General features: G+C 49.1%; 46 protein-coding genes, 1 pseudogene and 1 riboswitch (2 of these 48 cut by a window edge). Of the genes and pseudogenes, 12 read left to right on the top strand and 35 right to left on the bottom strand.

Translation table 11 applies throughout. The annotated features are described in order from the left end of the window. Together deoD and deoB are read right to left on the bottom strand one after the other, a co-directional pair. A protein-coding gene (gene deoD, locus K331_RS0109495) for a purine-nucleoside phosphorylase (protein WP_018885006.1) crosses the window boundary here: on the bottom strand, positions 1–507 show its 5' portion. 201 nt of this gene lie to the left of the window's left edge; only the first 507 of its 708 coding nucleotides appear in the window; it begins with the start codon at positions 505–507; its stop codon lies beyond the left edge, outside the window. A gap of 176 nt (positions 508–683) precedes the next feature. Continuing rightward, the gene (deoB, locus tag K331_RS0109490; protein WP_028590117.1) at positions 684–1,865 is read right to left on the bottom strand and encodes a phosphopentomutase; all 1,182 of its coding nucleotides are present in this window, start codon (positions 1,863–1,865) and stop codon (positions 684–686) included. A 215-nt stretch (positions 1,866–2,080) separates the two neighbouring features. Between deoB and K331_RS0109485 the strand changes: the two genes are divergently transcribed. Continuing rightward, positions 2,081–3,382, top strand: a complete 1,302-nt coding sequence (locus tag K331_RS0109485; RefSeq protein WP_028590116.1) for an MFS transporter — start codon at positions 2,081–2,083, stop codon at positions 3,380–3,382. Between the two features lie 155 nt (positions 3,383–3,537). On the opposite strand, the gene K331_RS0109480 is transcribed toward K331_RS0109485, so the two are convergent. Then, positions 3,538–3,795, bottom strand: coding sequence for a GlsB/YeaQ/YmgE family stress response membrane protein (locus tag K331_RS0109480; RefSeq protein ID WP_018885009.1), 258 nt, complete (start codon positions 3,793–3,795; stop codon positions 3,538–3,540). 386 nt (positions 3,796–4,181) lie between these two features. Between K331_RS0109480 and K331_RS0109475 the strand changes: the two genes are divergently transcribed. Further along, a complete protein-coding gene (locus K331_RS0109475; protein ID WP_028590115.1) occupies positions 4,182–5,795 on the top strand; it encodes an alkaline phosphatase in 1,614 nt (537 codons plus the stop codon). Between the two features lie 236 nt (positions 5,796–6,031). On the opposite strand, the gene K331_RS0109470 is transcribed toward K331_RS0109475, so the two are convergent. Next, positions 6,032–6,790: an S-layer homology domain-containing protein gene (locus K331_RS0109470; RefSeq protein ID WP_028590114.1), complete on the bottom strand. Its 759-nt coding sequence runs from the start codon at positions 6,788–6,790 to the stop codon at positions 6,032–6,034. A gap of 231 nt (positions 6,791–7,021) precedes the next feature. On the opposite strand from K331_RS0109470, the gene K331_RS0109465 reads away from it, so the two are divergent. After that, the gene (locus tag K331_RS0109465) at positions 7,022–7,981 is read left to right on the top strand and encodes an acetylxylan esterase (RefSeq protein WP_028590113.1); all 960 of its coding nucleotides are present in this window, start codon (positions 7,022–7,024) and stop codon (positions 7,979–7,981) included. A 47-nt stretch (positions 7,982–8,028) separates the two neighbouring features. After that, positions 8,029–9,048 (top strand): LLM class flavin-dependent oxidoreductase, encoded by a 1,020-nt coding sequence (locus K331_RS0109460; protein WP_028590112.1) that lies wholly within the window; start codon positions 8,029–8,031, stop codon positions 9,046–9,048. Positions 9,049–9,249: 201 nt separating this feature from the next. Here K331_RS0109460 and K331_RS29210 read toward each other — a convergent pair whose 3' ends face one another. The 3 genes from K331_RS29210 to K331_RS0109445 all read right to left on the bottom strand — a co-directional run bounded on the left by K331_RS29210 (position 9,250) and on the right by K331_RS0109445 (position 11,007). Then, a complete protein-coding gene (locus K331_RS29210) occupies positions 9,250–9,447 on the bottom strand; it encodes a hypothetical protein (protein ID WP_036634505.1) in 198 nt (65 codons plus the stop codon). A 193-nt stretch (positions 9,448–9,640) separates the two neighbouring features. Continuing rightward, positions 9,641–10,222 (bottom strand): ATP-dependent Clp endopeptidase proteolytic subunit ClpP, encoded by a 582-nt coding sequence (clpP, locus tag K331_RS0109450; RefSeq protein ID WP_028590111.1) that lies wholly within the window; start codon positions 10,220–10,222, stop codon positions 9,641–9,643. 14 nt (positions 10,223–10,236) lie between these two features. After that, a complete protein-coding gene (locus tag K331_RS0109445) occupies positions 10,237–11,007 on the bottom strand; it encodes an RNA polymerase sigma factor (protein WP_028590110.1) in 771 nt (256 codons plus the stop codon). Positions 11,008–11,189: 182 nt separating this feature from the next. Here K331_RS0109445 and K331_RS0109440 point away from each other — a divergent pair, with 182 nt between their 5' ends. Beyond that, the gene (locus K331_RS0109440; protein ID WP_028590109.1) at positions 11,190–11,447 is read left to right on the top strand and encodes a hypothetical protein; all 258 of its coding nucleotides are present in this window, start codon (positions 11,190–11,192) and stop codon (positions 11,445–11,447) included. Between the two features lie 277 nt (positions 11,448–11,724). Here the strand turns inward: K331_RS0109440 and K331_RS0109435 are convergent, their stop codons facing one another. Continuing rightward, positions 11,725–12,555 carry an aldo/keto reductase gene (locus tag K331_RS0109435; RefSeq protein WP_036634503.1) on the bottom strand — a complete coding sequence of 277 codons (831 nt, stop codon included), beginning with the start codon at positions 12,553–12,555 and terminating at the stop codon, positions 11,725–11,727. A 194-nt stretch (positions 12,556–12,749) separates the two neighbouring features. On the opposite strand from K331_RS0109435, the gene tlp reads away from it, so the two are divergent. After that, a complete protein-coding gene (gene tlp, locus K331_RS0109430) occupies positions 12,750–12,971 on the top strand; it encodes a small acid-soluble spore protein Tlp (RefSeq protein ID WP_028590107.1) in 222 nt (73 codons plus the stop codon). A gap of 155 nt (positions 12,972–13,126) precedes the next feature. Here the strand turns inward: tlp and K331_RS0109425 are convergent, their stop codons facing one another. From K331_RS0109425 to K331_RS29185, 20 genes and pseudogenes are all read right to left on the bottom strand, one after another. Further along, complete coding sequence (locus tag K331_RS0109425) at positions 13,127–13,780, bottom strand: DUF1266 domain-containing protein (RefSeq protein WP_028590106.1); 654 nt, start codon at positions 13,778–13,780, stop codon at positions 13,127–13,129. A gap of 31 nt (positions 13,781–13,811) precedes the next feature. Further along, entirely contained in the window at positions 13,812–16,304 is a 2,493-nt protein-coding gene (locus tag K331_RS0109420) for a J domain-containing protein (protein ID WP_028590105.1), read from the bottom strand. A 37-nt stretch (positions 16,305–16,341) separates the two neighbouring features. Then, complete coding sequence (locus tag K331_RS0109415) at positions 16,342–16,986, bottom strand: DUF1266 domain-containing protein (RefSeq protein ID WP_028590104.1); 645 nt, start codon at positions 16,984–16,986, stop codon at positions 16,342–16,344. Between the two features lie 17 nt (positions 16,987–17,003). Then, positions 17,004–19,226: a tetratricopeptide repeat protein gene (locus tag K331_RS0109410; protein WP_028590103.1), complete on the bottom strand. Its 2,223-nt coding sequence runs from the start codon at positions 19,224–19,226 to the stop codon at positions 17,004–17,006. Beyond that, positions 19,226–20,926, bottom strand: a complete 1,701-nt coding sequence (locus tag K331_RS0109405) for a molecular chaperone HscC (protein WP_028590102.1) — start codon at positions 20,924–20,926, stop codon at positions 19,226–19,228. Before K331_RS0109405 ends, K331_RS0109410 begins: the two co-directional genes overlap by 1 nt. Before the next feature lie 260 nt (positions 20,927–21,186). Then, positions 21,187–21,777 carry an RDD family protein gene (locus tag K331_RS29205; protein WP_051289745.1) on the bottom strand — a complete coding sequence of 197 codons (591 nt, stop codon included), beginning with the start codon at positions 21,775–21,777 and terminating at the stop codon, positions 21,187–21,189. A 73-nt stretch (positions 21,778–21,850) separates the two neighbouring features. Further along, positions 21,851–22,411 (bottom strand): RDD family protein, encoded by a 561-nt coding sequence (locus K331_RS29200; protein WP_051289743.1) that lies wholly within the window; start codon positions 22,409–22,411, stop codon positions 21,851–21,853. 263 nt (positions 22,412–22,674) lie between these two features. After that, positions 22,675–23,223 (bottom strand): annotated as a pseudogene (locus tag K331_RS31425) (RDD family protein); the annotation flags it as partial. Between the two features lie 381 nt (positions 23,224–23,604). Next, the gene (locus tag K331_RS0109385) at positions 23,605–24,150 is read right to left on the bottom strand and encodes a GNAT family N-acetyltransferase (protein WP_028590101.1); all 546 of its coding nucleotides are present in this window, start codon (positions 24,148–24,150) and stop codon (positions 23,605–23,607) included. Positions 24,151–24,612: 462 nt separating this feature from the next. Beyond that, positions 24,613–27,375, bottom strand: coding sequence for a S9 family peptidase (locus tag K331_RS29190; RefSeq protein ID WP_036634500.1), 2,763 nt, complete (start codon positions 27,373–27,375; stop codon positions 24,613–24,615). Positions 27,376–27,405: 30 nt separating this feature from the next. After that, positions 27,406–28,326, bottom strand: a complete 921-nt coding sequence (locus K331_RS0109370; RefSeq protein WP_028590099.1) for an ABC transporter permease — start codon at positions 28,324–28,326, stop codon at positions 27,406–27,408. Positions 28,327–28,342: 16 nt separating this feature from the next. Next, a complete protein-coding gene (locus tag K331_RS0109365; RefSeq protein WP_028590098.1) occupies positions 28,343–29,260 on the bottom strand; it encodes an ABC transporter permease in 918 nt (305 codons plus the stop codon). A 95-nt stretch (positions 29,261–29,355) separates the two neighbouring features. Next, positions 29,356–30,918 (bottom strand): ABC transporter substrate-binding protein, encoded by a 1,563-nt coding sequence (locus K331_RS0109360; RefSeq protein ID WP_028590097.1) that lies wholly within the window; start codon positions 30,916–30,918, stop codon positions 29,356–29,358. Continuing rightward, positions 30,915–32,126, bottom strand: a complete 1,212-nt coding sequence (locus tag K331_RS0109355; RefSeq protein ID WP_028590096.1) for a M20 metallopeptidase family protein — start codon at positions 32,124–32,126, stop codon at positions 30,915–30,917. Before K331_RS0109355 ends, K331_RS0109360 begins: the two co-directional genes overlap by 4 nt. Further along, the gene (locus tag K331_RS0109350) at positions 32,127–32,873 is read right to left on the bottom strand and encodes a FadR/GntR family transcriptional regulator (RefSeq protein WP_028590095.1); all 747 of its coding nucleotides are present in this window, start codon (positions 32,871–32,873) and stop codon (positions 32,127–32,129) included. 154 nt (positions 32,874–33,027) lie between these two features. Next, positions 33,028–34,257 carry a trans-sulfuration enzyme family protein gene (locus tag K331_RS0109345; protein ID WP_028590094.1) on the bottom strand — a complete coding sequence of 410 codons (1,230 nt, stop codon included), beginning with the start codon at positions 34,255–34,257 and terminating at the stop codon, positions 33,028–33,030. 400 nt (positions 34,258–34,657) lie between these two features. Beyond that, positions 34,658–35,596 (bottom strand): homocysteine S-methyltransferase, encoded by a 939-nt coding sequence (gene mmuM, locus K331_RS0109340; RefSeq protein ID WP_036634567.1) that lies wholly within the window; start codon positions 35,594–35,596, stop codon positions 34,658–34,660. Between the two features lie 67 nt (positions 35,597–35,663). Then, the gene (gene mmuP / locus K331_RS0109335; protein ID WP_028590092.1) at positions 35,664–37,061 is read right to left on the bottom strand and encodes an S-methylmethionine permease; all 1,398 of its coding nucleotides are present in this window, start codon (positions 37,059–37,061) and stop codon (positions 35,664–35,666) included. A 207-nt stretch (positions 37,062–37,268) separates the two neighbouring features. Continuing rightward, positions 37,269–37,373, bottom strand: a riboswitch (SAM riboswitch). 59 nt (positions 37,374–37,432) lie between these two features. Next, complete coding sequence (locus K331_RS0109325; protein ID WP_028590091.1) at positions 37,433–38,224, bottom strand: sulfite exporter TauE/SafE family protein; 792 nt, start codon at positions 38,222–38,224, stop codon at positions 37,433–37,435. A 427-nt stretch (positions 38,225–38,651) separates the two neighbouring features. Next, positions 38,652–39,290, bottom strand: a complete 639-nt coding sequence (locus K331_RS29185; protein WP_051289739.1) for a YitT family protein — start codon at positions 39,288–39,290, stop codon at positions 38,652–38,654. 219 nt (positions 39,291–39,509) lie between these two features. Between K331_RS29185 and K331_RS0109315 the strand changes: the two genes are divergently transcribed. The 5 genes from K331_RS0109315 to K331_RS0109295 all read left to right on the top strand — a co-directional run bounded on the left by K331_RS0109315 (position 39,510) and on the right by K331_RS0109295 (position 44,197). Continuing rightward, positions 39,510–39,956, top strand: coding sequence for an Lrp/AsnC family transcriptional regulator (locus K331_RS0109315; RefSeq protein ID WP_028590090.1), 447 nt, complete (start codon positions 39,510–39,512; stop codon positions 39,954–39,956). Between the two features lie 328 nt (positions 39,957–40,284). Further along, positions 40,285–41,445 carry a type III polyketide synthase gene (locus K331_RS0109310; protein WP_028590089.1) on the top strand — a complete coding sequence of 387 codons (1,161 nt, stop codon included), beginning with the start codon at positions 40,285–40,287 and terminating at the stop codon, positions 41,443–41,445. Then, positions 41,432–42,154 (top strand): methyltransferase domain-containing protein, encoded by a 723-nt coding sequence (locus K331_RS0109305; protein WP_028590088.1) that lies wholly within the window; start codon positions 41,432–41,434, stop codon positions 42,152–42,154. Before K331_RS0109310 ends, K331_RS0109305 begins: the two co-directional genes overlap by 14 nt. A 77-nt stretch (positions 42,155–42,231) precedes the next feature. After that, positions 42,232–43,395: an NAD(P)/FAD-dependent oxidoreductase gene (locus tag K331_RS0109300; protein WP_028590087.1), complete on the top strand. Its 1,164-nt coding sequence runs from the start codon at positions 42,232–42,234 to the stop codon at positions 43,393–43,395. A 7-nt stretch (positions 43,396–43,402) separates the two neighbouring features. Continuing rightward, positions 43,403–44,197, top strand: a complete 795-nt coding sequence (locus tag K331_RS0109295) for a hypothetical protein (RefSeq protein WP_028590086.1) — start codon at positions 43,403–43,405, stop codon at positions 44,195–44,197. 88 nt (positions 44,198–44,285) lie between these two features. Here the strand turns inward: K331_RS0109295 and K331_RS0109290 are convergent, their stop codons facing one another. From K331_RS0109290 to K331_RS0109270, 5 genes are all read right to left on the bottom strand, one after another. Then, positions 44,286–45,065, bottom strand: coding sequence for an AraC family transcriptional regulator (locus tag K331_RS0109290; RefSeq protein ID WP_028590085.1), 780 nt, complete (start codon positions 45,063–45,065; stop codon positions 44,286–44,288). A gap of 20 nt (positions 45,066–45,085) precedes the next feature. Beyond that, positions 45,086–45,667, bottom strand: coding sequence for a LysE family translocator (locus K331_RS0109285; protein WP_028590084.1), 582 nt, complete (start codon positions 45,665–45,667; stop codon positions 45,086–45,088). Between the two features lie 192 nt (positions 45,668–45,859). Continuing rightward, entirely contained in the window at positions 45,860–48,781 is a 2,922-nt protein-coding gene (locus K331_RS0109280) for an S-layer homology domain-containing protein (RefSeq protein ID WP_028590083.1), read from the bottom strand. Positions 48,782–49,031: 250 nt separating this feature from the next. After that, positions 49,032–49,736 (bottom strand): hypothetical protein, encoded by a 705-nt coding sequence (locus tag K331_RS0109275; RefSeq protein ID WP_028590082.1) that lies wholly within the window; start codon positions 49,734–49,736, stop codon positions 49,032–49,034. A 201-nt stretch (positions 49,737–49,937) separates the two neighbouring features. Further along, positions 49,938–51,281, bottom strand: coding sequence for a sugar phosphate nucleotidyltransferase (locus tag K331_RS0109270; protein WP_036634561.1), 1,344 nt, complete (start codon positions 51,279–51,281; stop codon positions 49,938–49,940). A gap of 158 nt (positions 51,282–51,439) precedes the next feature. On the opposite strand from K331_RS0109270, the gene K331_RS0109265 reads away from it, so the two are divergent. Continuing rightward, positions 51,440–52,132, top strand: a complete 693-nt coding sequence (locus tag K331_RS0109265) for a response regulator transcription factor (RefSeq protein WP_018885049.1) — start codon at positions 51,440–51,442, stop codon at positions 52,130–52,132. Between the two features lie 10 nt (positions 52,133–52,142). Here K331_RS0109265 and K331_RS0109260 read toward each other — a convergent pair whose 3' ends face one another. Together K331_RS0109260 and K331_RS0109255 are read right to left on the bottom strand one after the other, a co-directional pair. Then, complete coding sequence (locus tag K331_RS0109260; RefSeq protein ID WP_028590080.1) at positions 52,143–56,567, bottom strand: hypothetical protein; 4,425 nt, start codon at positions 56,565–56,567, stop codon at positions 52,143–52,145. A 56-nt stretch (positions 56,568–56,623) separates the two neighbouring features. Further along, positions 56,624–57,671, bottom strand: partial view of a hypothetical protein gene (locus K331_RS0109255; protein WP_028590079.1) — the 3' portion only. The gene runs 686 nt beyond the window's last position; 1,048 of the gene's 1,734 nt are visible here — the last part of the coding sequence; its start codon lies beyond the right edge, outside the window; it ends in the stop codon at positions 56,624–56,626.

Raw genomic sequence — 57,671 nt, 5'->3', positions numbered from 1 at the left:
CTTCTCCACGACCGATTTATCATCGCGGTAGAACATGTCAGAGCTGAAGATATTGCCCACATGCAGCTTCAGACCTTTGGCTGTGCCGCGATCATAAGCTGCCTTCAGCAATGGGAAGCTGGCGATAGGTGAATAATCATAACCGCCGAATACATGACGGTTCATGCTGGAATCCGTACAGGACGCCTGTGCCAGAATGACGTCACGAACTCGAACATGCTCCTGCATCCCCCCACACGTGCCGACACGGATCAGATTCTTCACACCATACTCGGTAATCAGTTCATTGGCATAAATGCTGATAGACGGAATTCCCATGCCAGAGCCCTGTACAGAAATGCGCTTGCCTTGATATGTACCTGTGAAGCCCAGCATTCCGCGCACCTCGTTGTAGCAGGTTACATCCTGCAAATAGGTCTCTGCGATATATTTGGCACGAAGCGGGTCTCCTGGCAGGAGGATCGTCTCCGCAATATCTCCTGGTTTAGCTGCAATGTGAACACTCATGAAATTAATCCTCCTCAGAATAGCTGTAGCCTAATTATTGAATGTGATACTATTTTACAGGTTCAATCTGTATAGGTGGTACTAGTGACTTTTTCAGATTACATATGAGCATAGAGCTGCTGCAAGCAGGGAATCCTGTCGACTGCTGTTAAGCTGGTCGTTCTCGATCTAGTCTGCTATTTCAAAGCGCCCAAAAAGCTGGAGCCATGCTCAGGCAGCTTCACTCCAAAATTCTCTGCAATCGTGGCTCCGACATCGGCAAAAGTCTGGCGCAGTGGCAAGGCTCCTTCACCGTCCGTTAAACGTGGAGAATACACGAGTAAAGGTACATATTCACGCGTATGATCTGTTCCTTTATAGGTAGGATCGTTCCCGTGATCAGCTGTAATGATCAGCAGATCGTCATCTGTCATACGCTCGAACACCTCAGGCAAGCGGCCGTCATATTGCTCCAGCGCATCTCCATAGCCCTGAGGATCACGACGGTGTCCATAGAGCGCATCGAAATCGACCAGATTCAGGAAGCTAATCCCTGTAAATGACTCCTCCAGCACTTGTACCAGCTTGTCCATACCGTCCATGTTGGACTCTGTACGAATCGAACGGGTCACACCCTCGCCATCATAGATGTCATTGATCTTCCCGATTGCGATGACTTCCAGTCCCTCGTCCTTCAACTCATTCATGACCGTGCGCCCAAATGGCTTCAAGGCATAGTCATGCCGATTCGGTGTACGCTTGAAGCTACCTGGCTCGCCAACGAACGGCCTGGCAATGATGCGTCCCAGCATGTACGGGTCATCCAGCGTAATCTCACGGCAGTATTCGCAGATCTCGTACAGCTCCTTCAGCGGTACAACATCCTCATGAGCGGCAATTTGCAGAACGGAGTCAGCCGAGGTATAGACGATGAGCGCTCCTGTCTTTACATGCTCCTCGCCCAGCTCGTCGATAATCTCCGTACCACTAGCAGGCTTATTGCCGATCACCTTACGGCCTGTTTTTTGCTCGATTTGTGAAATCAGCTCCTGCGGAAACCCATTCTCGAATACCCGGAACGGCGTATCAATATACAGCCCCATGATCTCCCAGTGTCCTGTCATCGTATCCTTGCCTAGTGATGCCTCTTGCATTTTTCCATAATAGGCCAGCGGCTTCTCTGCTACAGGCACGCCCTCAATCTCACGAATATTGGACAGGCCAAGAGCTGCCATATTAGGCATGTGCAGACCACCGCGCTCGCTTGCAATATGACCGAGGGTATCCACCCCGAAATCTCCAAAATCTGCCGCATCCGGCGCTTCTCCGATACCAACAGAGTCCATAACGACTAGATGTATTCTTTTAAATGTGCTCATATCAACGGCTCCTATCTTTAGATGGAGGCATTCGCCTTCTTCATATAACTACAGTATATCCTTTTCTGGGCCAATCGTGTAGGCGTGTACCATAGATTTACTCATTTACAGTATTGTCTTGCTCGCTTATAATCAAGTGTTATACATAGAACACAGCTTTTACCAACTCATTTTCTTCCAAAATGAGCAGTTCAATGCACAAAGGAGTCATCATCATGAAGTCAGATATTCAGGCATCCACGATAGCAGGCTCAGTCGAGCACTCGCCGTGGATGCGTTTTTTTCAGCCCATTCGGCATAGCCGTGCTTTTACCCTGCTGTGGCTCGGACAATGGATCGCGGTCCTCGGCAGTACGATTACAATGATCATTCTTCCATTTGTAGTCTATTCCATTACAGGCTCCTCCACCATTATGGGGCTGGCGATGACGACCTATATGCTGCCCAATGTGCTGGTCCTACCCTTCTCTGGCTGGATCGTTGACCGAATGGATCGCACTCGGCTAATTCTGTTCACGAATGGGTCGCGATTTCTGCTCATGCTGGGAGCAGCGGTGACGGTGCTTACTGGACAAATGAATCTCTATATCCTATTTGCTGGACTAGCGGTGTACGGTCTGCTGGACGGTATATTCAACCCAGCGTTCTCTGCTTTGCGGGCACAGGTATTTACACCTGATATTCGCAATGCCGCCAATGCCTTGACACAGATTAGCATTCAGGCTGTACGACTATTAGGTCCCCCACTTGGAGGATTCATCGTCGCTGTCAGTTCACCAGGCGTCGGCTTCGCGCTTGATTCCATGATGTATCTCGTGTCGTTTATTTGCTTTTGGCTTCTGGCACAGGTCTTGAGCAAGCAGATCGGGATTTCACAGGAAGGTCTCACAGCACCTTCGGCTCATTCTGGTGCCTCGTTCCTTCAAGAATTTCTCGAAGGGATTGCTGTTCTGAAACGAATTCCTTGGCTGTGGATCACGATTCTGACCTTTTCGTTTCTGAATATCTGCTATACCGGCATTATTACTGTGCTTATTCCATGGTTGTTCAAGATCCATCATGGGTACAGCCCCTCAATGTATGGTCTTGCCATGGCAGGTTCTGGAGCAGGTGCAATTATCGGAGCCATTTTGTATGGGGCCAGAAAAGAATGGAGACATCGGGGCATTATCGCTTATTGTGGCGCCTTGCTCGCCGGAATTGCACTTCTGCTGCTGGCTTATGTCTCATGGATTCCCGGCATGATCTTCATTATGATGCTGGAAGGCTTCGGGCTCATGATGTTCATGATCATATGGGAAATCAGCCTTCAGGAGCTGGTACCTCCTGAAGCCTTCGGTCGCGTAGCCAGTCTCGACATGCTCGGATCGTTTGCTTTACTTCCTATTGGTTATCTTGCCGTAGGTGCACTAGCGGACCATATTGGCGGTATCGCTGCCATGCAGATCTTTGCCTCTATAGGCATGCTGCTCATCATACTTGTGCTGTGTGTCCCACAGATTCGGCGTTTTGACTAGTGTCTTGGTCAAGGAGAATGAAGCAAAAAAATGTCCCGAGCATAAGCTCAGGACATTTTTGCTAATCACGATCAACTGTATCGTTAAGCCTCCTAAGGTAACCAGAAGCTACTCAATGCCGCGATTGTATACATTCACATCTACATTACAGCGATCTAGCCGCGACTTCGTCCCATAGAACGGAACACCAGACTTGCAAGAGCTACCAGAATGATGGCCCCGATCAAGGCTGGAACGATATAGAATCCTCCCATGGCCGGTCCCCATTCTCCAAGAAGCACGCTTCCGAGCCATCCTCCGATGAAGCCCGCGATAATATTTCCGATGACGCCGCCCGGAATATCTCTTCCTACGATCAGACCTGCCAACCATCCAATAATACCACCTACGATTAATGCCCATAACCAACTCATGATTTCTCACCTCGTTTTGGATTTGTTATGTCGCTGTGTTGTATTATTAACCAACCCTTTTGGTTTTGAACACTTGAAATTACATAGATGCTGCAAAGTCCAATTTGAGCCGAGGCTTTTCACAACTGTCGCCAACCTCTTCCCTACTCCAGACAACCAGCTCTCAACAGCCGTTAATGGATGTGGTCATCTGTCAATTGAATGTTTAAAAAGGTTGCTTTCATTCCTAGTGTGTACTCTCAACTAGGGTTACATGCGCTTTGTCAACATTTCCATATTGGTAAATTTTGATACAAATACACATATTAATTAATATTTTGTTAACAATTTACCCGTAGACTACTCCTTAGACTTGTTTAAGGAGGATGTAGCACTTGAAGCAGACCATGTGGAAACGTTTTAAAAAGGGGACCATCGCGACCTTGATAGCGACCAGTGTGCTATCGACCAGTACCGCAGTTTTACCTCAGGCTGAAGTAGCCGCAGCAACGCCAATCAAAAATGTCATTATCCTCATTCCGGATGGCATGGCCAATGATGCAACAACGCTTGCTCGCTGGTACAAAGGCTCTGATCTGGCCCTTGATGAGCTCGCGAGCGGATTGGTGCGTACCTACTCCGCTGATGCTCCAATCGCAGATTCCGCACCTGCAGGTACGGCATTTGCAACTGGCCACAAATCCCATACCGGATTCGTAGGCGTGCTTCCTGATGAAGCCACAATGCCGGGTCAGACCGCTATCGCGGAGAATGACAAGCGCAAGCCTGTAGCCTCGGTACTGGAAGCAGCCAGACTGGCAGGCAAATCCACTGGCATTATTGCCACATCCGAATTCATGCACGCCACACCAGCAGATTTCTCTGCTCATTATCCTGACCGCTCCAATTATGATGCATTGAGCATGCAGCAGGTCTACAACGATATGGATATCGTCCTGGGCAGTGGCAGCAATTATCTTACTCCTGAAGGACGTAAGGACGGTAATGATCTGCTCAGCACGATCAAGGAACGTGGCTACGAATATGTAACAACACCAGAACAGCTCAAGAATTCTTCCTCGGATAAAATCTGGGGCATGTTCGGAGGCAAGGCTCTGGCCTATGAGATGGATCGCGATCCTGCGAAGCAACCAAGCCTGAGCGACATGACTAGTAAGGCTATTGATGTCCTCTCACAGAACGACAAAGGCTTCTTCCTGATGGTAGAGGGCAGTAAGGTAGACTGGGCAGCACATGCTAACGATCCAGTCGGTGTGATCAGCGATGTGCTTGCATTCGATGAAGCGGTGAACACAGCCATTCAATTTGCCAAAAAGGACCAATCCACTGCCGTTATCGCAGTGACAGACCATGGTAATGGCGGACTGACCATCGGTAGCAAGGCAACTACCAGCACCTATGACAAGGAGCCCCTTGCTTCCTTCATCACTCCTCTCAAGAACGCAAAGGTAACCGGTGAAGGCTTTGAAGCCAAGCTGAACGCTGATCGCAGCAACATTGTGGAAGCAGCTGCTACTTATCTCGGCATTACGGACCTGAGCGCTGAAGAAATTCAGACCATCAAAGATGCCAAGGCTGGCAGCATGAATTATGCTGTAGGACCTATTATCAGCGAAAGAGCTAACATCGGCTGGACAACAGGTGGTCATACTGGCGGAGATGTGGTTCTGTACACTTACGCACCAGATAACAACCGTCCGACTGGTGTCATCGAGAATACAGATGTCGCTAAGTATATGGCTAGCGTGTTGGGCTTGGACCTGAACGCAACAACGACTCGTCTGTTCGTAAATGCTGAGCAAGCCTTTGCTTCCAAAGGAGCCAAGACCAGTATTGAGGACAATAAGCTGATCGTTACAAAAGGCAGCGATAAGCTGGAGCTTCCTTTCCACACTAGCGTAGCCTCTCTGAACGGGCAATCCGTACAGCTTGAAGGGGTTATCGTGTATAACGGCATTAGTGTATACGCATCCCAACAAGCTATCGATCTGATAAAATAAGAACACAGCACTTCATTCCCATCACAGCACATTAAAAGATTAGATAAAGGCCAGCCAGCAGTTCACTCCTATCCGGAGAAGCACTGCTGGCTGGCCTTATCTGTTGCTGCCATTCATTTTTTGGGAGTCCAATGAATCAAATACCTGATGCTACGATTGTCGCTCGTATTTCTCATTTTACGATGGCTACTCATGCAACTACGATTGCTGATCACAATCCTGAGACAGCATCGAAATTACTCCTGAACCTCTTCTACTGCTGGAGCTGCTGGAGCTGCCGCAGGTTCAACAGGCGTATCTGTCGGTATAGCCGGAGCTTCGGAATACCGCTTCAGAACCTCTGCAGCATTGTACACCATCACAGCCGCCTCAGCTCTTGTAATGGCACGCTGCGGGTGGAAGGCCCCTGTATCATCCAAGGAAGCGATATTCCATATCAATGAACGCTGAATCGCTCCTTGATGCATAATGTCCATATCCGCCTCATCCTTGATCGGCTTCGGTACAATATTAATCAACGGTACTTGTCCTGTGCCCTCAATAGCTTGAATCAGGTAAAAAGTAAATTCTTCACGTGTCAGCACGCTGGAGGGCTCAATATCCTTAGGCAGCTCCACACCATTATAATGCGCTGACAGATAGGCATTCGTATACCATACGCCATCCTTAACGTGGTCAAACACATCTTCGGCAAATGGTCCCTTCTCAAAGCTGATTGCCGCCAAGCTAAGGCCCAACCCACTTGTTAGCATCTGAATGCCTTGCGCGCTATTCAATTCGGCATCAGGGCGGAATTCCGCAGCCGAGAAGCCATGAATGAGACCTTGATCATGCAATGCCACGATTTTCTCCTTCCCTGGTGTCGTATCAATGTCGGTAAAGGAAGCAGCAGACGCCCACGCTGGGACTACAAGAGCTACTGCTACAGACAGGGCAGAGACTGCTGCACTTAACGGGAGAAAATGGCTTTTGCGCTGAGTTTTGTTCTTTTTCATACGTTCCACTCCTAGTATCATATTGGGTATATAACAAGAAGAATTTTCATTTTCTAAACTTACCGACGCACGAGAGAATGAATATGTTGCAAGTTACGCAGGAACGAATTTCTGCTCTTCTGCTATCCTGAAGCTGGTAACCTTTGCCTCTGCAAAAGTTCGCATGGTCCATATCCCCAAGTTGTTATCACTGGCCTACAAGCTTGCTTAATCAAGGGAGGAATCCGAAGCATGAATACGATTGAGAAAAGAATACAAGAACTGTATAACTACGCCCCCAATACGGCAGCCCCCTCGGATCTGGAGGATTTCTGGCGTGATTCTCTCGCACAGGTTGGCTTTGAACCAGAAAAGGCTAGTGTCATGGAGGTGAGTACTCCTTTTACAGGCATGAAGGTACAGCAGGTTATCTACACGGGCTCAGACGACACTCCCTTGCACGCATGGTATATTCGTCCCGCTGGTATGGAAGGACACAAGCTTCCTTGTGTGGTGCTTTTCCACGGCTATACCGGTGGCAAAGGCTACCCTGAGCAATATGCTTCCTGGCTGATGCTGGGGGTGGCTGTTATGGCTGTAGATGTACGGGGACAAGGTGGTGAGACGGGGAGTCATATGAATGTTGGCTACGGGACAGTCAAAGGCTGGCTAACCCAAGGCATACTGGAGCCGAAGTGCTCTTACTATCATGCGATTACACTGGATGCATTGGCAGCAATTCATTGGGCCGTCAATCAGCCTGATGTGGATACTGGCAGCATAGCTGTCTGTGGAGTAAGTCAAGGCGGCGGCTTGGCTCTGATCACCAGCGCGCTAAGTGAGCATGTGCAAGTGTGCGTGGCCAATATTCCGAATATGTGCCATATGGACTTTGGCATCCTGCATTCGACGAGCTCACTGACTGAGGCTGCCGAGTTCGTACATCGTTTTCCCCAGCATTATGAACAGGTCCTGCGAACACTGAGCTATTTTGATCTCCTCCATCTGGCAGAGCGAATTGGTATTCCCACTATGCTATCTGTTGGTCTGAAGGATACCGTATGCATGCCAGAGACGATATTTCCCGTGTATAACCGGATATCATCGACCAAACGACTCGAAATCTATCCTTTTACAGGACATGCTGTGGAGGCTTATCAGCAGCGAAAAAGTGCCGAGTACATCATGGAGCATCTGAGGTTATCATTTTGACCAAATAAATTGTGTATGATATATTTGCTATAGAGGTGATTAATTATATGCTTACTAAGCTTGGTATTTTAGACCAATCTCATATATTGGAGGGAGGTACCGCTCCCGAAGCACTCGCCCAGACTACAGCATTGGCACAAGAGGCGGATCGTCTCGGTTACAGCCGCTACTGGGTGTCTGAGCATCATTCCATGAGAGCCCTGGCCCACTCCAGCCCCGAGGTCCTCATCGCACATCTCGCTGCGCAGACCAGCCGAATTCGAGTGGGCTCGGGAGGGATCATGCTCCCCCATTATAGTGCTTATAAGGTAGCAGAGAACTTCAGGCTACTTGAAGCATTACATCCGGGTCGGATCGACCTCGGCCTGGGTCGCGCCCCTGGTGGTCTGCCGCTGGCAACCCGCGCCCTGCAGGAAGGTAGCAGTATGCAGCGTGTTGATCGATATCCCGAACAGATCCTCGATCTGATCGGATATTTCCAGGAATCGCATGGCTCAGATCACCGATTCCCGGGTCTTCTGGCTTCTCCTTCTGTACCGTCTATGCCACAGATGTGGCTACTCGGCTCCAGTGGTGACAGTGCAAGGCTCGCAGCCCGCATGGGTGTATCCTTTGCTTTTGCTCAATTCTTCGGGACTCCTGGCGGTGTCGAGAGTACAGCCTATTATCATGATCATTATGAGCCATCCGTGCTTGAGGAACGTCCTCATTCTATGGCTGCCGTAGCGGTGGTCTGTGCTGATACGGAAGAAGAAGCAGAGCGGCTGGCTTCAAGCTCGGATCTGTTCTTCCTTGGTCTGCAGAATGGAAGGGAACTCGGCTCGCTTCCATCAGTAGATACAGCAGCGGCCTATCCTTATACGGATTGGGATCACGAGCGGATTCGCCAATCGCGTGGCTGGCGGGTAGTGGGTACTCCTGAACAGGTCAAAGAGCGACTCATTCGTATTGCTGAACAATATCAGACCGATGAGCTGCTGATCGTGACCTCCGTTCACGATTTCGAGAGTCGTATCCGTTCCTACCGTCTGCTTGCAGAGGCTTTCGAGCTACCGTCTGATAGGTAAGCACACAGTACAGACGACATGGCAACTTTATCATAATAAATCAAAGCAAGCCGACCCATCAGGAGATTCTCCGTGAAAGGCCGGCTTGCTTTGTGATTTTTAGCATATGAAAAGAATTGAATAGAGCGTATTATACGAAAATAATTGCAAAGTTCATTGCTGGATCAATAACTGTAATGTTGTATAAGGTCTGCTGGAATATCAGCGTACAACCACTTCTTCCCGATCTTCTTCCTCTTCATGAGCAGTGACTTTGTCCATCAGCGTAATCCAGGGATTAACGTCACCCCCGCAGCTTTCAATATCGCCAAGCAGCGCTTCCATGGACGCATTCGTGTTCTCTGAGAGATCAATGACCAGACTGTCGTCTTGTACTTCGATCTTGCAGCATGTTTTCATTTGTAATAACCTCACTTGTTTATATTTCAGGTCTCCATGTGCTAGTACACACGACCTGAACCGATACGAATTATACTCCCGTTGCAGCTGATTTACAATACGAATCATCCGCTTCAATCCGCTCGTAACAAGTGAATTGCCCGCGAGACCCTGTCTCACGGGCAAATTGCACATTTTTACATATTTGTGACAGCTATCTACGGCTAATAATTTGGTCAATCAGCCCATACTCCAGCGCTTCCTCAGCCGACATAAAATGATCACGATCTGTGTCCTTTTCTACCCGTTCTATAGACTGACCCGTAAGCTCTGCCAGCAACCCATTCAGCTTAATTCTGCTCTTTAACAGACGATCCGCATAAATACGAATATCGGATGCCTGGCCCTTCGCTCCGCCAAGCGGCTGGTGGATCATAACCTCGCTGTTCGGTAACGCCATACGCTTGCCTTTGGCCCCACCAATCAGCAGAATCGCTCCAAAGCTGGCAGCCATCCCCGTACAGATCGTAGATACATCCGGCTTGATGAACTGCATCGTATCATAGATGGCGAAGCCAGCCGACACTGAACCGCCGGGACAGTTGATATACATATGAATATCCTTCTCCTCGTCCTCAGCCGCCAAGTGCAGCAGCTGTGCCACGATCACATTCGCCATATGATCCTCAATCTCACCGGATACCATAATGATTCTGTCCTTCAACAGCCGGGAATAGATGTCATAGCTGCGTTCGCCACGGCTGGTCTGCTCAACAACATACGGAATTGCATTCATAATAGACTCCTGTTCTACGCCGCACACCATGCCCTGGGACTACCACTAACCTTATTTGCCTGCACATTTGCCGCTCTTGCATATCGGATAGATGATCTAACAGCAGCACGTTGCTCCAGCACCTGTCCAGCCACAGCCATCGGGTCCATTCCATCCTGTAACCCAAGCTCTACCAGCCGTCGCGTGTCCCCTGTCCGAAAGGCAGCCAAGTATTGCTTCAGCAGCATAGCCTCCTGCCTACTCCCCATAACCTCGGCACCATAAGGATTCGACCGCTTATGCTGCTCCAGTGCGTTTCTCGCTCGGCTCAATGCAGCCTTGACTGCTCCCTCTGTCATATTTAGTAGCTCGGCAGTCTCCAGTGTCTTGAAGCTCCATACCTCACGAAGCAGAAATACCGTCCGCTGAAGCGGAGATAACCAGCGAAGCAGACACTGCAACGCATGCTCAATCTCAAGCCCTAGCTGCTGTCCCTCTTCAAGTGGCAATGCCATTCCCTGCAGCTTATCTAGCAGCTTTCTTATCGTCTCACTGCTGCGCAGCTGATCCAGCCACAGGTTACGTGCGGTCCGAATCAAATACGCTTCGGGATTCCGAACGCTTACAGCCTGATCATTATTCTGCCTCAATAGCTGCAGACAAGCGGACTGCGCCAGATCTTCGGCATCCCATATCGAGCCAGTCAGTGACAAGCAATATTTACGAAGTACGGGAAGTAGCTCTTCCCATGCAATTGGTGTTGGCATTTGGTATGAAATTACGGATTCGGATGTCACAAAGGCCATGAATCGGGCCCCCCCTTTGCTTAGTCCTATATTGTCATTACGTATATACATTGGGTAGACGTGTGAGTAGCCTGAAAGGATACGCATATCGAAAAATTCCCTTCCTAATGCAAGCTAATATAGCCCGACCGTCAGGACTATGACATAATAGGATGAGTTCACCAGAGAGGAGAGTTGCCACCATGCCAGCTGTCAGTATCGTCCTGCTAATCGTATCCGCCCTGTCCTTCCTGATCGGAGGAGCTGCCATCTATAGTGCGCGTAAGCCATTTGATTCGAACAAAATCAACATGGATGTCGTACATAAACAGAAGAAGGAAGATGAATCGGTTGAACAATTTCTGGAACGCATGCGTAACCGCTATAAGTCAACCGGAAAAAGACAATTGATCTACGGCCTTATCTTCTTGGGCGCTGCGATCTTCTTTATCGTACAATAATGTACAGCAATATCTCATAGTGTTCAACTAAAGCTGTCCGCGATCAAGGTCACATATACAGAAGGTTAAGCTTGGCCCTTTCATCGGCAGCACCAAAAAAAAGTGTCTCACCACCTGATCGGCGGCAGAGACACTTTCTTTAGATAATAGAATTTATAAGTTTTCAGCAGAGCTGAACAATTCGATTATCGGCAGGAAAAACATCAACTAAACGCGGTCTGTCTTCTGTAAAAGTACGAAGATCGACGATTTTCTAATTAAGTTGATGCTTTCTTAATTAGAAATTAAAGTTGTCCGGGTCGGAGCCAAACCGTTCGTTACGGTTCAGGCTATCGATCTTCTGCATATCCTCGGCAGACAGCTCAAAATCAAAAATATCCGCATTCTCGATAATCCGTGATTCATTAATGGATTTTGGAATGGTGATAATATCATGCTGAAGATCCCAGCGCAAAATGACCTGCGCGACGCTCTTGCTATACTTACCAGCAATCTCCTGAACCAGCTCGTTCGTCAGCAGTCTTCCGTTGCCGAGCGGGGACCAGGCTTCCACCTTGATATTCTTGGAAGCACAGTACGCTCTTAACGGCTCCTGCGACAGCAGGGGATGAAGCTCGATCTGGTTCACCATTGGAGCAATCTCGGCATCAGCCAGCAGATCCTCCAAGTGGTGCTGATGGAAATTACTCACTCCAATCGCACGCACACGACCATCCTTATACAGCTTCTCGATTGCTCTCCAAGTCTCCTTGTACTTCCCCCCTACAGGCCAGTGTATGAGATAAAGATCCGCATAATCCAGCTGAAGCTTGCTCAGACTTTCATCAAAGGCAGCCAATGTCGTCTCATAGCCCTGATCGGAGTTCCATACCTTAGTTGTAATAAATAGGCTGTCTCGCGGAGCACCAGACTCACGGATAGCCTGTCCAACGCCTTCTTCATTCTTGTAGACAGCAGCCGTATCAATGCTCTTATAACCCGCCTTAATAGCTGATTTCACAGCATGTACGACCTCGTTGCCCTCCTGTACCTTCCATACCCCAAGACCTAGACGGGGCATCTCCACACCATTATGTAAAGTAGTAGTATCCTGTAGACTGTTCACCATGAAGCATCCACCTCCAGATTTTTTCACGTTTATAGTATACATATTTTGGTTAGCCCTTGGCAACTCAAGCAGGGAGCAACCAACCATACACAAGCGTCTTCCTAATCATTCTTAAATGCATAGACCATTGCCCCATTTGAGACACTGAGTAAGGTGCCTAGACGCACCAAATTATCACAAGGAGGGGAACTACCATGGCCAAACCGGATAATCGCGCCGATAATGTCCAGCATCTCCAGCAAAACATCCAGCATACAATCCAGAATCTGCATGAGGCGGAGCAATATCTGGATGAGCACGCTGACGAAATGGATGCTCAGGAATACACACAAATCAACGAGAAGAACGAGCGGCGGGAAGCCAGCATTCGCAGCTCGAAAGCTGAGGTCAAGGATGAAGCAAGACACAGCAAGTAACTTCTCCAAGTAGCTGGCAATGAAGAGCTCTGGCCGACTATTCCTATTCTTCTTTAACAGTTGACTTGAACTACGTTGACCTGAACTATGAAGACCGGGCCTGATGCATTATGCAGCAGACCCGGGTTCTCCAATTTGTATCCCATTGCTGGTCTTTACGACCAAAGACTAATTTTCCGAAAAGGGCTGCGGCGGGATGTCAACAGCTTTACGACAATCAGACTGTATTTGTCAAACATTCTGCTATAGACCCCTTTATCCATGAATGCAACCCCTACAAAAAAGCCTGTTACCACATCACGCCAATTGGTGTACACTGCCTGTAGGGCTTGCAGAATACGAAGCGAGTATTGCTTCTTTTCTTCATCCGTCAGCCACTTCAGCCTATGACCTGCATATACATAATATAGGGAAAAGATATAGTCATGGGCCGCAATGCCCGCTGGCGGCATCCGGTTCATGAATCGACTGATCATCTCAAATCTGTAGCGCTCCAGGGACCCCTCGTGCAGATCACGAATGTATTCTGCTCTGAATGCTTCGGGCACACAGGCGATCCTCAAGTAGTTCTCTTCGAACTGGTGACGGAATCCCTCTCGAAGACGCCATTCAATATGCGCCTTCAGCTGCTCCGTATTTGTAACTTCCCATTGCTCTTCCATGTGCTCCTTAAGCTCGTTTTTACTTACGAACATCCGCTCCGGACTCTGGTGATAATAATCTCCGTCGGGATGGACTGAACACATTCCCACAAGAGCCCGACTACAGGCCTCCGCCAATCGGGAACCGTACTGGAGCTTTACATTCATCGCACATTCGCTCCTTTGCAGGATTTTCTTTTTAAATAGTCTTATATCTATATTGCTTCCAGCGCCGATAGACCTCCATCAGCATGGAACTGATGAACAAGAAGAGAAGGATACCGAACAGCCAGCTTACCGCGCTTGGATGTCCACGTTCTGCTGCCTGCGCCTCGGCAAGGGCATTACCCTCCAGGTACATATCAGCCAGTGGATGATTCTTGAAATAATTATTATTCTCTGTATGATAGCTCCACTTATCCAGCTCGAATCTGAGGGCACCGGTCGTGAGCGGGACGACTTGTCCTTCCACTGTAAAGCTGGTACCTGACACAATCGACTCTGCCTGCTGAGTGCTCAGCCGAACGGGAATCGCGTGCTTTCCTAGTGCACCTATCACAATTCGGTCCGCGTGCGCAGCGGATTGTCTTTGCTTTTTCAGGTCTGTCTGATCCATATACTGTGTTGCTCCATTGTCTGTGGTCACGATATATAGATCGTCCAGCTTTCGTACATCCTGAAGTGTCATTCGGACGAGTGGAGCACTAGACGAATGTTCCAGCTCTGCGACACTGATCACGTCTCTATACTCCTTCTCCGTACCCGGAGTATTCTGTAGAGAAGAGAGGTATTTCAATACAGACATACCGGTATCCGCATGAAAGGAGATAGAGAACAGAAAGGCCAGGATTCCGATGCCGATAAGCCTGGTAGCATTATTTCGAACGGATGCAAACAGGAAAAACATAAGCCGTGGAATGGAGTCTGTGTAGCCTAGACTACGCCGGACAGACCTTCTTCTCCACCATGGAGCTTGCTGCGCCATGGCCTTGTTCACTTCATGATAGGAGAAGCACGCCTCCAGATCCTCTGGATCAAGCTCCATCAGCCTTTGATACGTCTCGCGAGCCTCAGGATATCGTCCGGTCTGCTGCTGGCATTGGCCTAGTAGATTCAGTGCTTCCCTATGATCGGGATTTCGACGAAGTATATCCGTTACAACCACTTCTGCCTCTGCTGCTTGTCGCAGCCTAATCCATATGCGTGCACGAATAAGCGCAATCTCCTCCTCAGTAGGATCCAGCTGCAAATATCTCGTGCAGTATTCCAGTATTTCCTCCTCCTGACCTGATATCTGAGCGAACCGAATGCGCAGACGCAGCAGATCCGGGTCCGCACTCAGGATGGCTTCAGCCTCCTCTAGCTTGATACCAGCTTGAGCTCTGCGACCGAAACGAAGAGCGTGGTACGCCTCCTCTCTCAGCTCCAGATACTGCTCCGCCAGCTCATCTTCAAGCACCGCTACACAGGAGTATCCAAGGTCAGTCTCATACATGGGATGGAAGGCATAGAGCCGTACATTCGTGTACTGCTCGGCAAATATATCCGGGTCAATCAGCATTTTTTCCTTCCAGCCGAATGCCTGGTCCAGCATGCCCCACACCGAAGGCGGCACGAAATAATGCTCCTCCATAAAATCAAGTACCTCTTCAGATAGCTCCTCCTGAATACTTGCATTCCACATGACATCCGCACTAAGCAGTGCTGTCCAATTCTCTACCCGCACACGCTCTGCCATCGTGTAATAGATGTCCTCCAGATGCTCTATGAAGGCTTCAACAGTGTCTATATTGTCTGACTCTACGTTCTCATCAACGTCCGCCTCCAGGGTATGAGCAATGGGACTATAGCTCCTGAGATCGTCAGCGTGCTCCCGTCTGTCATACTCATCGTATTCCTCTTCATCCTGAATCGGTTCTTGATGCATGTATGCATCGGCAATTGACGCATCCGGTACACGCTCCTGATATCCGTCATAGCCATCGTCTGCTTGAGCAGTATCCTCTGCATCCCCACCATTAGGTTCAGGAGAAACACAGACGTGGCGAATCAAGCGAGGAACCACCAATTCAGCGTCCGCATCTTCACTCGTATAGTCATGCTGAGCCGTCTGCATAAGCCGAGGAACTGTGTAATCTTCGCTATGATCCTCAGCATCCGCCTCTGACTGCGATACCTCTTCTATCTCTTGATGCGGCCCTGCGAATCGCGGTACCGTCCGAGTCTGAGGCTCCGGCTCTGATTGTGAATCTGGGTCCGGGCCAGATCCTTCGCCAGCCATCTCATGTGTGGATGAAATGGGCTCCAGATGATCCTGCTCAGATACCGATGATGTTTCATCATCGGCAGTAGTTCCAACTGTCGAAGATTCATCTGTATAATCCGCGTACACTGGGTCTTTTGGGTCTTTTGGGTCTTTTGGGTCTTTTGGGTCTTTTGGGTCTTTTGGGTCTTCCTTTTTCCCATCACCTTTTACGTCATCTTCGATCTCATCGTCATCATCGTCATCTTCAATTCCATGTTGCTGACGCCATTTCGCTTCCTTCACAGCACGATCATAGGCTTCACGCAGCCGTTGGTACCCTTCCGGATCGTCCTCAGGATGTGTCTGCTTCAACTTGCCGGCATAAGCCCGCTTGACTGCTCGGACATCCGAGGTTGGCTCTATGCCTAGCAGCTCCCATATGTACATCCTATATCTCCACCTCTCCAGATGATTATTTGCAGGCTTACGCCCACAAGCTCATGTTGTGAATCAGGCTATACCGGGAGGTGAGCAAGTGAACATGAGGTGGATAATACCCCAAGACCCTCTTTTCCTGTGCCTTATCAAATGCATATCCAATCGTAAAGGCCAAAATCACATCGCGCCAATTCGTGTAATCAGTCCGAATCGCGGTCATCGCTTTGATACAATAGGCCTCTCTTTGCTCCCGTGTCAGCCAGCCTAGTCTGTGGCCTCCGTAGGCTACATATATACCTCGAATATAATCATAGGCGGATATGCCTCCACTAGGCATGCGATGCAGCATTTTAAGGACTATTTCTAATCTGTAGAACTCTGTTGACATTGGAGGAACCCGCTCCATATATCCCTCTTGCTGCTGCCGCGGCATACAAGCGAGTCGGATATACATCTGTTGATATTCTTGCCGTATCCCCGATTGGAAACATCCCTCTATATGACGTTGTATGCTGACAGTGTCCGCAATTCCCATCGAGCCAAATTCTCGGAGCAGCTCCCGTTTACTTGATATTAGCTGCATGGGATTCTGCTGATGATAATAGCCCATAATACTAAAATCGAACATACCAACAAGAGCCTTGCTGCATGCCGCCAGTGATCTGGAGCCATGTTTAATGTCTACAATCATATGAATTCACCCCGTCTCTATAGGCTGTATCTGAAGCCCTTCCAGCAACAATAGCATTGCTTCAACCAACTAACGCACATGAAGAGCCAAATCAACAGGAGCACTCGGGTGATTACGGTGTACTCTCTCAGCCAATAGATCATGAACCCCAGCACCAGCACACCAGCAAAGACGGGTAATGTCTTGTAGACCAGACTGATCAGCAGCATTACAAACTGGTGCTTCAGCGTGCCATACAGCTTCCTCCTCAAGGTCGCTCTATGTAGCCACCCACCTTGCTTAACCAAGCCACTTTTCGCTTCACGAATGGCCATCAAGGCATCTATATCCTTATGATTCAGCCTATGGGCCTCCTCAAATGCCTGACGGGCCTCCTCGAAGCTGTGTTGGAGCAGCTTACACTGGCCGAGCAAGTAGATTCCGTCAGGCTGATCTGGAAGCTCGAGAAGCAACTCTTTCAGCACTTGCTCTGCTTCCCCTATTCGTTCCAGCTTCAACAGCATACGTGCACGAATAAGCACACCATCCACATCTTCTGGGCAAAGCCGCAAGTACCTAATGCTATAAGTAAGGGCAGCCTCTTCTTCTCCTATGAGCCATAGGAACTGCACCTGTATACGTAATCGATCTGGATCATCGGCAAAAATTCGCTCAGCCTGTTCCAGCTTCTGTTCAGCCTGAGCTTGCTGGCCATTAAGCCAAGCACGATAAGCACTTTCCCGAATAAATAAATACCTGTCTACCTGATCTGCAGGAATACGGTTCAATTGACTATATCCAAGCTCGGTTTGGTAGCCAGGATGAAAAGCAGCTTCAACGAGCTTCGGGTAACGCTCCTTGAATTCATCGGGAGTCAGTTCCTGCCTCCCGGACCAGTCAAAGCCCTGGTCAAGCAGCCGCCAGACAGATGGAGGCAAAAAGTAATGCTTGTTAAAGAAATTGAGCACCCGCTCAGCCAATTCCTCCTGTTGTGACGCATCCCACATCATGTCGGACTGCAGCCATTCGGACCATACCTCTGGACAAACACGATCCGAAAAGACATTATAGATGTCCTCCATCCGCTGCAAGAACAGCTTCAGATGCATCTGTGGAACTATCCTCGTATACAGATCTCGCGCTTCTTCCAGTTTGACCTGTAACTGTAATTCTTGTGCTGTGGATTGAATACCTGTGGCATTTAAGGCTACAGCTTCAGAAAGTAGCCTCTCTAGCACGGACTCCGCCTCTTCGACTCGTTCAAGCTTCAGCAGACTATGCGCCTTGGTTAGCAAGATCTCCACATCATCGGGGCACCCCGTGAGGTACCGTTCACAATAGAACAAGACAGCGTCTTGCTCATTCTTCAAGAGATAGAACTGAATCTGCATCCGTTGTAAATCTGGGTCACTCGTATGATACTCTTCAGCCTGCTGAAGCAAGGTCTCAGCTTCTGTGCTGAGCTTGTTGAACTGTGCTATATATTCGCTTTCCTTAATATATAAGTACCTTTTCACCTGCGCTTCACGAATTCTCGTTAGCTGCCCCAGCAAGATATAGATTTCTTCTCGAAGTCTGAGATATGCCTCTCGCTCTTCCCATGGAACTGGCAACAATAAAGAATAGCCCTGTTCCGTGTTGTACGTCTGCTCAAAGCCATATCTGCTAATTTGGGAATAGCGTGCCTGGAATTCATCCGGTGAAGTAAGCATCGCATCCTTCCACCCAAAAGCATGATCAAGCAGTCGCCAGACGGGTATAGGCAAAAAGTAATGCTCGTTGAAGAAGTCCATTACCTGCTCTGACAATTCGGCATACACGGAGTCGCTCCACAAGATATCGGAATTCAGCCATTCAGCCCATATTTCTGGGTTAATGCGCTCGGCAAAATCTGTATAGATTTCTTGCATTCTCTGCAAAAAAGCCTCTGCCGAGCTGCTCTCCAGAGCACTGACCACAGGTACAATACCATCGTCGATGCTCATCCCTGTATGCTTGGGAGCAGTAGACTTAGACTCCGTGTCCGAGCTGGCTGCGTCCATGCTTACTGTCCTAGAGGCGTCCGCTGCTTCCTCAGGCTGCATACTCCATTTTGCTACCTTGATTGCACGATCGTAGGCTTCTCGCAATCGCTGATACTCTTCCGGGTCATCCTCCGGATGCGTCTGCTTCAACTTGCCGGCGTATGCCCGCTTGATTGCACGCACATCCGTTGTCGATTCAATACCGAGCAATCTCCATACACTCACAAGAAGATACACTAGAAATCCATCCAACGCTCAAGATGATCGAGCTGTTTCTTGAGTGTCGCTGCCGCCTTTTTGATCTCTGCATCATTTTGCGTATGAATCAACGCTTCAAACTGCTCCATCAGGAAAGCAATCTCACCACGCTTCTCTCCCAGAGCCTCCTCGTACAAGCGCTCTCCACGTGCCAGCAGCAGACGATTCTCCGCCCGATCCCGCGGATGAATCTTGATGTCCTTGAGTAGTTTGAGACGCTCCTCAATCTCCTCAGGAGTCATATGTCCAGGATTCTTCTCGATAACAAGCTTCTTCACCTTGCCTGTGCTGACCGTAGTGACTTCGACCTCCAGAATACCGTTGATATCGTAGGTGAAGCGTACATCAATCGCCTGCTCGCCTGCCTTGTCCGTGGGTACTCCGACAGTCATTTCGCCAATTTTGATGTTATTCTCGACCCGGCGGCTCTCGCCTTGATAGATGCTGATCTCGATTTCCTTCTGCTGATCATGCAACGTGACATAGGTCTCTACACGACTGACTGGAATAGCTGTATTACGCTCAATGATCGGTGAGAAATGTCCGTGATCCAGGTGATCCCCCTTCATTCGCTTCGTCGTGTCAATACCGAGTGTGAACGGGCACACATCTGTAAGAATTACTTCCTTCAGCATCTCATTACGTTCCTTGAGTGCTACCTGTATAGCAGCCCCCATAGCTACGGCTTCATCAGGGTTGATCTGAGTATAAGGAAGCTTGCCGAACATCTTGCTCACGACCGAACGCACAGTCGGCATCCGTGTCGCTCCACCGATCATGATGACCGCATCCAGATCATCCGGTGTGAGGGAGGCATCGCGAAGCGCGCGTTCCAATGGATGTCGCAGGCGCAGAATCAATTGAGACACAATCTTGTCGAAATCCGTCCGACTGACACTAATCTGATACTCCTGACCGGCGTGCAAGAAGCTCATCTCCCCGGCTGTTCCACTGCTGATCCCCCGCTTGCATAGCTCCGCCTGCTTGAAGAGGGCCGTTCGTCCTTTCTCGTCCATCTCCTGATAATCAATACCGACCTTCTCTACAAAATAGGACACCAATAGCTGCGTAAAGTCCTCACCGCCCAGATAGTTATCACCTGCGATGGACTTCACTTCCATGACGCCATCAAAGAACTCCAGAATGGAGACATCAAAAGTCCCTCCCCCGAGGTCGAATACGAGGAAGGTAGTATCGGAATCCCGCATATGCAGTCCATATGAGATCGCTGCAGCGGTTGGCTCACTTATTAGCCGTTCTACCTTCAGGCCTGCAAATTCGGCAGCCCGCATGGTCGCTTTCCGCTGGCTATCATTAAAATAGGCGGGGACACTAATCACCGCTTCATGTACTTGCTGTCCAAGAAAGGCTTCGGCATCCGCTTTGAGGGATTGAAGTATGAATGAGGATAATTCCTCGGGCGAGAAGGAGTAGCTTCCCAGCTTGTAACGTTTCTCAGTCCCCATATAGCGCTTAAAGGTAGAGACCGTCACATGCGGATGAGTAATCAATCGTTCCTTGGCAATGGTGCCGACCAGAATCTCTCCATTGTTATCTACGCTCACCACTGAAGGGGTTAACCGCTCACCCAAGGCGTTCGGGATGATCTTCGGCCCCTCCTCGGTCCAATAGGCCACAAGACTATTCGTGGTACCCAAATCAATACCTATCATTGTCATACCATATCACCTTTTCTCTAGTTGAATCATATAATTTTACAGCATTGGAATAAGACTACTCTAGAGTATAAAGTTCGGATTCTACTATTGAAGCTCTACGTAAATATGTAAGAAGGCCTATATCCATAGGTCCTGTACGAATCAGCAATCTACGCGGTGGCAGCTCCCCACTCAACGCAAAAAAACCCGCATTTCAGCTCAATGCTGATGCGCGGGCTTTTCGAAAAATAATCAATCTGAACACCTAACCTGTTGTTGTATTAACGGAAGGAACCCGGATCTGGATAAGTCGGCTGTGGGGGCAAGCCCATCTGCGGCTCCCCTGCCCCAGCGGCCTCCATTTGTTGCATTTTCCTCGTATACTCCAATACATTCTTGTTCACCACATAGGTGCGAGCGATCATATCATGAATCGTCTGCTTGTGCTGTGTGAAGCCCGCCATTATGTACCCGACTCCCAGCGTTACCCCTGTAACCAGCCGACTCCAGTAGCGAACACTGGCCTGGCCAAAGCTCAGCGGATTCATCCCTTCATCCACAACTACGATCCCCAGCGCCATTTTCCCTACGGTTCCTTGAACCTTAGACGACTCCATCAAAGCGTAATAGAGCCATACACCTAAGCTTAATGAAATGACAGCAAGAAAACGGAGCATCATACTAAAAAAAACCAGGAGCGCACTTACAGCTCCGGGGTCTTCACCATCAATAGCAATAGCTAGCCCCACAGGTATAATCGACAGCGGAATAAGTATAATTGAAATAATTGTGCCAATTATAGCACCAGCAGAACCAATAATAAAAGAATCAATAACATAAGCTCCTAGTCGTTTCCAAAAACCTGCATGCATTGCTCGTACCTCCAGCATTCAATGATGTAGTCGTGTTATCAGTATAGCGCCATAGCACCGTAAAAGAGCTCCATTAGTCCAGATGCTCCGAGCCTCTAGGAGATGCTTCCATTGGTGAAGATGCTTCCAGTTGCTTGGCATACGCCAATACATTCTTGTTCACTACGTACGTATGAGCGATCAGATCATGAAGCGCCTGCTTACGCGTAGTGAAGCCTGCCATAATGTATCCGATCCCTAAGGTAAGTAAAGACACGAACTGACTCCAGAAGCGGGCGCTGGCTTGGCCAAAGCTAACTGGCTTCATTTCTGCATCCACCACCACGATACCCAAGGCCATTTTCCCTACGGTCCCCTGCACCTTGGACGACTCCATCAGGACATAATACAGCCATACCGAGGCGACATTCGCCACAGAGGATAGTAAAATAAGCATGACCATCATAAAGACGCCAATCATATCAGACTCTGTTGATCCTAGCTTTTCTAATGATGCAACAATAAGGCCTATCATCCCTAGAAACAAAGGGCTCAGGACAAGCATGAATCCTAACACCGCCACAGTGCCTCCAAAATATATGATGATGAAGTCTATCACATAGGCTCCTAGCCGTTTCCAAAATCCTGCGTACATTTCAAATACCTCCAGCATTCAATACGGGCCACTGTTCTGTACAACCACATGAAAAACGCTTCAAACACCTTCACCTTGATGTCAGGTCCATACCGACTTACTGGCGAAATCTGTCACATTGACTAATATAGTAGAAATAGCACAAAAAGAAAAGGTAGCTTTATCCAATCGTCTGGAATCAAGCTACCCTTGCCTATAGATTATTTGTCATGCTCCGCGTACACGAATGCAGCCACAATCTTACGAATTCTACCATAATTGACTTAATATCTTCTTAAAGTGATGGAAGGTGAAGCTGGCTCCGGTTGGGGAGACAGCGAAGAACCTCCCATATATAATGCACCCATCTGTGCAGCTTCCAATTGCTTCATCATTACGTTCTTGTCCACAACATGTGTATGAGATATCCGATCATGAATCGTCTGTTTGTCGTTCGTGAAAGCTGCCATAATATATCCGACCCCTAAGGTTAGCACTGTAACGATTCGACTCCAAAAGCGGACGCTGACTTGACCAAAGCTTGGCTGCTTCATCTCTTCATTCACGACCACGATACCCAATACCTTTTTCCCAACGGTGCCCTGCACCTTGGATGACTCCATCAAAGCATAGTAGAGCCATATCGGGGACACCACCACGGTCAATATCCTGAGCATGCCAGTCCATTTTGTCAAATAAAAAATAAACGTAATACTTCCTAGCGCTCTCATCACTTGAAATATAAGCATCTGAATTCCATATGATAACAAAATTGCAGTAGCCATTACTAAATAAAAAATAGCAATAACGATTATAACATCAACACAAGATGCAGCTAATCTTTTTCAAAAACTTGCATGCATTTCATTCTTCCTCCCGCTTCTAACCATTACTTATCACACTATTCGTCTTGCAACTGCAATTATAAATCGCGAGAATCCACTGGTGGAATATTCCAAAATCAATATAGTGTATTTATTATAAAAAGAACAGGCACCATTTTCCATAATATCGGAATTAATGGTGCCTTTACCTGTAGATCCATCTGCATACAATTGCGTTGCATGTACTAAGCAGAGAATCATATTGATGGTTATTATTTTACTATGCAGCTCAGGGCTAGAATTGGTCATGTAAGCTCAGGGCTAACATTTGGCATGGTCGGAGCTATGATTTATACTCAGCTTAATGTTCATACTAGGCAATGCTTATCATTATCCCTGCTTAACAGAAGCTACAGCGTGCTCCTCTTCAATCTCGTAGCGGTAGCATAGCACCTGATGTCCATTATTAAGGAAGCTGTAGAACTCATCCTTCACAAAGCCAAACTTCTCGTATAGACCAATGGCCTGGACCATCCGCTCACCTGTATATAGATATACATAGGGCTGCTTCCACACGTGGGAGGAATGTACGCACTGCTGAAGTAAGGCACGAGCTACACCATGTCCCCTCCAGTCAGGATGCACGGCAAGCAGGCGGATGAATGGATAAGGGATCGGTGACTCGAATCCTTCGTAAGCTTTCGCTGCCGTCTCAAATAGCTGGACGGTTCCAATGATGCGATCCTCGATTTTGGCCACCCACAGCTCCTTGATCTCTGGATTATGGACCGATTCTCTGATCTCTTTGAGATATTGCTCCCATGCCTCTTTCTGCTCATATGTCTCCTGATACTGCATATAACCTGCAACGAGTACATCGATAACAGCCGGATAATCCTCCTTCAGTGCAGGCTCAATGACTAAAGTGGTTGTCATCTCTCTTCCTCCTCTCACTTTTACCAAGTTCACCTATGTAAATTATAAAGATTATATCATAAGGCCTATAACATATCTCATTCAATAAATCTATCATCCATTCAGAATATTCAATAAGATGCATGGGCAAGGCTGCTATATATGTCTTATACTTACGCGCCTTATACTTACGTGTCTTATGCATACACATCTTCTACATACGTGTTTTCTACATCCGAGTCCTACATCGCACGTATCACATATACTGCAAGTATCAATTATGGTCATCCATAGTAGTCCATTGATATTCGATATGTAGTGACTATGCGTTCATGTGTAGTTCATGTGTAGTTCATGTGTAGTTTACGGGTGGTCCATGCGCCTACCCTGCTACGACAAACGGCCTCGCCCACGACACGGACGAAGCCATTTGAAACAGCTACAGGTACTTATATCTCTGCTACTGATACTGCTATTGCATTATTAGTTGGAGACTTTCAGCTTGATGGTTACACATACCCGAGGCTCATCATTAGAGATTCCATCCTGAATCAACACTTCACGCTCTTCCTCAACCACTTGCCATTGCCGCTGAAGCATAGCCTGGAGCGTGTCAAGCTCTTGCGGATGAAGCCACAGCTGCCGCAGGGAGTTCTCATCCTGAATATAGTCTCGTTCTGCCTTCCGCCCAAAGCGAAAATCAAGCAATCGTTTGACACCATTAATATGAAGGAATTTGAACTCGTAGCCCTCGTGTAGAGCTCGCTCCCAATCCTCTTTCAGCTCCTCCGCTGTCTGAAGACGTTCAAGCACATCCATTCCTGGCTCCTTCACCTTGGACAGCAAGGAATCCAGATTACGGCTACGAAGAGCAGCAACGATCACCTCCACCGGCTCGCCGCTAGACAGCATATTCTCCATCAGCAGCCCTACCGGAATAGAAAGACGTACACGCTCTGAATTGGATGAATGGTCTACACCGGTATCTATCTCGTTTGTCGTAGCAGCATTCGTTCCGCGATTACTAATATGATCACTATTACTTACTACACTATTCGGGTCGTCATTCAGATAGCGTGCGAACCAAGCATTGACATGGTTAAAATTATCTACGCGCAGCGATGGCTTGCCGCTCTTGAGCATCGAATGATTGCACCCTGGGAAGCGTACGAGTCTTGTCGTCCGGCCATGACGCTTGAGCGCCGTATAAAGCTCATCAGCCTGAGCAATCGGTGTACGCAGGTCTGCTTCACCGTGCAGTAGCAGTAGTGGAGTTCGGATATTTCGGACATGCGCCAATGGGGATCTGGACCAGAGCATCTCCAGGTCATCAATAGGATTACCCCCAACGACTCCCTCGACATAGGAAATACCAATGTCACTTGTACCATATAGCGTAATCCAGTTCGAAATGGACCGATGACTCACAGCCGCCCGGAATCGATTCGTCTGCGACACAATCCAGTTAGTCATGACTCCACCATAACTGCCGCCACCAACGCCCAACCGATCCGCATCCAGGAAGTGATAGCGCTCAAGGGCAGCATCGACGGCTTCCATCAAATCCCGATAATCGCCCCCGCATACATCTCCGCGACAGGCTCGTGCAAATTCCTGCCCGTAGCCCATGCTACCACGCGGATTCACCCACAGTACGGCATAGCCTTGAGCCGCCAGTGTCTGTAATTCATGACTGAACGTTCCCGTGTACATCGCATGTGGACCACCATGAATCTGCAAGACTAATGGAACCTTCCCGTGTATCCCGGCATTTTCAGATGTCGCTACTGCCTCAGTTGGCTGCTCCGGCCACATGATCCAGCCCTGAATGGTCAAGCCATCCGTGGCTGTGAAGCTAAAGCGTTCTGGAGTAATGACCTCCAATTCGGCAAAATAATCATCATTCAGCCGTGTCAGTCGCTCTACTTTACCTGAATGCAGGTCTGTCCGGTAGAGCTCCGCAGGCAGCTTGTCTGTCAGTGCAGCTGTGATCAGTTGCGTCCCGTCCGGTGATAGGGTGTATTGGTAAATATCCTTCTCCCCGGACCCGGTTACAGAACGAACAACTCCATCCCTATCAATACGATAAATGTCGACAGTTCCTTCATGGGTCCCCGGTACATAGACGGCAAGGTCCTTACTTGCAGGATCCATCTGCGGTGCGCGGGAAGGCGCAGCAGACTTCATATCACTTAATGCCGCATTACCAAGCTGCATATCCAGTTCTGGTGCCAGCAGCTCCGGTCTGCCGCCAGCGACGGGCACAAGATATAGCCGCAGATGACTGCCGCTGCCGTAGAGTCGGTCACTTGCAAGCAGTGTCAGTTGCGTCCCGTCACCTGCATAGGCAATCTGCTCAATAAGCAGCTCGGATACGGTTATCTTGCGAGGCTGCTCCCCATCGAGGTTAGTCTCATAAATATCTGTAAAATACTGCAAATCCGCATCCAGTGTGGTGTCTTCCACTTGCTTCGACACGAAAGCGAGCTTGTAACTATCAGGTGACCAGACTGGCGCAGTTGCATTCCAGGCTCCATAGGTAAGCCGTTTTACTTCACCGCTCTCAAGCTCACAGATGAACAAATGACTGTATTTTCCATCCCACCAGCCACTCCCCTCGGCTCTTGGCGTAGTACGATCGTATACCTTACCCAGCAGCTGACCTGTTCCGGTTTTTGGCGAATCAGGCTGTACAGCTCCATTATGAACAGTCTCTTGCTGGTTGGATTGACTCAGCTCGGATGGAATCGAATGGGATTCGCTTGGACTGGACTGACCTGGAACGGACGGGCTCTGAGCAGATTCAACATGAGCAGCACCTGTCTCCGCAGTCACTGCCGGACCTGAGCCGACCTTACGTGTGAAAGCCAGATACTTTCCGTCAGGAGACCATATGAATTGCTGAATGTTATGGTCTGGTGTAATCAGTAATGTCGGTTCAGTGGTGCTGAGTCCCTCTGATGCATCTACTGTCAGGGTCCACAGACCTTTTCCTCCTGCTTCCGTCCGTAGAAAAGCAAGTCTCGTACCATCAGGCGACCAGGCAGGGGAAGAATCCTTTCCGCCTTCAGTCAACGGTTGATCATGACCCTTCGCATCAATGAGACGAATATTCGTCGCGTAGGCATTATTCTCTCTGTCCACCGTCTGCTCGATATAGGCAATACTGCCGTCTGCAGCAACTGTCGGCTGGCTTGGCCAACGATAGCCGTAGAGATCCTCCGGCATGATGGGGCGCTTCTTCATTCCTGCCACTCCTTCCTGTTATCGCATCTTTTATTCTTTGACCATACGCGGGTCAAGCAGATCACGCAGCCAATCACCCAGGAAAATAACCCCCAGCACCGTTACCGTAATAGCGATACCTGGAAAGGTTGCCACCCACCAGCTTGTAGCTACGTATTGCCGACCATCGCTAAGCATACCACCCCAGGATACATCCGGAGGCTTGATACCAAGGCCAAGAAAGCTGAGTGAGGCTTCCATAATGATGGTCGTCGCCACGTTCATTCCAGAGATGACAATGAAGGAAGACAGGATGTTCGGCATAATATGCCGCAAGATCAGCCGAAAGTTATTCGCTCCCATGGCCTTTGCCGCGAGAACATAGTCCAGCTCCTTAACGCCAAGCACTTCACTGCGCACGATCCGTGTATACGACACCCAGTTCGTTACACCGATGACAAAGATGAGTGTCGTAATGCCCGGTCCGACGATCGCCATGACTACCAGCATGAACAAAATCGTCGGAATAGCCAGAAAAGCATCGCCGACACGCATAATCAAGGCATCCAGCCATCTTCCATAAAAGCCGGATAGCAGCCCCAGCACAGCCCCGATTGCACCGGAGACAAGTACGGCACCAACTCCGACGATTAGCGATACTCTGGCTCCATATACAATTCGGCTCCACATATCCCGTCCGAGATTATCTGTGCCTAGCCAATGCTCTGCAGAGCCGCCATCCAGCCAGGCTGGAGGCTTGAGCCGATTCAAGGGATCTACTGCGGCCGGATCGTATTGGGTCAGCAGCGGAGCGAACAGGGCCATCAGCGTGACCACAAATACCAGACATGCTCCCAGCATCCCCGTCTTGCTCGACCACAGCTGCTTCCAGACACTATACCCCCGTACAGGCTGGCGGGCTACAGGAGCTTCCGGCAGCGAGGTTAGGCGGGTAAATTCATTAGCTGCCATCGTACTCCACCTTTCTCTAGTTGAATTTGATCCGTGGATCCAGCAAGCGATAGATCACATCGGTCAAAATATTCGTCAGAACAACAATCAGGGCAATCACAAAGACTGCGGCCTGTACGATCGCCATATCATGCGTGTTCACTGCGACGACCAGCAGCTGTCCGAGACCGGGCCAAGAGAATACAGTCTCCGTAATCAGCGTCCCGCCAATTAAGCTTGTGAATTGCAGACTGATAATGGTAACCAGTGGAACTAGTCCATTGCGAAAGGCATGTCTCATGATAATCACGAAGCTCGACAGCCCCTTGCTCCGGGCCATACGGATATAATCCTGATTCAGAATTTCGAGCATGCTGGACCGTAGAAGTCGCGTCATCTGAGCAGCCAATCCGAATCCAAGCGTGAACGCGGGCAAAATCAGATGAGATACACCACCCCTCCCAGATACAGGCAAGACGCCCCACATGACGGAAAGCAATAAAATCAGCATAATCCCGACCCAGAAATTCGGCATCGCCTTACCGATGACCGACAGTGTAGAAATCAACAAATCCGTATAGGTGTTGCGCTTGACGGCTGAGATAATGCCTAGCGGAATTGCCATGATCACCGCTAGCACCATCGCCGCCGCCGCAAGCTCAAAGCTGGCTGGCAGACGCTCCAGCACCAGGCGAAGAGCAGGCTCACCATAACGGAAGGATTGCCCGAAGTCCCCCTGCAGGGCATCTCCTAGAAATTTGACATACTGCACATGCAGCGGCTGATCCAGCCCCAGCGCCTGGGTAAGCACCGCCCGATCCTCAGCCGTAGCTGTCTCTGGCAGCATCAAGGCAACCGGATCACCTGTTACCCTCACCAGCACGAAGACGATCAGGGATACGATCAGCAGAACCGGAATGACCTGTAGCAGTGATTTTACAATATATCTCCCCAAAGACCGGTTCACCTCCTATCCTCATAAGAAAAAAAGGAACGGCCGGAACAGGAATGTCCCGGTTCCAGCCATTCATGCAATTGTAATGTCAGCCATTATTGTGCAGGTGTGATCTCGTCCGCATAGAACATTTCATCCACACGCGGCTGGTAGTTCACTTTGGAGTTCGTACCGTACACACCTTCCATTTGGTACAAGTAGACTGCTGGACGCTCTTCGGAGAAAATTTGTTGTACTTGCTGGTACTCTTTCTCACGAGCAGCAGGGTCCATATTCACCAGTGCGGATTGCAGCAGCTTCTCTACCTCAGGGTTGTTGTAATCCGACTCACCCTTCGCTTCCTCCAGCATATAACGGTTGTAGTTATTGGAAGCATCGAACAGGGAGTTACCGATTCCGATCATGAAGATCTCCTTGAAGGACTTGGAGCTGTAACGCTCACTGAAAGCACTTGGTTCCAATACATCCAGATTGATCTTGAAGCCAACCTGCTCCAGCATAGCTGCTACAACCTCGGCTTGCTCCTTATATACCGTAGATACAGAGATCGTCATCTCAGCTTGTCCTTCGGCATAGCCTGCTTCCTTCAGCAACGCACGTGCTTTGTCCTGATCATACTGTGTTGTCTTGTAGAGCGAAGGGTCCGCTCCGAAGTTACCTGGTGTCACGGAAGTACGGGTCACAATACCTGCTCCACCAGCAATGCTGTCTACCAGGCCTTGCTTGTCGATCGCCAGTTCAATGGCTTCTCGTACTTTAGGATCTGCTGTAATGCTTCCTTCGGTCTGGCGGAAGATCAGCTGCAGCACGCGCTGGATTGGCGCTTTGACAATCTTCTTATCTGCTTCGGCTTCAATGCGAGCTACGTCGGTGGACGGAATGCCCGCCGCTACGTCTACGCCGCCTGCCAGCAATTCAGATACACGAGTGGATGCTTCAGGAATGACACGGAAGACTACACTATCCCATTTAGGCGCATCGCCAAAGTAATTCTCATTCTTCACCAGCTCGACACGGTCATCCTTGTTCCATTTGCTGAACTTGTATGGGCCTGTACCCACTGGCTGCTTCAGAAATTCGTCCATACCTTTTTCTTCAATATATTTAGCTGGCAAAATGCCTGCGCCCATCTTGGACAGACGGTTCAGCATGATCGGGTCCGGTCCGTCTGTGATGATATCTACGGTGTACTCATCTACAGCCTTGACCTCAACGATATTTTTGAAGTAGCTGTTCTGCTTCAAAGCGCTGTCCTTGGCTACACGCTCAATTGTGAATTTCACGTCTGCGGAAGTGAACGGATCACCATTGTGGAAGGTTACGCCTTGACGCAGCTTGAAGCGCCATGTAGTATCATCCACTTGCTCCCAGGATTCAGCAAGCCCCGGTACCTTCTTCTGCTCGCTGTCGTTCTTCACCAAATAATCAAAAACGTTAACCAGTACCGCTTCACTACCTGTGTTGTTATTGTTGTGCGGATCGAAGCTCTCAATGTCCGTTGAGGTAGCAATCGTCAGCGTCTTGCTTGTCTCGCTACTGCCCGAATCCGTCGCTGCTGAATCTGTAGCAGGGCTTGTCGTTTGACCGCCGCAAGCGCTCAGGACGACCACCAATGCCAATACTGTTAACCATAAGCTTGCCCATTGTCTCTTTTTCATTTTGCACGCTCCTTCTGAGGTGTGGTATGTCTTGCCAAAAACTCTAGTGCAACAGCTGACAACAGGCCGACGCCGTAAGGCATAACCGATTCGTCAAGATCGAACATGGGATGATGAAGCGGATAACGAGTTCGTTCCTCATCATTGCCGGAACCAAGACGGAAGAACACGCCCGGAATCTGTTCTCCATAAAAGGCAAAATCCTCACCGCCAGTAGACGGCTTGATACTGCTCCAGCCCTTGGCCCAGTCCAGACCGTTGATCGTGTCTGTAAGGAAATCCACCATTCCGTCATCATTGACGACAGGCGGGTAGCCATCCCCATAGACAACCTCGTGTCCTGCTCCAAATGAAGCACAGACACCGCTGACTACCTGCTCAATCAGCTCAGGCATCTTCGCACGTAGCCCTGGTGACAGGGTACGTACCGTACCGATCATCTCGACCTCTGGAGCAATGGCTGTCCCCATGTAACCCCCGGTAATCTTGCCGATGGTCACAACGACAGGCTCCAGCGGATCTACCATACGACTGGCGACATTTTGCAGCGCTGTAATGACCTGAGCCGATACGGCTATCGCATCAATCCCTTCATGCGGACGTGCAGCATGTCCTCCTTTGCCAAATATCCGGATAACCAAGGGATCTGCCGAGGCAAAGGCCACTCCTTTGGTTACACCAACGGTACCTGTATCCATGCCCGGTGTCACATGCAGACCCGCAATCGCATCGACCTGCGGATTCTGTAGAGCACCATCCTGAATCATGGCACGCGCACCGGCCAGACCTTCCTCTGCTGGTTGGAATATGAACTTAATGTTGCCGGATTTCGGTCTACCCAATCCCGTGAGCAGCTCAGCTGCACCCATCAGCATGGAGGTATGGGCATCGTGCCCGCACAAATGCGCTTTGCCCTCCGTTTGGGAACTGTACGCAGCCGCTTTCTGATCCTGGATCGGCAGCGCGTCCATATCAGCCCGTAGGGCAATCGTCGGTCCGTCACTCTCTCCTCGTAGCAGTCCGACAACCCCTGTCTGTCCTACATTACGGGTCACTTCCAGCCCGAGACGCTCCAAATGCTCAGCGACGATAGCCGAGGTTCGCAGCTCCTCATATCCGATCTCCGGATGCTGGTGGAAATCTCTTCGCCATGTCGTAAGGCGTGACTGGAGTGACTGCCCAAGCTCCAACAATTGCGTATGTACCATTTAGTGTTCCTCTCCTTCCTGAGATTCCTTGGCGATCAACCTCGCATAGATTGCTTCTGCCGAGAACTTGATATGGTTCTTCATTCGCTCCCGAGACCGCTCAGGGTCATGCGCCTTCAGCGCTTCAAGAATTTCCGAATGCACCCCATAATTGATCGAACGAATCTGCTCATTGTAAGGCATCAAGTCGAGTGCAGGATTGATCTGGGTACGGATCTGGCGAACCGCTGATTCCAGATAGGAATTGCCTGAGGCTTTTGCAATCGTAAGATGGAACTTGACATCGAGCGCTCGGAACCACTCGCGGGTGCAGTCTGGTTCGATGCTCTGCTGGATGTAATCCTCCAGCTGTTGCAGATCGCCTGCGGTGATCCGCTCAGCGGCCAGAAAAGCGCCCTCAGGCTCCACGATGGTTCTATATTCGAACACCTGGAGCATGTGCTCCCAATCCCTCTTTATCTCAGCGATCGTCCGCCTATGGGCATTGCCGGTAATCGGCAGGACGAAGGTACCGCCCTTGGCTCCAACCCGCTTCTCGATGAGCCCTTTCGCCTCCAGCACAGCCAGTGCTTCCCGAACCGTGATGCGGCTTGCATTGAATATCTCCGCCAGCTCACGTTCGGATGGAAGCTGCTCCTCACTCATGATCTCCTTGAGAATGATCGCTTCCTCCAGTTGCTCTCGAATGAATTCACTCACCTTGATGGAGGATACTTTCTCAAATTGGAATGGCAGCTGGTTAAGCATGTAAACACTCCGATCGTATAATGTCTAGACCTTATACCATTAGGCTTATACTCATAATATAATTCCGACTAAACTTATATGCAATAGTTTTTTTGTATATTTTTTTGATTATTTTATTGAATAGCATGTATAACTACGATTATCTTGCTCTTCCTCAATTAACTTCTTCCTTCACAGCAGGCCTGGATAGCAGCCCCTGCTGCTTCACCTGCTCCAATGCCTGCTCGAGATCAGCCACGATATCCATAGGGTCCTCCAAGCCGACGGACAAGCGAATCAGACCATCCGTGATGCCGAACTTCTGCCGCTCCTCCTGCGGAATCGAGCAATGCGTCATACTTGCCGGATGCTGCACGAGCGTCTCCGGATCACCTAGACTGAAGGAGATCATTGCCAGCTCCAGACTGTTCATGAAGCACTTCGCTGCCTCCATTCCTCCAGCGACTTCAAAGGATACGATACCTCCCATGTCATCCATCTGGGACCTAGCCAGCTCATGCTGTGGATGGCTTGGTAGTCCAGGGTAATGCAGCGCGGTGATTCCCGGATGCGAATCCAGAAATTCCGCTACGATGCGGGCATTCGCGCAATGGGTACGCACACGTAGACCCAAGGTCTTGAGGCCCCTGAGAATCAGGAAGGACTCCCAGGCATTGAGGTTCTGACCAAGATCCCCAGCAATTCTTTTCCGTATAAAATCAATGACCTCTGCCCTACCTACAACAAAGCCTGCCACTACATCTCCATGACCGTTGAGATACTTGGTCGCACTGTGCACAACCACATCGGCTCCAAGCTCCAATGGGCGCTGCAGACATGGCGTCAGGAAGGTATTGTCCACAATGACTGGAATCCCCTTCCCACGGGCAAGATCCGCAATACTACGCAGATCCAGTACCGTTAGCAGCGGATTGGAAGGCGTCTCGACATAAATTGCTTTTGTATTAGGTCTGATAGAAGCTTCGATCAAAGCAATATCGGTACAATCTACGAAATCATAGCTGATCCCAAAGCGCGGCCCCATCTGTGTGACGAAGTTATAGGTCCCCCCATAGATGTCCTTGGTCACTACCACGTGATCTCCCTGCTGCAGAAAAGCAAGCAGAGCGGAAGAGATAGCAGCCATCCCACTGCTGAGACCAATGGCGTCCTCCCCCTTCTCCAGATACGCTATTTTCTCCTCCAGTGTACGGGTAGTAGGATTGCCATAGCGCCCATAGTAGGTTCCCTCGGCTTGTCCTGCAACTACAGCAGCAGCTGTATCCGTATCAGGAAAAGCATATGCTACAGCTGGCACAATAGGCTGGGATACCGCCCTGGTCCTGCCATCAGGTTGTTGCCCCACATGAACCGCTGCGGTATCGAATCTCCACTTTTTATCCATCTATAATCTCTCCATTTTCTGCATTTCTGTATTCTATATTTAGAAAGGTATATATTATGAACCATTTCAAACTTTTTAAATACTATATATCTGCCCTGTTTTCACGTCAACAATATTAACGTCAAAAGCGAGAAAACATTTTTATCGGGGGACAAGAATGGACTCGCAAGTCGTACCGACATCTATACGCGAATACTTGGTGCATGCACCATAGTCCTTCCCCCACTGATCGTCTGACATTCCCGTCGTCAAAGCTTTTGGATAGCTCCCTGCCCATAAAAATATCCTTCGTACTGACTCGTCCATTTCTGGTACGACGAGAGCACGAAGGACTATCTTATGCAAGGCTATCTCATGTAAGGCTATCTCATAGAACATGCTGATTCATATCATCGTATCGCTACGTCCGCCACTTCTTCGCCAGATTACTGATCTGAAGGGGCGTTGTCCGACAGCAGCCACCAACTAGCTGCGCCCCGGCAGCTACCCACGCTTCGGAAGCCTCGGTCATACTGCCACAGCTACCATGCCCGCTCCATGTCTTGGTCGTTGCATCATAGGTCTCACCCGAATTCGGATAAATGATGACTGGCTTGTCGCTTGATTGCTTTAACAGCGTCACAGCTTCTGTCACCACCTCCATCGGAGCACAGTTCAGGCCTATGGCAACCAGCTGTGGCTCGTCTGCCATCAGCCTCGCACAGTCCGTTAGGGAGGTACCCTCACTGATCGATGTGCCGTCTTGGAGTGAGAAGGACAACCATGCATAGGCACCAGGAAATTCCTTCAATAGCTGTATGAGAACCTGCGCTTCCTGCAAGGAAGGAATGGTCTCAAAAGCCAATACATCTGCCCCTGCCTCCAGTAATGCAGCCATCCGCGGACGATGAAATTCAGCCAACGTCTGATCAGACACCTGATAATGCCCAACATATTCAGAGCCATCCGCCAGATAGGCCCCGTAAGGCCCTACAGAGCCGGCTACCAGCGGGAAGGGACGCTTCTTCCTATCGGTATCAAGCTCAGCCCATACATCCTCCCTCGCTTGTCGGGCCAGCTCGACTGTCTTCTTGATCAGTGCAAGCGAGTCCTCCTCTGTGAGCCCTCTTTGACGGAAGCCCTCGATACTCGCTTGATAGCTGGAGGTAATCGCACAATCAGCGCCAGCGCGAAAGTATTCAGCGTGTACCTGATATATGATCTCAGGCTGCTCTAATAATACTCTGGCAGACCATAGCGGATCATCCAGGTTACAGCCATGCTGCTCCAGCTCCGTAGCTAAAGCTCCATCCAGAATGATTACAGGATATTGGCTTAGAATGGCTTCAATCGGATTCATTTTAACCGGATTCAGTTCAACCGAATTCAATTGAGCTTGCGTACTATTGTTATCAACGAGATTACGATTAGTCATTGGCTTGTCCTCTCCTCTTCGTGCGATGCTGCACATAATATATGCCATAGCAGATCGCTATGAATGGAACTCCGCAATATAGCGCAATCCGCTGGGTAGGGTCAAATGCGATCCCTATGCAGGATGCCAGGCAGAGCACAAAAGATAAAATAGGCACTACCGGGTACCAAGGGGTACGATACGCCAGGTCTTGAAGCGCTCTTCCTTCACGAAGATAGGCTCTGCGGAACATGAACTGAGAAGCGCTGATGCTCATCCAGACCGCAACGACGGCAAGACCTGAGATGGACACGAGGGTAATGTATACGGTATCTGGTGCTATGATGCTGGACAACAACGCGAGCCCTCCGCCCAACATACTGAAGATCATGGCATTGAGCGGCACACCGCGAGTGGTTAATCTGGCGAACCAGGGAGAGATCGTCTGCTTGTCAGCCAGCGACCACAGCATTCGTGCAGAAGCATACAAGCCTGAGTTCGCAGCAGATAGTATGGCTGTCAGGATGACAAAGTTCATAATATCTGCGGCATAAGGAACACCTACACGCTCCATTACGGCTACGAAGGGGCTCTCTAGCACACCTGCATCATCCATTGGGAGCAGTGCCGATAGAATGATAATCGTTCCAATGAAGAAAATGACAAGCCGCCATAGCGTAGTATGCATCGCCTTTGGAATGGTCTTGTGCGGGTCAGCTGTCTCCCCGGCTGCAATACCGATCAATTCCGTCCCTGAGAACGCAAAATTCACAGCCAGCATCGTCATCAGGATGGCAGTAGCTCCGTTCGGGAACCAGCCAGAGGCTGTAATATTGCCGAACCACGGTGCTGACGAGGAGTCTGCCATGGGTACAATCCCTACTACCGCTGCACCACCAATTACGATGAAAAGCACGATGGTCAGCACCTTCACGGAGGAGAACCAGAATTCAGATTCCGCGAATATTTTGACTGTCAGGGCATTCATAAGAAAAATTAGTAACGCAAATATCCCGCTCCAGATCCAGACACTGACCTCAGGGAACCAGCGCTGCATCAGTAAGCCGGCCGCTGTGAATTCCGAGCCAAGCGCCACGGTCCATGTAAGCCAGTACAGCCAAGCCACCGTGTAGCCCGTAGCTGGTCCTATATATCGAGAAGCATAGCTGTGGAAAGCTCCGGTCTCTGGCATATGCACCGCCAGCTCGCCTAGACAGAGCATGACGAGATATACGACCAGCGCACCGATCAGGTAGGATAGAATCGTGCCCAAGGGCCCTGCCTGCTGAATCGTGTAGCCTGAGCTAAGAAATAGCCCCGTACCAATGACGCCGCCAAGTGAGAGCATGACTACATGCCGCGCCTGCATTTTGCGTTGAAAGCTACCTGTGGATGGTCTGTCCGTATTCATTGTGTCTCCCCTTCATCTATCTATTTGTATTATTTGAATTACATACTATTGCACGAGTTCACTATGTAGTCAGAACCATTCTCCGATCGCTGTGAGAGATACCCCGATTCTTCATATCCTTTTTCCAAGGGGGGCTGAGCATAGTCTAAGCACGCAAAAAAGCACTCCTAGAACAGGAGTGCGCCATTAACTTCCCTAACACAACCGCTCCTATCTGTCAGACTCTTGTGTCTGCTGGAATTAGCACAGTATCCTTAAGGATCTGTTGCTGAGGCTTAATCGGGCCAGTCCCTCCACCTCTCTGGATAAGTTCAAGAATTTGTATTTTAATATAGCGGGCATGACGTGCAGTGTCAACTTTTTTCTTCATCCTATCCCTTGAACATCAAACGGATCGCTACAATGAATAGACAAATAGACAACACCCGAATGATCAGCTTGGCCGGGATTCTGGAAGCGATCCGTGCGCCAATCTGGCCTCCCAGCAAGGCCCCGATCGCCAGCCAGACGAAGGTTCCCCACAATACATGTCCCAATACAGCATGCGAGACCGTACCGACCAGAGAAGACAACAGAATCGTGAACATGGACGTCGCTGTCGCAATATGAGCCGGAAAAGCCAGAAACAAAATCATCGTCGGCACCATGACGGAGCCTCCCCCAATACCGAACAGGCTGGAGAGAAAGCCGACAAAAAAAGCAACGACAGATCCAAAGGTGATGTTGAAGGAATAGCTGTGCTCAAGTCCGGTAGCATCCACGAATATTCTGGAGGTGGTAGGCTTCAGAAAGCCTCCTCGACTACTGGTCGGTCTAAAATTAATCATAACAGCCATGAGCAGTAAAAAGAGGCCCAAGGCTATGAAAAACACGCGACTGGCTACTACGCTCGTAGTCCATGCCCCCAGAATTGAGCCAGGGATCATGGCAATGGAAAAGATCAGTCCGCTGCGATAATCAATTCGCTTCTGCCGGGCATAAGAGATGGTGCTTGAGATTGCACTCACGAGCAGCACCGCCATCGCTGTACCTGAAATATTATATACAGGCAGCGTATACATGAATGCTAGTACAGGCACGATAATAAATCCACCACCAAGACCAGCGATAGCTCCGCTAATTGCAGCGAGCATGCCGATTAGAAACAGTATAAGATTCTCCATTGATGATTCTCCTTTTTCCTCTGCTTTCTCCTGCAGCTTCTATAATATAACCAGCCACCCGAAAGGCTACGCTTCCTTGTCGTGTCACATGCTTGATTACATGCTTGAGTACATGCCTGATTACGCGCTGGATGGAACACTGGATAATATGTCGGTCTAATGCGATTCTGCTGTACAGCTATACGCAGCTAACACAGCTAACGTGGCTACTGCATACCCAAAATTAGCCTGATATTATTCTAGCAAATGTCACTGCTGTTGACACCAACCCTGCCATAACGAACAGACGAATAGGCATAAAGGATCGGCTGACCGATTCTCTATGCCTATTCATTGTAATAAAGCCAAAGCAATCCTTTAATCAGTAATATTTAATCAGTAATCTTTAATCACTAGGCAAGCGGTTAATAATCCTTTGACCTGATCCTCAAGCCTCCGCTTCGCGTCCTCCACGATAGGGCACTGTTTGCTGCTGATGTTTCGGGGCTGTGGACGGCTTGAAATTCTTCTTGAAATAGCTAATAATAGCGGACACGATCACTACCGACAGAACGGAGAGAATTCCCTCTAGCAGCCCTACAGAATAGAGACCGAGGAGCACAATCGTTGTATCCAGCACCCCGTTGATCACACCTGGATTCCAGTTCCGCTTTTGCTGCATATAGAGAGCAAAAATGCTTACTCCACCTAGTGAAGTCCGATTCATAAACAGCACGGAGAGCCCCAGACCACATAGTATACTGCCAGCCACGGTGCCGACGAATACAGGTAGCTCAAATACGGGGAGGAATTTGTCAAGCCCTGACAGCAGCGTCACCAGCGTGACCGAAAGCACCGTATGCAAGGTAAAGTTCCAGCCCATTCTAACGATAGCGAACCCGTAGAACGGGAGATTGATCAAGAAGAACACCCAGGAAAACGGTGCATTCAGGATATAGCTAATCGTCAGCGACAGCCCCGCTGTTCCCCCTGTCATAACATGGGAATGTCTTAACAGAACCAGTCCCGCACTCACCAGCACACAGCCTAATACCAAGTACAAATATTTTTTCACATCCAGCTTCATCTTCCATCCTTCACTCCTCATATGAACACAACAGTCCCCATTGGACTGCTGTATGCCATCAGTTGGCCGTTGCCGTGGCCACGCCGTTCAATTTACATATTTACATGATATAATACGAAATAAGCAAAACACATGCTAAATAGCATGAATTTCGCGAGTTTCACCTGGTAAAATGTACGTTTTTCACTCTACATAATTTCATATTGAAGGAGCTAACACATGGATCACATCGATATGCAGCTTTTGAGATTACTTCAGGAGGATGGACGCATGACCGTCAGTGAGCTATCCAAGCAAATGGCACTAAGTCGGCCAAGTGTGACAGAGCGGCTGCATCGGCTACAGGAAAGAGGCGTCATTGAAGGCTTCACGGCGAAGGTATCCCCTGCTGCTGTTGGACGAGGAATATTGCTCATCATTCAGATCAGTGACCTGAAGGTGTCTCCAGTAGAATGGGAGAGCATGATCGCCACGGAAAAGGATGTGATCGAGTGCCACAGGGTTACAGGTCATATCGGTTATATCATCAAGGCAGCCGTGCATGGAATGGACGAGCTACGTCAACTGGTGGACCGTCTTATGAACTACAGCTATGTCAACACCTCCATCGTGTTAACCTCCCCTGTTCCGCACCGCGCCATTCTGCCTGAAGCACCCGCCGAATAACGCTCACCGGTGCAGCGAGCGTCAGTAGATAACGTCAGCTCTGCCCACTGCCGCTCCTGCATCCCCCTCTCCTCTCTCTTGCTTGCTCAAACTGAGCTCAGGGCTCCCTTTGTTCTAACTCCATCGGACTCGCACTACATATGGATATGGAATACATCACACTACACACAGCCTATTGTGATGTACAGTGCCTTCTCATTACGGATCAGATTCCCGCAGAACACTTGAGGGTAAATATGGAACATGCTTATTTGAAGCCGTGTAGCCCATGACTTCATAGTCTTGACTGCGCGCTCTTCATCATCTTTTGTCCATGAGGAGGTCCCCTATGACCGTTACGAGCAGCGAAAAACCTGCTACAGCCATTCTTGGATTAGGCACAGCTCTGCCAGCCCATCTTGTGCCCCAGTCGGATATTGCACAATTAATTGCCTCCAGTCTGCACGACCGTCCTGATCTGGCTCGATTCGCAAGACGAATCTTCAGAAGCTGTGGCGTAGAGACCCGATATACCTGTGATGCCAGCTATCTGGCCGAAGCCCAACATTGTCGTTATCTGCCTGCCGAGGATTCGTCTCAGGTCCCGACCACTGGAGAGCGCATGCAAAAATATCAGCAGTCCGCACTACCACTTGCGGTGGAAGCAGCCGTAAAAGCCCTTGCAGACGCTGGACATCAAGCCGCTGAGATCACACACCTCATTACCGTCAGCTGTACCGGACAATATCTGCCCGGGCTCGATGTGATGCTGATCCGTGAACTGGGACTGTCCGCACGCGTCAATCGTCTGCCTCTAATGTTTCAGGGCTGTGCAGCCGGGCTGAAAGCTATTCAGATGGCCAGGGATGTCGTTCAGGGACACCCTGAATCTCGTGTCATGGTTGTATGTGTTGAGCTGTGCACCCTTCATTTCCAGCCTGCTCTAAATCGGGAGGCTCTGTTCGCTGCTTCCTTCTTTGGTGACGGTGCAGCCTCCTGCATCATCGGTGCTCCAAGTGATCGCCATGAGCATTATCTAGAGCTAGGGAGCGGTTACGCTGTCCTTCTGCCAGATTCAACCTCAGATATGACCTGGGAGGTGGGGAATACGGGCTTTGACTTGTATCTCTCTCCACGTATTCCGAAGCTGCTCGCTGCTTATCTGGAGAATGAGCTGCAGAATTTGCTGCAAGGCGATTCCCTGCCTGAGCTGTGGGCCATTCATCCGGGAGGACGAGGTATCGTGGATGCGGTAGAGGACGTCCTCCAACTGACTGCAGCCCAGACCAAGTTCAGTCGGGAGATTCTGAGAAATGCTGGCAATCTGTCCTCAGCCACAATTATGTTCGTGCTGCAGGCCATGCGTGAAGAGATGAAGTCTTTGCAGCAGAATGCAACCTCTGGTGTTGCGATGGCCTTTGGTCCGGGTTTAACAGCTGAGCTGATGCGTTTCACGTATGTGCCCAGCAGTACGCCATCTATACGGGAGCCGGATCATGCCGTTCTTTAGAAGCTTGTCTGAACGGGCTCAGGAAGAGGAGCTGATGGATGATTTCTCACTGGGTGGTGAGGAGCTACATGAGGCCCTGCGTCATTTGAGAAGGCTGAATCGTATTTTTGCAGCCCCTGGCCCTACTCTCGTCGGTGTACAGAAGCTGTGGAATGCCGTAGGCCGCCCTCCAAGACTCAGTATTCTGGATGTAGGAGCTGGCTCCGGTGATGTCAATCACAAGCTGCTGCAGTGGGCTGATCGACATCATATTATGCTAAAAATTACACTTGTGGACCTTACGGCCGAGGCCTGCGGGGAAGCACGGATGTTATTTCGGGAGGAACCGCGCATTACGGTACGCCAAGCCGACCTACGCGAGCTTGAGGACGGGGCTGCGGATATCGTAACAGGCTCACAGTTCATTCATCATTTTGACGGAGAACAGCTCCTGACCATGGTAGCTCATATGCTGAGGGTGTCCCGCTACGGGGTTGTTATTAACGACATTCATCGGCATCCGATAGCCTACACAGCAGTCTGGCTGACGACTCGTATCCTATCGAGAAACCGTTTTATTCGCCATGATGGTCCACTATCGGTAGCGAAAGGCTTCCGGGCTGAGGATTGGGAAAAGCTACAAAGACAGCTCCAGCATGAAACGATGAGCTACGAGTGGCGCCCCCTATTTCGGTACTCTGTCGTCATTCCTGCACACATGCAGAAATGACATACAATCGTATTTTGTAGGCTAGCGGCTAACTGTTCACAAATTCATATACCACTGGAAAGGCAGGTGAGCAGCGGATGTTGTTCAGAGAAGTGATTGTAATAGGCGCTGGTATCGCGGGGAGCAGCTGTGCGCTACAGCTTGCACGTCAGGGATTTCAGACCTTGGTCCTGGATCGTGCACAGTTTCCCCGCCATAAGACGTGTGGAGAATTCCTGTCACCAGAAGCACGAGAAATGCTGGATTATCTGGATGTACACATCCATGCTCACGCCCCCGAGCCAAGCCACATGAGTCATGCCAGAATCATTTTGCCGGACGGCGGAAAGATCGAAGCGCCTTTGCCCGGTAAGGCCATCGGGATCAGCCGTTACCATCTGGATCGTCTTCTGCACGCGCAGCTGTCTGCTGTCGGAGCAGAGATCGTAACAGGAACGGTCCAGACTATTCGCAGGTTGGGTCCTGAGCGATATGAGGTGACCGTCAGACAAGGCCCGGAGGAGGTTCGATATGAGGCAAAGGCAGTCATAGGTGCGTATGGGACCAAGCAGCCCAAGAACTCCTCTGGCTCCGATTCCTTCCGTGATTCAACTGTCTATGTAGGAGTGAAATCCCATTACAGTGGAATAGATATTCCTGATCGGGTGGAGCTATATTTCAACGGAGGCGGCTATGTAGGGATATCTCCGATTGAGGAAGGGCGGGTCAATATTGCTGCATTGCTGCCACTACAGGCTGTTCGAGGAAGCGGTACATCTGTGCCAGACATTCTGTCAGCTGCCGCACAAGGTAATGCCTCACTGGCAGACCGGCTTGCTCAAGGAGTGCCGATCAACGGTACTCAGGTCTCTGTGGCCCCTCTCCGCGTCTCTGTACAACCACAGCCTTGGTCAGACTTTCCGCACGTCGGGGATGCACTGATGATGATTCCGCCTCTTAGCGGGGATGGAATGTCCATCGCGCTACGTTCTGCCCTGCTATGTGCACACTGGACCGAAGCTTATCTGCGTGGTATTGTTAATGCTACGGAATGGCAGCAGGGCTACACCAAGGAAGCCGAACTTGAATTCTCCGCGCTGCTCAGAAGAGCACGCCATATGCAGAAATTAGCTTTTGCCCCCATAAATCGACTCTATCCAGGCCTTGTCCGCCTTTTCCCCAGCTTGACGGCTTATATCGTCAAAGCTACCCGGCTGAGTGAAAAAGGATATCGGATTGGGGCCGCCACGAATAAGAGGTAATCAGAACATGAGAAAGCTTATGATCTCCTGCCTGTACCTGCTGCTTGCAGCCTTGATCGGGGCCTGTGCAGGAGAGAATACTCCAGGGCCGCATGGCCAAGACAAGAACGCTAACCGTAAGACACAAGAACAGACGTATGCAGGTGCACCGTCACCCTCTGTACCTTCAACATCAAATGTAGCTTCGGCTCCGCGAGCATTGGAGCTGCATACACCGGATGGTACCAGCTTGTCCATTGATATTCATGATCTGCCTATCTATGAGGAATATTTGTCAGAGCAACAGAGCCCATGGACGGAATGGAATCGCTCTACGCTCGTTAACCTTGACCTGGGCATTCCGTCCACCGGAACCTTCGCGCTACTCCAGTATAATTGTGGCAACAAGGCCTGCTCCACGCTACTCATCAGCATCAGCAGCGATGGGGTTCGCACCCTTCCGATGCCAGACGGCATCTTCCAGGATACTCGGCTGTCCCCCAATCAAGAGCAATTACTGCTTCGTTACGCTGATCACGAAGGCGGGCTGGTCACACGTCATCGCATGTTTGCCGTTGACCTTAAGCGCTGGGAGTTCCTTTCACCTGTGCTGACCAAAGATGCTGAAGAACTGATGGAAGAAGCAACATGGCCGATACGATCATATGAATGGGTCAACAACGAGCAATTCAAAGCCGAGATCGCTTCACTATCAAGTCCATCCTATGAAGCGGTGCAATCCTGGTTCGAGGGTGAACAGCATGTAACCCGTGACGTTACGGTTCGAATAGAACAACGTCGATCAGATGAAGATGAATCATAACGATTAGCTGCGCTTTCACTTCATTTGTTTTCCTGATGCTGATTCACTCTACTTTCACTCGCATGCATGGTGTTCAGACTTCGTATTATTATAGCTGCATGCTATATTCATAGGCTGTGACGCCGAACATCCGTTTAAAATGCTTGTTCATATGGGTGAGATCCACGAATCCACAGCCTGCCACAGCAGTATACACATCCCGGGATCGTTCGATGAGCTGCCTGGCATGTTCCACCTTGATGTTCAGAAAGAATTGATAAGGGGATATTCCCGTCTGTGACCTGAACTCGCGGATAAATTGATATTTGGACATTCCGAACTCCTGGCTAATCGTCTCCAAATGCAGTACATCATGTATATTGGCATGCATCATATCCTTCACGTGGCTTACGAACATCGTATCCTTGGCCCGATTCCATACTACTGCTTCTCCATCGACTCCAGACAACGTATGCAATAGACGATACGTCAGCTCACTAACTAGTGATTCTTCTCTACCGCTATGGATCGCTCGGTTCAGATTGAGAATATGACGTGCTAGACGGATATCATAGACGATAGGCGTGCTGAAGCGGAGCTCCTTGGCCCCCAGGATTTCAGAGCACAATTCAGGGTGGATGTACAGCATGACATAATCAATGCCCTCCCGATCGAAGGAGCTGCCATCGTGATACTGCTCGCGGTTGAACAGCATGACTCCACTTCTATGCGAAGCCTGATAATGGCCATCCAGATGATACTGCTGAATTCCCCGTAGCGTGACGCCAACGGCGTATTCCTCGTGCGCATGCTTCTTATAGCTAAAATCAGTAAAGCTGGCAGACAGCGAGAGAATATCTGCGGATTTTTTGTATTTGAACATTTCCATGTCGATGTATCCCTCCACTGCTAGATAAGACCTGACACCATAATAGCCGAATAGACTAGAAAAACTGCCATTACCACGTTCAGAAGCTTAAGATGTCGATTCAGCATCCGTCTTAGTAGAGCCCCGAATACAGCCCAACTGGTATAGGCCATGAAGCCGATTACCGTAACAAGCAGCACGAACAGGCTCAATGCGATCACCGAATCATAGTAAGGCAGGACATATCCAGGTAGCACGGTGAACGTGAACAGAATGACCTTCGGATTCACAAATTGCATGACAAATCCGGTGAAAAAGCCGGGGCTCGCTCCTGAGCCCCCTTCGACATTGCCCATTTTATAGACGAGATAAGCCAGATACACCATATAGATACTTCCTACAATACGCATGCCATCCAATAGATATGGAAGACTCTCGCTGAGCAAATGACTTAGCCCCGCCGAGCTTGCAAGCAGCAGGCCAAAGGCCAACGTAGCTCCCCATACATAATTCATGGTTCTACCTGCCCCATAATGTCTGGCTGAGGATAGAATCACAATGTTGCTCGGTCCTGGGGTGAAAGTGACGACTATACAATAGATTATAAAGGAAATAAGATTCATGGTACCCTCCGGTTATGATGTTACCCGAATCTTACACCATGCGAAGAACTGACTATAGTACATTATTGCAGCATAGGCTTCTTGCTCATAGAGCTTCATACAAAAAACAATGCAAAAAAACAAGAACCGACAGCAATTCGCTCTCGATTCTTGTCTATCCTTACTAGGGTCTACTGTAAGTAGCCCGTAAGCTTATTGATAATTCACATCTTCAGCAAAGTAGATGTCCTGCAAACGATCCTTGATACGCTGAATTTCTTCGGCTGTTAATGGCGCTGTAGGCTGTAGTTTGAAATTCCTTCCCGTAACATAGCTTATATCCTTGTTCTTATCCAGGTTATAAGGTGTAGTGGGAATCGGGGTGCGGGTATAGTCGGTAAAATCAATGACGGACCACGCCGTATCCCCATCCTCTCTGCACAATATAATCCGCTGTGAAGCATTTTCTGTCCACAAGTAACGCAGATTCGCCGGGGAATGATTGGAGTCCATAGCTGTTGTAAAGCCTGAGCCTTTGAACATAAGGCTAAATTCAGCTTGACTATTATTCGCTCCGGCTACAGAGGTATAAGCCTGCTTGAGCCCATCCACACCTACAATTTCAATCTCGCGGCCAACTGGGAAATTCTTAACAAAATTTTCCCATGTCTTATCCATGTTCTGGTTGTTCGCTAGTGAATGAATATCAAGAATAATGGACAGGTAGTTTAACGCATTCAAGCGTTGGTAAGGATTATCCAGGTATTGCTGTGCTATATACAGTTGTGGTGCAGCATCCGTTTCGTTTACAAAAGGATCACCAGGATGAAGCGTCCAGCGTGAAGAATTACTCGTATACCTTGAACCAATCGGATCAATCGTAACCGAGTTCATGAATACAGTACCGCTATTATCGGAAAGTCCCTGTGCAGGAACCATCGGATTATTCTCATGGGACCAATACGGCATCAAAGGCGAACCTTCGCCGTACATATCGTTCACATTGTATTGTGTAGCCGACCATCCCATTACTGAGGTAATCCGATAGTTATCTTTTAGCCACTTCGTCTGCTCTGGATTCACCGTGTAGCTGCTCAAAGATCGTGGCAGATACTTACGATACTGGTCCGTATCCATGCTTTCAAACACTGAAGGCAACCCCATAGTTCCGGACTGATGCAGATTGTTGAGTGCATTATACCGATACATGTACAGCCATTCGCCCATACGCATCTCCCAAAAAGGAAGCTCATATAGGTTATTCGGGTACCCGTCTAAAATTCCGACTTCATCACCATATTGATCTACGTATTCTAATACCTTTTGCAGCTGTGGCCGATTGACATCTACAAAGACAAACCCATTCTCCAAAGCCCAGGTTACCTTAACATTAGGACCAAAACGATCCATCAGCAATTGCCGGGCTTGTTCCATCTGATCTACCGTAGTTGTGCTTCCCTGCAACATGATGGAGACAGCAAAATAATGCTTCGGGCTCACTCCGGAGACCACCGTTAATTCCTCATCTGCTGTGAGATAGACACCCTGCGAGGGTGATTCAACAATCATTTTTAATGGTACAATCGAATTCACGGATGGAACCAGATGCAGGTTGGCGATGTCGCCATTCTCGTCAAATATGCCCCTGGCGTCTTCTATTCGAATCCTTAAATCGGCTGGTAGAAGACTTGGAGGAATTACCTCTCCTTTGGCATTTTGAAAGACGAAGGACATTTTCCAATGATCTGCATCTAAAGCAGTAGCCTCTATAATGGTATTCGTATCCAAATATACGGATCTGATTACATTCGGTGGCTCGGGTGGTGGTACCTTTTCTTTCACGATCAGATCGGTCTGGGCTGTAAGCACCCGATAAGGTTTTGCAATGGTAAGCTCTAGTTCTACAGGAATGGAGCTACCTGCCGATGGGATATGATTAGGCTGTCCTATCCTTCCCTCACTATCAAACACCCCTAGCGTATCACTGAATGTGTAAGTTACACTGGTGACGCTGCCAGGAGGTATGGTTACCAATTGCCCATTATTGTACAGCTCAAAAGATAACTGATACGATGAATACGTATTGGTATCGTTGATCAGTTCAGGAGCCTTAATCACGATCCTATCCGCGACAAAATCATCATCGTTATCCGGTGGTGTTATCGGCGGACCTGGATCTGGACCCGGTGGTGTTACCGGTGGACCTGGATCTGGACCCGGTGGTGTTACCGGCGGACCTGGATCTGGACCCGGTGGTGTTACCGGCGGACCTGGATCTGGGCCCGGTGGTGTTACCGGTGGACCTGGATCTGGACCCGGTGGTGTTACCGGTGGACCTGGAGTAACTGGCTTGGAATCGCGATCCTTGGTCTTTCCAGTGTCCGGATTCAGGGGCTTGACACTGGTAGCCCCGTCGTTGTTCGGCTCCTGTGGATTGCTAGGCTGATCGAACGTTCCAGCTTCATCTCCTGCGAGTAAGCGCTGGGCCCGTTCCTTCACCTTATTCCCACCTAGCCAGATTCGATAAGCGACCAATGTGGCATCCTGCCGGGTCACGAATTGCTTCGGATGGAAGTATTGATTCGTATCTCCCTCTATTAATTCCAATCGCTCCATCAGCCATACGCTAGTTCGTGCATAATCTGAAATATCAGATTGATCCACAAAGCTCGGATTAACTGTCATTTGGCTATCTTCAGAGACACCAAAATACCTGGCATACCAAACGACCATATCCTGACGAGTCAAATTTTGCCTGGCACCAAATAATTCTTCACTAATCCCTTTCGTTATACGCTCCTCCTGCAAAGCCTGTACATAAGGCTGAGCCCAAAGGGATACATCACGAAAAGAAGTTTCGTTGTAGTTATTCGATGTTCGCTTCAGCATTTTAGCAAATATACTTGCAAATTCCTGACGCGAAATAAAATATAAAGGTCGAAAGCTCCCATCTTCATAGCCAGTAACATACCCTTGCGCTGCCATTGTCTCAATTGCATCGGCTGCATAGGAATGCTCAATATCGTTAAAGGCTCTGTCTGCAAAAACTACTACACTATGTATACAGAGCAAGCAGATTGCCAATAACACAGCTATGAAAGGCTTCAAATCTTTCAACTTTTTTTTGTTGCTCATTATGAAAAAATTTCACACCTCCTTACGAGTTCATTCTAATCGCTTTGACGCGTCTCCATATTCATGGTTCTCATTTTGTGAAAAACGGATCTTTCACTCCAAACACCAAACTGTATATACTTGAATTATCGGAATATTCAAACCAGAATTGAATAAAGAGTACGAAAAAGAAGAAAATAACACCTGCATCCCTGTATATTAGCAGGATACAAATGTTATTTCTCTTCGTATTGCAGTACGCTCAATTTTATTAGTCTTTTTTTATCTCAGAGCCTTTGTAGACGTACAAGTATCCATCCAACACTCCATTATACGGAAATGCTGCGGGATCTCTGCCTTTAATTTGACCGACAAACTCTCGATTGATAAATGCAACAGGGCCTTCCTGCACGAGCGCTTCAGCAGTCAAGCTACTGAGCGAGTCTACGTTGCTGGACCACAGGTGAATTAGATAGACTTCATTCGCATTAAAATGATAACGTCCATCCGTCGAGGTTCCCTCATAAAATAGCTCTGCGAGCGAAGCGGCTACAGACCCGTTCATGAAAATCTGAATATGATCTGTTCCATTCCATTTGGTATGATCCGTAGCGCTCGGATTTGCGTAATTTACGATTTGTGGTTCGGTCTGATATACCGAATCCGTAATCGAATAAGTGTATACTCCATCCGTTACACTTTTGATAGCTGTACCAGTCGTGCTGTCTGTTCTGTAGCCATTGAAGCCCCCATACACATTCGGCATATTGCTAATTGCAGTGATTAGCTTCTCCCGATCCATGGAACCTTCTCTTCCAGGCAACGGTGTCAGCTTGAATGTCTTGACCTCTGTCCCCTTATACTGATCCCAAGTGTATTCGTAGTAGTATCCTGCATGAGCAACACCACTGCTCCATGCTGCAGACACTAGCATGACTACACCCATCATAATCAGTAATGGCCATTTCTTCAGCATCGTACCTTCTCCTTTTCCTTCACATTGATGTACACCTTTCGATGAACAAGCTTTATACAATGCATTATATCTATTGAATATTTATACTTACAGTTAAATTTTAGGAGAACCATGGCCCTAATAAAAATAGTTCTCTATTCTCACTTTTTTCTACTCCCAATACTTTATACAAGTTCATAAGACCTATATCCGGTAGCGAGCTTAATCCTGATGTGTAAATTCATATCTGCAAATATCTGTCTCCGACACGATATGTCCGATCTGTGACTCAATGAATTCCAAGTCCCCCTCGATCGCCATAATGGAATGCTTTACCCCAGGCTCTACAACGATCAGCTCACCAGGACTGACGCGTTGTGTCACATCATTTATACAGACGCTGCCTGTTCCTGAGACGATGGTCCAGATCTCCTTTCGGAATTGGTGATCATGATAGCTGATCCCTCTACCCTCTGCTATAACAACACGTTTGGTCAGCGTCTGTAACCCATCTGCCGCCTGCTGATGAGATAATACCGTTTGTTTACCCCAGAAGCGTTCTTCAAATCGAGGGCCGATTTCAATCTCCGCCACCATATCCTTAATGCCTGTAGAAGATTGTCGATCTGTCACCAATACGCCATCCGGTCCCGCCACGACAATAATCCCAGGAACGTTCCAGATGCTTACTGGAATGTCCAATTCATTAATAATATGTGAATCAAATGAAGCCTCTGAAATAAATCCAGGTCCGCTAAGCTCAGAGCTCATCTCCCGTACCATCGAATCCCAGGTCCCCAAATCACGCCACTCTCCTGTAAATGGAAGCACCGAGATCTGACGTGTCTGCTCCACAACCGCAATATCAAAGCTAGTTTTTGGAATATCTGCATAAATTGTCGAAAGAGTAGCGTAATCCGTAGGCAATTCCTTCTGCTGCAGTGTGTCCAGCAAAAAGCCGAGCCGGAACGAAAATACACCACAATTCCATAGCGCCCCATCACGAATTAAAGCCTCAGAGCGGATGAGATCTGGCTTTTCAACAAACGAGCTAACATGATAGAAGGCTTGATTAGGGTCAGCATTCGCCACGGGCATAATATATCCATATTTATCCGACGGCTCGGTCGGAACAGCACCCATTAATGCAAGATCGCTCCCGGATTGCTCCAGCACGGAAGGAAGCCTGCGCAGATGCTCAAAAAAATCATCGCCCGCATAGCCATCCACTGGCATGACACATACGATCTCGTCCCGCGAGGCACCAGCTACATCATGCAGATAGGTCGCAGCAAGCGTTATTGCTGGAAAGGTATCACGTTGAGCAGGCTCCTCTATGACGACTACCTCTCCACCAATTTGCCCTCGAATGAGCTCAGCCTGGGTCCCACTGGTTGAGAAATAAGCTGAGGCAGCCAAACCCGCTTCTTCCAGTTGGCGCCATATTCTTTGGAGCATGCTTTCCGGTCGTTCTTGATGACGTAATATAGATAGAAACTGCTTCGGACGGTTCACATTGGATAAAGGCCACAGCCGCTTGCCCGAGCCTCCAGATAACAAGATCATTCGCAAAGACGAAACCACCTTTCCCATAATTGGATCATTTTTACTTATGCGAAGCTATTTATATTTAACATTTTTGCCGAATACATAAGTATGAAGCAGCGCAACAGTGACATGGTTGTGCAACGTATTTCAACTTGTGCACACAGGAGATGTTAGTCATGCCTACTAGAATACTCATCATAGAAGATCAAAAAAATTTGGCAGATATGATCGCCCTCCATCTTCAGGAGGAAGGGTATCATACCGATCTGATTTTTGACTACAAGCTAGCTCTTCCTGCCCTGATGCGTTTTAAGCCGGATATCATCGTGACCGATCTGATGTTCTCTGGACAGGCCGAGTCCTCGTTGATTAGCGAGATTCGCCAATGCTCCATGGTTCCTATACTTATCATCTCTAGTAACAATCTATTGAACATCAGGATCAAGGCTTTGGATGACGGAGCCGATGACTATCTATGCAAGCCCTTCAGTCTGATAGAGCTACATGCCCGGATCAGAGCCTTGCTACGCCGATCTGGCAGCAGTCTGAATGAAGCGCAGACGGTAATCCCCAAGCACAAAAAGCTAAGAGTCTGGGTGAACGATTACCGCCATAGTCTGATCGTCGATGACCAGGAAATCGGAGTGACTCAGATCGAATTTGACATTATAAAAGAGATGTCCAGCAATCCGGGCAAGGTGTATACTCGCAGCGAGCTCATGGACCGCATCAAAGGGGGAGAAAGAGCCTATCTGGATCGCACCATTGATGTGCACATTTCCAGCCTTCGCAAAAAGATCGAGTGTGACCCCAAAAATCCGCAGCACATTCGTACGGTCTGGGGTAGAGGCTACAAATATGAGCTCTAGGTCCAGACCATCATCGCTTGCGCTTTCTCCAGTAACGATAAGGAAGCACACATGCTACTCCACCCAGTAGCCCGATGAAGAACAGGATCCAGCCAAATCGGTAGGCGGAGGCCAGAATGATGACCACCTCACCTTTACCGCTACCGTTCGTCAGGAAACCGCTTGTCACTCCATTTACAGACAGACGGGCTCGCTGCTGCTCCCCCTCCAACCTGAACTCCCACAGGGGGTTGGGGGACTGGGTGGCACGGATCAGTACCTCCTGATGCGTCGGATTGTAGAGGGTGAAGCCATACTCCATGGCACTCCATCGACTGGTCTGAATGCTCTCGGTAGCATTAGGAGCTACAAGAAAGGTATCCAGATCGCTCCCCTCAAACAGGGTGAATTGATCTACGGTAATCATCGCTTGATAAGGAATGATAGAATAGTTCTTCATTTGAAATAATCCGGATTGCTTCTTGTCTGCATTGGCCAAAATTTGAAATTGCATATAAGTGGCTCCCTTAGGGGCCGTCACAATTTGATCATAATGATTCCATTGCTCCTTATCCCGCTCCTCTACCTCGTCGATGTATGAGGTCTGGAGAATCTGAGATTCCTGATTCAGGAAAATGATCTTCATATGCCGACTGCCAATTTGCTCTGACCGCGCATCTAATTGAACGGAATACTCTTGAAGAGGTTTTACCTCCATTTTGTGAGATGCATAAATGTTCCAGTCACAGGAATAGCTTGCTGCATAGCGGATAGACAACTCCTTATCCGTCAAAGACAGATCCGTCTGACCTGGGCCAAAATCCGGTACACAGCCTATATTCGTTGCTACAGCTTCCTCTGTATCTCCCACCGGCATCAACTTCACTTCCTGCCCCGCCATGCGGTGAATATCTGCAAAGCTGCTCAAGGCCGGAACCTGACTATCCAGCTTTAGAGACAATCGGTACTGCCCCTTAGAGAAAAATAGATCCTTGAATTCAATTCGCCCATAATTACTCAAGACACCGGGCACCTCTATGATCTGCTTCGAGAAGCCATCCTGATAGGGCACGGTCTCCATCACCTGCAGCTCTGATGCAGAGGTAGCCGGCAAGCGTCTATACGACTCATCTGTGCGAATCTTTCGGGTCAGAAGCTCACCTGTCTCCTTATTCATCCATTCCATCGTCAGCGTGCCTTGGTAGCCTGAAGGCAAATCGGCCAAGATGGCTGCGGAGTATGTTCCTGATTTGACGACCTCCACGTCCCTGCTCAAGGCTCCCTTCTGGAAGCTGATTCCTCGTCCCATACTGAGCCGTGGTAGCGCTCGCTGTGTCTGTACATTCCCCTGCAGCTCAAAATCATTCTCGGCCTCCAGAGTGAAGAAGAGCTTGCCACGCTTCAGTGCCTGCTCTACTGGAAACGACAGAATATCCAGCTGGTTCACAGGTACAATCGCAAATTGGTTAACGGCATTAAAGCCTTGCAGATTATACACCGTAATCGAAGAATCCCCCTCGGGGAAGGTATGCTCTCCCAGGTCTACCCATTGGAATTGGTTCAAGCCTTCATCATGAGTAGCAATATCAACCACGCCATCCGGTAGTGTAACCTGCAGCTTCCCGCCGGCTCTGTTCATCAGCACTCTGGCATACACTCTTGAGCTCTGCTGCTGATCCAGCTTCTTGTGCATGGTGAACGAGTTAGGCTTGCTGTATTGCCCCAAATCTCGCAGCTGGATATCATGAATCCACCAATAGTTTTTTTGCTGTGGACGTTGGAGTGTCAGTAGATCCATACGCATCCAATAGCTGCCGGGCGGCGATACGTACTCTCCATAAAATTTGACACTATCAAAATCATATCCCTCCGAGGGTGCAACCACATAGCTAACCCCCAGCTCACGCATGTCCTTATCATAAAACCTCATCTTCACGTGCATCTTGTTCGTCCCGCGACCAGAGACCGTAATGTTGAACTGATACGGATTATTCTCTTCGGCCTCCAGCAAGCCCGATCTGGCTACCTGCCATATATTGCTCGGGTCCCCCTTCATGATCTCACCCTGTAGCGTCGGTACATCATTTAATTCCTCACGAGGATTAGCTTGTACACTGAACAACTGTGGATTATCAGGCTTGAAGAAAGTCTCCGTTCGCAGCATGGAGTCAAAATCCAGAACGGTCTTTCCTTCAATACTGTTCATCTGATAAGGGGCCACATCCAGCTTCTGGGTAGCAAAGGTGACGGCAACTCCCGCATCCAACTCCATATCAAATGGAAAGCTCTTGATGTTCTGCGACGATAAGTACCACAGCCACTCCCCTGTCGAGGTAAAGGTCTTGGACCATTTCAAAAAAGCATTGCCATCCTCGATCGCATCAAAAGGACGCAGGTAATATTCCGCAGGAAGCTGGGATAGTAGGAGATCATTAAAGGACATGGCTTCCACATAATCGTCCTTGCCTACCGTCTGGATGGTGTTCAGTTCTGGCTTTAATGCACTGAACAAGACACCGAAGCGACTGAAATCAAAGCCTGGCAGATGACTATAGCTCTCCAGTCGACTGAACCCGTACGGGGTCACAATTTTACTCCGTAGAATGTTCATATATGGAGGTGCCTGGTCCAGATTAAATATAGAGAAAATATCATTGCTGTAGGTATTCTTCAATCCGCTCTGAGCCTGTAGCTGAGACAGGTGAAAATCCTGTCGCTTCTCCTGCCCCACATATTCGTCATGATAGACTAGCTGGTTGATCCCAAAGGCTGAAAACAGGTTGCCGAGGCGGGAGCTTAGACCATGATCCATAACATATTGCAGGAAATTCAGATAATAGGTGATTCCGGGGTCGTTCCCTTCATGATGGAAAATTGTGTTTTTGGGAGAAGAATACACCTGAAAATCTCCAGTTGCTTTTTCGTTAGCCGTCTTCCCTTTATTCCAGCTTGGCGTGGCTACTCCGTTGTAGCTCTGGATCATATTGTCGGCAATCGGGAAATACAATGCCTTGCTGTCAAAGCGCTCCGGGTCTGTCAGCTTGTCAGCCATCTGGCTGTATTCCTGTGGAACTTGAACCGGTTTGTAGTAGCCCTCAATGAACTGAGTACGTAAGGGAGCCACATACACACCGAGACATACCACGACAATGACCACTGCCAGCCTCTTATAGGTACGCTGCAAAGGTGATGAGCCGAACCACTCCATGAACTGAATCACACCAAAGGTCAGCAATACCCCAAAGTTCAACGCCAGCAGTCCAATGAATTTGTTAGGATCACGGAATACTGAGCCGATCACGGGTGTCTTGGTGACCAGAATAACAAACCACTTCGCAATCGACGGGAACGTCGTTCCGGTCGCTGCAATCATGAACAAGATCGTAAGCAGTGAGAAGATCAATATGATCGGATTCTTATGCGATCTGGTCATCATAGCGTAGCCGATTAGCAGTAACAAAAATCCTCCGCCAATATAAAATACGGCAGGCAGTAAGGAGAAGGAGAACATCGGCCACCAATAGCTTAATAAGTAAGCTACATTCGATAGACCGCTGTTCCGGCTGAATAAGGACAACGTATCTACCACATTGATATTGTGCTGGGAAGCCTGGGCATTCATAAGGATGCTGCCCACGTAGAGGGACAACCAATAGAAGCTAAGCAGGCCAAAGAACACACCAAAAATGAGGCCCTTGCGTATAAAATTGCCGTATAGCGCCTGTATGTAAGCTCGTCCGGCTTTACGGTACGTCCAGGTCAACTTGATCAACAACAGCATCACGAACAAGCCCAGATAGATCATCCCGAAGAAGAAATAGTGAATGGCAGCTGCACTGACCGTGAATACCGCAGCCAGCAGAAACAGATCAATCCAGTTTCGTTGGTACAGCTTGTGTGGATTATAGTTAGCAATGAGCTGAATTTGAAATTTAGGATCAAACGCACTAAAAAAGAAGCGCAGCATTAACGGAAACAAGCTATACCCACAGAGCAGATAAATGTGCTGGATGCGGAAAATAACCCAGGGATTCAGCGCATAAAACAATGCGCCGATCATAATAGCAAATATGCGGGTCTTCGTGAAGCTGGGTGAGTAGTATACGCTCACGAGACGCTTGGCAAAGGCATACATCGAAAATGCTGATGTAAAAAGTAAGCCCGTGATGAAGGATTTCAGTAGTATCGGCCCGCTCTCATCAAATAACAAGGACAGCCCATAGAACGGCAAAATATACAGGATACGGGGGGCATTGAACAAGGTGGAGGTGGACCAACGCTCGTTCCATACCCCCATGATTTCCTCCAGATAGCGATGAGAGGTGGCTCCAAAGGCAATATCACTGAACACAATTTGTCCTGGCTCATAGATGGGGGCAAGATAAGCAACTATGGCGATTAGCATCAACACCATAGCCGCCAGATCATAGCGGAAACGAAATATCCATTTTCTCATGCCTCTGCCCCCTCTCTTGAAATTCACACGATTCTGTCGGCTTTGAGCTTCCGTACTTAACGTCGCAAGCGGATAACTGCCTGCAAGCCTTGATCTGTATTGCGCAGCTTCAGACGTGCGCCGATCGTCTTCAGATATGCATCCATGTTATATAGACTGAATGCTTGCTCTTGTGGATTTTGGGAATAATCCGGCTGGAAATAGTTCCAGCGCATCTTATCATTAATACCACCGCCCGTATCCTCGATGATAATCATGATTTCTCCCTCCTCCAGCCGCGAGCTGACCTTGAGCATCTGTGCTTTACGCCTCGCTCGCAGACCTGCTCGACTTTTGTCCTGACCCTCTGTCTGCTCGATTTTTTTCTCCATCGCTTGCACTGCATTTTCCAGCAGTCCCTGAGTCGTCTTATACAACAGCGGTGCTTGGGCCGCAATGGATGGAACAGGCTCCTGGCGCAGGACCACCTGGATATCCTCCATGTTCAACGTTCGTTTCGCCCATTTCAGCGACTCGGTCAGCACCTCATTCAGGTCTGTGAAGCTAATTCCGCTATGATCATTCATCTTCTCCTGCAGGTCTTCGCGCAGGGTGCGAACCTCCGTGAGTAGCTCACCCAAGTTGGATTCCTGTCGGAGTCGCCCCTGAATGAAGGTATCATTGATCTCCCGGAAATACTCAACCTCCTCATGGGTGGCTCCCTTTCCTTGACTGGAGGAGGCTTCGAAGCGATTGGCCAGATCATGATAGAAGCCTAGGAGCTTCAAGTCATCTCCACCCGTCAGCTGAGCCGTCTGCTCCTGAAGCACCTGCAGCCGCTGCTCGATATTTTGCATTAACGGCAAATAATACGTGTCCTGCTGCTGCCTAACATCCTCATCACGCCGCTGATCGCGAACCTGATTATTTACGATGGCATCCTTCACCGTTCGGTTACGGAACTGGACAAGCAGGGCCCAGAGCAACAGAAGCAGTACGGCTAGCACCATCCATAGCTGTGTGCGGAAGGAAGCGATCCGTTCAGGAATCTCCTGGCTGATATCCTCCACCGAAATGTACAGCGCCTCTTCCCCAATACGGCTGAAGCCTATGCCGTAGCTCTTC

This window comes from Paenibacillus massiliensis subsp. panacisoli DSM 21345 (genome assembly GCF_000426545.1).
Taxonomy (GTDB): domain Bacteria; phylum Bacillota; class Bacilli; order Paenibacillales; family Paenibacillaceae; genus Paenibacillus; species Paenibacillus panacisoli.
The sequence above is the reverse complement of the archived record's forward strand: the minus strand, read 5'-3'. Positions and strand labels throughout refer to the sequence as shown.

Excerpts from the sequence above, each read along its gene's own strand:
- K331_RS29185 (WP_051289739.1), bottom strand. The coding sequence starts at position 39,290 with ATGAAGCTGGATGTGAAAAAATATTTGTACTTGGTATTAGGCTGTGTG.
- K331_RS0109350 (WP_028590095.1), bottom strand. The coding sequence starts at position 32,873 with ATGCTTAACCAGCTGCCATTCCAATTTGAGAAAGTATCCTCCATCAAG.
- K331_RS29205 (WP_051289745.1), bottom strand. The coding sequence starts at position 21,777 with ATGCATGCAGGTTTTTGGAAACGACTAGGAGCTTATGTTATTGATTCT.
- K331_RS0109370 (WP_028590099.1), bottom strand. The coding sequence starts at position 28,326 with ATGGCAGCTAATGAATTTACCCGCCTAACCTCGCTGCCGGAAGCTCCT.
- K331_RS0109305 (WP_028590088.1), top strand. The coding sequence starts at position 41,432 with ATGCCGTTCTTTAGAAGCTTGTCTGAACGGGCTCAGGAAGAGGAGCTG.
- K331_RS0109425 (WP_028590106.1), bottom strand. The coding sequence starts at position 13,780 with ATGAATGTAAAGCTCCAGTACGGTTCCCGATTGGCGGAGGCCTGTAGT.
- K331_RS29200 (WP_051289743.1), bottom strand. The coding sequence starts at position 22,411 with ATGTACGCAGGATTTTGGAAACGGCTAGGAGCCTATGTGATAGACTTC.
- K331_RS0109475 (WP_028590115.1), top strand. The coding sequence starts at position 4,182 with ATGTGGAAACGTTTTAAAAAGGGGACCATCGCGACCTTGATAGCGACC.
- deoB (WP_028590117.1), bottom strand. The coding sequence starts at position 1,865 with ATGAGCACATTTAAAAGAATACATCTAGTCGTTATGGACTCTGTTGGT.
- K331_RS0109355 (WP_028590096.1), bottom strand. The coding sequence starts at position 32,126 with ATGGTACATACGCAATTGTTGGAGCTTGGGCAGTCACTCCAGTCACGC.
- mmuP (WP_028590092.1), bottom strand. The coding sequence starts at position 37,061 with ATGAATACGGACAGACCATCCACAGGTAGCTTTCAACGCAAAATGCAG.
- K331_RS0109385 (WP_028590101.1), bottom strand. The coding sequence starts at position 24,150 with ATGACAACCACTTTAGTCATTGAGCCTGCACTGAAGGAGGATTATCCG.
- K331_RS0109290 (WP_028590085.1), bottom strand. The coding sequence starts at position 45,065 with ATGGAAATGTTCAAATACAAAAAATCCGCAGATATTCTCTCGCTGTCT.
- K331_RS0109325 (WP_028590091.1), bottom strand. The coding sequence starts at position 38,224 with ATGGAGAATCTTATACTGTTTCTAATCGGCATGCTCGCTGCAATTAGC.
- K331_RS0109345 (WP_028590094.1), bottom strand. The coding sequence starts at position 34,257 with ATGGATAAAAAGTGGAGATTCGATACCGCAGCGGTTCATGTGGGGCAA.
- K331_RS0109270 (WP_036634561.1), bottom strand. The coding sequence starts at position 51,281 with ATGATCTTGTTATCTGGAGGCTCGGGCAAGCGGCTGTGGCCTTTATCC.
- K331_RS29190 (WP_036634500.1), bottom strand. The coding sequence starts at position 27,375 with ATGAAGAAGCGCCCCATCATGCCGGAGGATCTCTACGGCTATCGTTGG.
- K331_RS0109460 (WP_028590112.1), top strand. The coding sequence starts at position 8,029 with ATGCTTACTAAGCTTGGTATTTTAGACCAATCTCATATATTGGAGGGA.
- K331_RS0109415 (WP_028590104.1), bottom strand. The coding sequence starts at position 16,986 with ATGATTGTAGACATTAAACATGGCTCCAGATCACTGGCGGCATGCAGC.
- K331_RS0109405 (WP_028590102.1), bottom strand. The coding sequence starts at position 20,926 with ATGACAATGATAGGTATTGATTTGGGTACCACGAATAGTCTTGTGGCC.
- K331_RS0109445 (WP_028590110.1), bottom strand. The coding sequence starts at position 11,007 with ATGGCCTTTGTGACATCCGAATCCGTAATTTCATACCAAATGCCAACA.
- K331_RS0109360 (WP_028590097.1), bottom strand. The coding sequence starts at position 30,918 with ATGAAAAAGAGACAATGGGCAAGCTTATGGTTAACAGTATTGGCATTG.
- K331_RS0109420 (WP_028590105.1), bottom strand. The coding sequence starts at position 16,304 with ATGTACATATGGGAGCTGCTAGGCATAGAGCCAACCTCGGATGTCCGA.
- K331_RS29210 (WP_036634505.1), bottom strand. The coding sequence starts at position 9,447 with ATGAAAACATGCTGCAAGATCGAAGTACAAGACGACAGTCTGGTCATT.
- K331_RS0109295 (WP_028590086.1), top strand. The coding sequence starts at position 43,403 with ATGAGAAAGCTTATGATCTCCTGCCTGTACCTGCTGCTTGCAGCCTTG.
- K331_RS0109315 (WP_028590090.1), top strand. The coding sequence starts at position 39,510 with ATGGATCACATCGATATGCAGCTTTTGAGATTACTTCAGGAGGATGGA.
- K331_RS0109480 (WP_018885009.1), bottom strand. The coding sequence starts at position 3,795 with ATGAGTTGGTTATGGGCATTAATCGTAGGTGGTATTATTGGATGGTTG.
- K331_RS0109260 (WP_028590080.1), bottom strand. The coding sequence starts at position 56,567 with ATGAGAAAATGGATATTTCGTTTCCGCTATGATCTGGCGGCTATGGTG.
- tlp (WP_028590107.1), top strand. The coding sequence starts at position 12,750 with ATGGCCAAACCGGATAATCGCGCCGATAATGTCCAGCATCTCCAGCAA.
- K331_RS0109485 (WP_028590116.1), top strand. The coding sequence starts at position 2,081 with ATGAAGTCAGATATTCAGGCATCCACGATAGCAGGCTCAGTCGAGCAC.
- K331_RS0109310 (WP_028590089.1), top strand. The coding sequence starts at position 40,285 with ATGACCGTTACGAGCAGCGAAAAACCTGCTACAGCCATTCTTGGATTA.
- K331_RS0109285 (WP_028590084.1), bottom strand. The coding sequence starts at position 45,667 with ATGAATCTTATTTCCTTTATAATCTATTGTATAGTCGTCACTTTCACC.
- K331_RS0109300 (WP_028590087.1), top strand. The coding sequence starts at position 42,232 with ATGTTGTTCAGAGAAGTGATTGTAATAGGCGCTGGTATCGCGGGGAGC.
- clpP (WP_028590111.1), bottom strand. The coding sequence starts at position 10,222 with ATGAATGCAATTCCGTATGTTGTTGAGCAGACCAGCCGTGGCGAACGC.
- K331_RS0109470 (WP_028590114.1), bottom strand. The coding sequence starts at position 6,790 with ATGAAAAAGAACAAAACTCAGCGCAAAAGCCATTTTCTCCCGTTAAGT.
- K331_RS0109435 (WP_036634503.1), bottom strand. The coding sequence starts at position 12,555 with ATGGTGAACAGTCTACAGGATACTACTACTTTACATAATGGTGTGGAG.
- K331_RS0109440 (WP_028590109.1), top strand. The coding sequence starts at position 11,190 with ATGCCAGCTGTCAGTATCGTCCTGCTAATCGTATCCGCCCTGTCCTTC.
- K331_RS0109465 (WP_028590113.1), top strand. The coding sequence starts at position 7,022 with ATGAATACGATTGAGAAAAGAATACAAGAACTGTATAACTACGCCCCC.
- K331_RS0109275 (WP_028590082.1), bottom strand. The coding sequence starts at position 49,736 with ATGCTGAAGAAATGGCCATTACTGATTATGATGGGTGTAGTCATGCTA.
- mmuM (WP_036634567.1), bottom strand. The coding sequence starts at position 35,596 with ATGAATCCGATTGAAGCCATTCTAAGCCAATATCCTGTAATCATTCTG.
- K331_RS0109265 (WP_018885049.1), top strand. The coding sequence starts at position 51,440 with ATGCCTACTAGAATACTCATCATAGAAGATCAAAAAAATTTGGCAGAT.
- K331_RS0109280 (WP_028590083.1), bottom strand. The coding sequence starts at position 48,781 with ATGAGCAACAAAAAAAAGTTGAAAGATTTGAAGCCTTTCATAGCTGTG.